This window comes from Streptomyces lanatus (assembly GCF_014655715.1).
In the GTDB taxonomy this organism is placed as follows: domain Bacteria; phylum Actinomycetota; class Actinomycetes; order Streptomycetales; family Streptomycetaceae; genus Streptomyces; species Streptomyces lanatus.
Genome location: NZ_BNBM01000010.1, coordinates 38,800 through 95,569, shown reverse-complemented (window position 1 = coordinate 95,569; position 56,770 = coordinate 38,800). Strand labels below are relative to the sequence as shown.

Annotated in this window: 53 protein-coding genes (1 of these 53 cut by a window edge); 26 read left to right on the top strand and 27 right to left on the bottom strand. The window is 70.0% G+C overall.

Annotation, left to right across the window (positions count from 1 at the left end):
- The 5 genes from IE325_RS25695 to IE325_RS25675 all read right to left on the bottom strand — a co-directional run.
- Nucleotides 1-612, bottom strand: partial view of a TetR family transcriptional regulator gene (locus IE325_RS25695; protein ID WP_190072420.1) — the 5' portion only. It extends 165 nt beyond the left edge of the window; 612 of the gene's 777 nt are visible here — the first part of the coding sequence; its start codon is at nt 610-612; its stop codon lies off the left edge, out of view.
- A 37-nt stretch (nt 613-649) separates the two neighbouring features.
- Entirely contained in the window at nt 650-1,651 is a 1,002-nt protein-coding gene (locus tag IE325_RS25690) for a trypsin-like serine peptidase (protein ID WP_229912017.1), read from the bottom strand.
- 166 nt (nt 1,652-1,817) lie between these two features.
- The gene (locus IE325_RS25685) at nt 1,818-2,285 is read right to left on the bottom strand and encodes a thiol-disulfide oxidoreductase DCC family protein (protein WP_190072419.1); all 468 of its coding nucleotides are present in this window, start codon (nt 2,283-2,285) and stop codon (nt 1,818-1,820) included.
- A gap of 6 nt (nt 2,286-2,291) precedes the next feature.
- Complete coding sequence (locus tag IE325_RS25680; protein WP_190072598.1) at nt 2,292-2,699, bottom strand: hypothetical protein; 408 nt, start codon at nt 2,697-2,699, stop codon at nt 2,292-2,294.
- A gap of 128 nt (nt 2,700-2,827) precedes the next feature.
- A complete protein-coding gene (locus IE325_RS25675; protein WP_190072418.1) occupies nt 2,828-3,238 on the bottom strand; it encodes a VOC family protein in 411 nt (136 codons plus the stop codon).
- A 68-nt stretch (nt 3,239-3,306) separates the two neighbouring features.
- On the opposite strand from IE325_RS25675, the gene IE325_RS25670 reads away from it, so the two are divergent.
- Both IE325_RS25670 and IE325_RS25665 read left to right on the top strand, forming a co-directional pair.
- Nucleotides 3,307-3,699 carry a hypothetical protein gene (locus tag IE325_RS25670; protein WP_190072417.1) on the top strand — a complete coding sequence of 131 codons (393 nt, stop codon included), beginning with the start codon at nt 3,307-3,309 and terminating at the stop codon, nt 3,697-3,699.
- Nucleotides 3,699-6,191 (top strand): DUF4132 domain-containing protein, encoded by a 2,493-nt coding sequence (locus IE325_RS25665; protein WP_229912016.1) that lies wholly within the window; start codon nt 3,699-3,701, stop codon nt 6,189-6,191. The genes IE325_RS25670 and IE325_RS25665 overlap by 1 nt, the downstream gene beginning before the upstream one ends.
- On the opposite strand, the gene IE325_RS25660 is transcribed toward IE325_RS25665, so the two are convergent.
- From IE325_RS25660 to IE325_RS25635, 6 genes are all read right to left on the bottom strand, one after another.
- Complete coding sequence (locus IE325_RS25660; RefSeq protein WP_190072416.1) at nt 6,186-6,953, bottom strand: LamG-like jellyroll fold domain-containing protein; 768 nt, start codon at nt 6,951-6,953, stop codon at nt 6,186-6,188. The genes IE325_RS25665 and IE325_RS25660 overlap by 6 nt on opposite strands.
- 156 nt (nt 6,954-7,109) lie before the next feature.
- On the bottom strand, nt 7,110-7,871 hold the full coding sequence (locus IE325_RS25655) for a succinate dehydrogenase iron-sulfur subunit (protein WP_190072415.1): 762 nt from the start codon (nt 7,869-7,871) through the stop codon (nt 7,110-7,112).
- Nucleotides 7,871-9,625 carry a succinate dehydrogenase flavoprotein subunit gene (gene sdhA, locus IE325_RS25650; RefSeq protein ID WP_190072414.1) on the bottom strand — a complete coding sequence of 585 codons (1,755 nt, stop codon included), beginning with the start codon at nt 9,623-9,625 and terminating at the stop codon, nt 7,871-7,873. Before sdhA ends, IE325_RS25655 begins: the two co-directional genes overlap by 1 nt.
- A gap of 22 nt (nt 9,626-9,647) precedes the next feature.
- Entirely contained in the window at nt 9,648-10,130 is a 483-nt protein-coding gene (locus IE325_RS25645; RefSeq protein WP_190072413.1) for a succinate dehydrogenase hydrophobic membrane anchor subunit, read from the bottom strand.
- 5 nt (nt 10,131-10,135) lie between these two features.
- Nucleotides 10,136-10,516 (bottom strand): succinate dehydrogenase, cytochrome b556 subunit, encoded by a 381-nt coding sequence (gene sdhC, locus IE325_RS25640; RefSeq protein WP_190072412.1) that lies wholly within the window; start codon nt 10,514-10,516, stop codon nt 10,136-10,138.
- A 188-nt stretch (nt 10,517-10,704) separates the two neighbouring features.
- Complete coding sequence (locus IE325_RS25635; protein ID WP_190072411.1) at nt 10,705-11,199, bottom strand: 2-oxo-4-hydroxy-4-carboxy-5-ureidoimidazoline decarboxylase; 495 nt, start codon at nt 11,197-11,199, stop codon at nt 10,705-10,707.
- Between the two features lie 263 nt (nt 11,200-11,462).
- Here IE325_RS25635 and IE325_RS25630 point away from each other — a divergent pair, with 263 nt between their 5' ends.
- The 3 genes from IE325_RS25630 to IE325_RS25620 all read left to right on the top strand — a co-directional run bounded on the left by IE325_RS25630 (nt 11,463) and on the right by IE325_RS25620 (nt 14,388).
- Nucleotides 11,463-13,070: a beta-N-acetylhexosaminidase gene (locus tag IE325_RS25630; RefSeq protein WP_373315221.1), complete on the top strand. Its 1,608-nt coding sequence runs from the start codon at nt 11,463-11,465 to the stop codon at nt 13,068-13,070.
- Between the two features lie 100 nt (nt 13,071-13,170).
- A complete protein-coding gene (locus IE325_RS25625; RefSeq protein WP_190072409.1) occupies nt 13,171-13,674 on the top strand; it encodes a hypothetical protein in 504 nt (167 codons plus the stop codon).
- Nucleotides 13,675-13,791: 117 nt separating this feature from the next.
- On the top strand, nt 13,792-14,388 hold the full coding sequence (locus IE325_RS25620; protein WP_190072408.1) for a hypothetical protein: 597 nt from the start codon (nt 13,792-13,794) through the stop codon (nt 14,386-14,388).
- Between the two features lie 12 nt (nt 14,389-14,400).
- Here the strand turns inward: IE325_RS25620 and IE325_RS25615 are convergent, their stop codons facing one another.
- Nucleotides 14,401-14,895: a DUF1877 family protein gene (locus IE325_RS25615; protein WP_190072407.1), complete on the bottom strand. Its 495-nt coding sequence runs from the start codon at nt 14,893-14,895 to the stop codon at nt 14,401-14,403.
- A 166-nt stretch (nt 14,896-15,061) separates the two neighbouring features.
- Here IE325_RS25615 and IE325_RS25610 point away from each other — a divergent pair, with 166 nt between their 5' ends.
- On the top strand, nt 15,062-15,445 hold the full coding sequence (locus IE325_RS25610; protein WP_190072406.1) for a hypothetical protein: 384 nt from the start codon (nt 15,062-15,064) through the stop codon (nt 15,443-15,445).
- A 53-nt stretch (nt 15,446-15,498) separates the two neighbouring features.
- On the opposite strand, the gene IE325_RS25605 is transcribed toward IE325_RS25610, so the two are convergent.
- Together IE325_RS25605 and IE325_RS25600 are read right to left on the bottom strand one after the other, a co-directional pair.
- Nucleotides 15,499-18,150, bottom strand: a complete 2,652-nt coding sequence (locus tag IE325_RS25605) for an N-acetylmuramoyl-L-alanine amidase (RefSeq protein ID WP_190072405.1) — start codon at nt 18,148-18,150, stop codon at nt 15,499-15,501.
- 149 nt (nt 18,151-18,299) lie between these two features.
- Nucleotides 18,300-19,187, bottom strand: a complete 888-nt coding sequence (locus IE325_RS25600; RefSeq protein WP_190072404.1) for a septum formation family protein — start codon at nt 19,185-19,187, stop codon at nt 18,300-18,302.
- 217 nt (nt 19,188-19,404) lie between these two features.
- Between IE325_RS25600 and IE325_RS25595 the strand changes: the two genes are divergently transcribed.
- The 3 genes from IE325_RS25595 to IE325_RS25585 all read left to right on the top strand — a co-directional run bounded on the left by IE325_RS25595 (nt 19,405) and on the right by IE325_RS25585 (nt 23,365).
- Nucleotides 19,405-20,025 (top strand): RNA polymerase sigma factor, encoded by a 621-nt coding sequence (locus IE325_RS25595; protein WP_190072403.1) that lies wholly within the window; start codon nt 19,405-19,407, stop codon nt 20,023-20,025.
- A gap of 256 nt (nt 20,026-20,281) precedes the next feature.
- Nucleotides 20,282-21,046: a hypothetical protein gene (locus IE325_RS25590; RefSeq protein ID WP_190072402.1), complete on the top strand. Its 765-nt coding sequence runs from the start codon at nt 20,282-20,284 to the stop codon at nt 21,044-21,046.
- 81 nt (nt 21,047-21,127) lie between these two features.
- The gene (locus tag IE325_RS25585; protein WP_308437677.1) at nt 21,128-23,365 is read left to right on the top strand and encodes an outer membrane protein assembly factor BamB family protein; all 2,238 of its coding nucleotides are present in this window, start codon (nt 21,128-21,130) and stop codon (nt 23,363-23,365) included.
- Here the strand turns inward: IE325_RS25585 and IE325_RS25580 are convergent.
- Complete coding sequence (locus IE325_RS25580; protein ID WP_190072401.1) at nt 23,338-24,057, bottom strand: DUF899 family protein; 720 nt, start codon at nt 24,055-24,057, stop codon at nt 23,338-23,340. The genes IE325_RS25585 and IE325_RS25580 overlap by 28 nt on opposite strands.
- A gap of 65 nt (nt 24,058-24,122) precedes the next feature.
- On the bottom strand, nt 24,123-24,524 hold the full coding sequence (locus tag IE325_RS25575) for a RidA family protein (RefSeq protein WP_190072400.1): 402 nt from the start codon (nt 24,522-24,524) through the stop codon (nt 24,123-24,125).
- 128 nt (nt 24,525-24,652) lie between these two features.
- Between IE325_RS25575 and IE325_RS25570 the strand changes: the two genes are divergently transcribed.
- The 3 genes from IE325_RS25570 (at nt 24,653) to IE325_RS25560 (ending at nt 27,626) form a co-directional block, all read left to right on the top strand.
- Nucleotides 24,653-25,036, top strand: coding sequence for a winged helix-turn-helix transcriptional regulator (locus IE325_RS25570; RefSeq protein ID WP_190072399.1), 384 nt, complete (start codon nt 24,653-24,655; stop codon nt 25,034-25,036).
- A 396-nt stretch (nt 25,037-25,432) separates the two neighbouring features.
- Nucleotides 25,433-26,461, top strand: coding sequence for a Clp protease N-terminal domain-containing protein (locus tag IE325_RS25565; protein ID WP_190072595.1), 1,029 nt, complete (start codon nt 25,433-25,435; stop codon nt 26,459-26,461).
- Nucleotides 26,462-26,927: 466 nt separating this feature from the next.
- The gene (locus IE325_RS25560; RefSeq protein WP_190072398.1) at nt 26,928-27,626 is read left to right on the top strand and encodes a ribosome-inactivating family protein; all 699 of its coding nucleotides are present in this window, start codon (nt 26,928-26,930) and stop codon (nt 27,624-27,626) included.
- Nucleotides 27,627-27,719: 93 nt separating this feature from the next.
- On the opposite strand, the gene IE325_RS25555 is transcribed toward IE325_RS25560, so the two are convergent.
- A complete protein-coding gene (locus IE325_RS25555) occupies nt 27,720-31,445 on the bottom strand; it encodes an nSTAND1 domain-containing NTPase (RefSeq protein WP_190072397.1) in 3,726 nt (1,241 codons plus the stop codon).
- Nucleotides 31,446-31,976: 531 nt separating this feature from the next.
- Here IE325_RS25555 and IE325_RS25550 point away from each other — a divergent pair.
- Nucleotides 31,977-32,639 carry an RNA polymerase sigma factor gene (locus IE325_RS25550; protein WP_190072396.1) on the top strand — a complete coding sequence of 221 codons (663 nt, stop codon included), beginning with the start codon at nt 31,977-31,979 and terminating at the stop codon, nt 32,637-32,639.
- Nucleotides 32,639-33,697, top strand: coding sequence for a hypothetical protein (locus tag IE325_RS25545; protein WP_190072395.1), 1,059 nt, complete (start codon nt 32,639-32,641; stop codon nt 33,695-33,697). The genes IE325_RS25550 and IE325_RS25545 overlap by 1 nt, the downstream gene beginning before the upstream one ends.
- Before the next feature lie 249 nt (nt 33,698-33,946).
- Here the strand turns inward: IE325_RS25545 and IE325_RS25540 are convergent, their stop codons facing one another.
- Nucleotides 33,947-34,762 (bottom strand): L,D-transpeptidase family protein, encoded by an 816-nt coding sequence (locus IE325_RS25540; protein ID WP_190072394.1) that lies wholly within the window; start codon nt 34,760-34,762, stop codon nt 33,947-33,949.
- Between the two features lie 139 nt (nt 34,763-34,901).
- On the opposite strand from IE325_RS25540, the gene IE325_RS25535 reads away from it, so the two are divergent.
- Nucleotides 34,902-36,482, top strand: a complete 1,581-nt coding sequence (locus IE325_RS25535; RefSeq protein ID WP_190072393.1) for an acyl-CoA mutase large subunit family protein — start codon at nt 34,902-34,904, stop codon at nt 36,480-36,482.
- Nucleotides 36,483-36,540: 58 nt separating this feature from the next.
- Nucleotides 36,541-37,188, top strand: coding sequence for a leucine efflux protein LeuE (leuE, locus tag IE325_RS25530; protein ID WP_190072392.1), 648 nt, complete (start codon nt 36,541-36,543; stop codon nt 37,186-37,188).
- Here the strand turns inward: leuE and IE325_RS25525 are convergent, their stop codons facing one another.
- Nucleotides 37,189-38,586 (bottom strand): FAD-dependent oxidoreductase, encoded by a 1,398-nt coding sequence (locus IE325_RS25525; RefSeq protein ID WP_190072594.1) that lies wholly within the window; start codon nt 38,584-38,586, stop codon nt 37,189-37,191.
- An 86-nt stretch (nt 38,587-38,672) separates the two neighbouring features.
- On the opposite strand from IE325_RS25525, the gene IE325_RS25520 reads away from it, so the two are divergent.
- From IE325_RS25520 to IE325_RS25510, 3 genes are all read left to right on the top strand, one after another.
- Nucleotides 38,673-39,323: a TetR/AcrR family transcriptional regulator C-terminal domain-containing protein gene (locus IE325_RS25520; RefSeq protein WP_190072391.1), complete on the top strand. Its 651-nt coding sequence runs from the start codon at nt 38,673-38,675 to the stop codon at nt 39,321-39,323.
- 104 nt (nt 39,324-39,427) lie between these two features.
- Entirely contained in the window at nt 39,428-40,414 is a 987-nt protein-coding gene (locus IE325_RS25515) for a glycosyltransferase family 2 protein (RefSeq protein ID WP_190072390.1), read from the top strand.
- Nucleotides 40,411-41,754, top strand: coding sequence for a polysialyltransferase family glycosyltransferase (locus IE325_RS25510; protein ID WP_190072389.1), 1,344 nt, complete (start codon nt 40,411-40,413; stop codon nt 41,752-41,754). Before IE325_RS25515 ends, IE325_RS25510 begins: the two co-directional genes overlap by 4 nt.
- 65 nt (nt 41,755-41,819) lie before the next feature.
- Here IE325_RS25510 and IE325_RS25505 read toward each other — a convergent pair whose 3' ends face one another.
- From IE325_RS25505 to IE325_RS25495, 3 genes are all read right to left on the bottom strand, one after another.
- The gene (locus IE325_RS25505; RefSeq protein WP_190072388.1) at nt 41,820-42,968 is read right to left on the bottom strand and encodes an acyltransferase family protein; all 1,149 of its coding nucleotides are present in this window, start codon (nt 42,966-42,968) and stop codon (nt 41,820-41,822) included.
- 171 nt (nt 42,969-43,139) lie between these two features.
- On the bottom strand, nt 43,140-44,498 hold the full coding sequence (locus IE325_RS25500) for a polysialyltransferase family glycosyltransferase (RefSeq protein WP_190072387.1): 1,359 nt from the start codon (nt 44,496-44,498) through the stop codon (nt 43,140-43,142).
- Nucleotides 44,498-45,478 carry a glycosyltransferase family 2 protein gene (locus IE325_RS25495; protein ID WP_190072593.1) on the bottom strand — a complete coding sequence of 327 codons (981 nt, stop codon included), beginning with the start codon at nt 45,476-45,478 and terminating at the stop codon, nt 44,498-44,500. The genes IE325_RS25500 and IE325_RS25495 overlap by 1 nt, the downstream gene beginning before the upstream one ends.
- 198 nt (nt 45,479-45,676) lie before the next feature.
- Here IE325_RS25495 and IE325_RS25490 point away from each other — a divergent pair, with 198 nt between their 5' ends.
- From IE325_RS25490 to IE325_RS25475, 4 genes are all read left to right on the top strand, one after another.
- Nucleotides 45,677-46,990 (top strand): DUF6716 putative glycosyltransferase, encoded by a 1,314-nt coding sequence (locus tag IE325_RS25490; protein ID WP_190072386.1) that lies wholly within the window; start codon nt 45,677-45,679, stop codon nt 46,988-46,990.
- 80 nt (nt 46,991-47,070) lie between these two features.
- Nucleotides 47,071-48,324, top strand: coding sequence for an N-acylneuraminate cytidylyltransferase (locus IE325_RS25485; RefSeq protein ID WP_190072385.1), 1,254 nt, complete (start codon nt 47,071-47,073; stop codon nt 48,322-48,324).
- 14 nt (nt 48,325-48,338) lie between these two features.
- On the top strand, nt 48,339-49,277 hold the full coding sequence (locus tag IE325_RS25480; RefSeq protein ID WP_190072384.1) for an N-acetylneuraminate synthase family protein: 939 nt from the start codon (nt 48,339-48,341) through the stop codon (nt 49,275-49,277).
- 164 nt (nt 49,278-49,441) lie between these two features.
- Nucleotides 49,442-50,521: a hypothetical protein gene (locus tag IE325_RS25475; RefSeq protein ID WP_190072383.1), complete on the top strand. Its 1,080-nt coding sequence runs from the start codon at nt 49,442-49,444 to the stop codon at nt 50,519-50,521.
- Here the strand turns inward: IE325_RS25475 and IE325_RS25470 are convergent.
- From IE325_RS25470 to IE325_RS25450, 5 genes are all read right to left on the bottom strand, one after another.
- Nucleotides 50,518-51,168, bottom strand: a complete 651-nt coding sequence (locus IE325_RS25470) for a DUF4291 domain-containing protein (RefSeq protein ID WP_190072382.1) — start codon at nt 51,166-51,168, stop codon at nt 50,518-50,520. The genes IE325_RS25475 and IE325_RS25470 overlap by 4 nt on opposite strands.
- A 14-nt stretch (nt 51,169-51,182) precedes the next feature.
- Nucleotides 51,183-51,860 carry a class I SAM-dependent methyltransferase gene (locus tag IE325_RS25465; RefSeq protein ID WP_229912014.1) on the bottom strand — a complete coding sequence of 226 codons (678 nt, stop codon included), beginning with the start codon at nt 51,858-51,860 and terminating at the stop codon, nt 51,183-51,185.
- A 42-nt stretch (nt 51,861-51,902) separates the two neighbouring features.
- Complete coding sequence (locus IE325_RS25460) at nt 51,903-52,112, bottom strand: DUF397 domain-containing protein (protein WP_190072380.1); 210 nt, start codon at nt 52,110-52,112, stop codon at nt 51,903-51,905.
- 117 nt (nt 52,113-52,229) lie between these two features.
- Nucleotides 52,230-52,451, bottom strand: coding sequence for a DUF397 domain-containing protein (locus IE325_RS25455; RefSeq protein ID WP_190072379.1), 222 nt, complete (start codon nt 52,449-52,451; stop codon nt 52,230-52,232).
- 9 nt (nt 52,452-52,460) lie between these two features.
- Nucleotides 52,461-53,315 (bottom strand): helix-turn-helix domain-containing protein, encoded by an 855-nt coding sequence (locus IE325_RS25450; protein WP_190072378.1) that lies wholly within the window; start codon nt 53,313-53,315, stop codon nt 52,461-52,463.
- Nucleotides 53,316-53,469: 154 nt separating this feature from the next.
- Here IE325_RS25450 and IE325_RS25445 point away from each other — a divergent pair, with 154 nt between their 5' ends.
- From IE325_RS25445 to IE325_RS25435, 3 genes are all read left to right on the top strand, one after another.
- Entirely contained in the window at nt 53,470-53,877 is a 408-nt protein-coding gene (locus IE325_RS25445; RefSeq protein WP_190072377.1) for an ATP-binding protein, read from the top strand.
- Between the two features lie 272 nt (nt 53,878-54,149).
- On the top strand, nt 54,150-55,370 hold the full coding sequence (locus IE325_RS25440) for a M20 family metallopeptidase (RefSeq protein ID WP_190072592.1): 1,221 nt from the start codon (nt 54,150-54,152) through the stop codon (nt 55,368-55,370).
- Nucleotides 55,371-55,674: 304 nt separating this feature from the next.
- Entirely contained in the window at nt 55,675-56,730 is a 1,056-nt protein-coding gene (locus IE325_RS25435) for a BMP family lipoprotein (RefSeq protein WP_190072376.1), read from the top strand.
- The last annotated feature ends 40 nt before the right edge of the window (nt 56,731-56,770 follow it).

The window sequence follows — 56,770 nt, the reverse complement described above, 5'->3', positions numbered from 1 at the left end:
CGCGGTCAGCCGGGCGCCCCGCTCGGCGAGCCGGTAGCTGCGCTCGCGGCCCTCGGTGCGGTCGAAGACCCAGTACAGGACGAGGCCCATCTGGGAGAGCCACATCAGCTCGGGCAGGACGTCCCGCAGTTCCTCGGGCACCTTGGTCTTCGTCGCTCCTGCCAGCACCTCCCGGTGGATGGCGATGGCCTCCACGCGCGCGTGCTCCGACTCGGCGGAGAAGGGGCTGAGCGGGCTGTCGGGATCGGCGGCGTTCTTGAAGAACTGCACCGCGAACTCGTGGTACGGCGTGGCGATGTCCAGCCACACCTTCAGCACACCCGCGAGGCGTGCCTCCAGGTCGGTCTCCCTGGCCAGGACGCCCCGGATCGCCGCCCGGTGCTCGGCGGCGATCCGGTCGTAGAAGCCCTGGATCAGATGTTCCTTGCCCGCGAAGTAGTAGTACGCGTTGCCGACCGAGACCCCGGCCTCCTGGGCGATCGCCCGCATGGTCGTCTTGTCGTAGCCCCGTTCCTGGAACAGCCGCATGGCTGTCTCCAGGATCAGGGCACGGGTCTGCTCGGACTTGGTGGGCGCGTCGCCCTGTTCAGGGCGGTCGTTCTTCGAGGACACGGAACGAGAGCCTAACGAGTGCCGTTTCGGCCGACCGTCAGGAGGCCTGTGCCGTCTGGTACAGGTTCTGGGCGTCGGCCCCGAAGTACGGGCCGTACATCCGGGTCGGCAGGAAGTTGTACTTGAAGCTGTTCACCGAGGACAGCAGGCCCTTGCCCGTGGCCTCGTCGAACTGCGTGAACCAGGGGCCGCCGCTGGCGCCGCCCGTCATGTCGCAGTTCATGCCGTGGTCGTTCGACAGCAGGAAGTCCCGGTCGGTGGTGCCGCTGCAGTAGATGAACTTCTCGCCGTCGTACGGGTCGGCGGCCGGGAAGCCGAAGGAGTACATCCGCAGGTTGTAGCCGGTGTTGAAGGCCAGCCCCTGCCCGCCCACGACGTCCGTCAGGAGCTTGCCGTCCAGCGGGGCGACGACGGCCGCGCCGACGTCGTAGTTAATGTCCTCGCTCGCCGTCCACTGAGGTGTGGACAGGGTCTTCGACGCGGTCCAGCGGCCGTGGGGGGCCTGTCCGTCGTGGTAGCCGGGCACGAAGACCCAGTTGGTGTGCCAGGCGCCCTCCAGCTTCACACAGTGCCCTGCCGTGATGACGGTGCTCTTGTTGTTGCTGGTGACGGCATTGCCGGAGCAGGACGCCGTACGGCCCTGGTAGGTGAAGAAGACGCGGCCCGCCGTGGAGACGACCGCGCCGCCGCCGGTCCACTGGCCGCCGCCGTTCGGGAAGGCCGTCGGGCCGATCTCGGTCGGCGTGGTCGGCGCGACCTTGGTCGCCTGCCCCTTGAGGGGCGCCGCACCGCCGTCGAAGTGGCCGTCGACGGTGACCAGGTCGAGCGGAGTCGCCGCGCGCATCCGCTCCGCGGTCCAGAAGTCACGGGCCTGCTGCTGTGCGCCGGCCGGGACCGAGCTGACGCCGGTGGAGGTGCCGGGCTGCGGCGCGGCGCCCGCGGGGGTGGCGAGGGCGCCTGTGGTGAGCAGTGCGGTGACGCCGACCAGGGCGCCGAGGACGGAGCGGGGTATGCGGGGTATGCGGGGTATGCCTCTCACGCGGACTCCTTCTGCGATGGGGGGACCGGGCGACCGGACGGCCGCCCGGCAGCCGACAGCCGGTGCGAGTGCGCAGGGTGAACCTGGGGCAGCGTGCCAATCCCAGCGGGGTTTTGGAAGGGCGCGTCCGGGACGGAGTCCGAAAGGGAGCCGTCCGCGCCCGGCCTCACCGTGTGGTCGTACAGGTACCGTCCCCACAGCCAGGCGGGTTGTACGCCCAGCCCCAACTCGGGTCGTACGACCATCCGTCCTGCGCCCGATAGGACCGACCGCCCCTCTGACCGCCGCGCCAGTTCGCGGCGGCGAGCACGGCCCCCTTGGCGACCAGTGCCCCGGCCGGAGTGCTGAGGCGATGCGCGAGTCCCCTGTGCTCGCGCAGCGCCCACAGCGTGACGATCCAGGCCGCGCTGCCCCTGTAGACCTGCCCGGCGTCGCCGACGACGGTGATCTCGTCGAGGGTGGCGCCGTGGTCGAGCCCGGGGTAGCGCCGCCGGGCCTCCTCCGACCCGGCGGGCACCATCTCCAGGGGCACCAACTGGGGCTGCTTCACGAGCCAGTCCCGCAGGAAGGTGCACAAGGAGCACTGGGCGTCGTAGAGGACGGTGAGCCCGCGCACCGCGTACCCGGCGGTCATGTCGGCTCAGGCCCCGGCCGACGGAGCGGCCCAGCCCTGCGGCGGGACCGGCGGCACCTGCTCGCGCTCCATCGCCCCGCGCCGCCGGATCTTGTTGAGCACATAGACGTTGCCCAGGTGCATCACGCCGAGCACCAGCAGCACCACGCCGAGCTTGGTCGACAGGGCCTCGAAGACGCCTCGGGTGTCGAGGACGGTGTCGTCGTCGCTCAGATACAGCGCGACGAAGCCGAGGTTGACGAGGTAGAAGCCGACCACCAGCAGGTGGTTCACGGCTTCGGCGAGCTTCTCGTTGCCGCGCAGCACATCGGCGAGGAAGATGCGCCCGTTGTGGCTGAGTGTGCGGGCCACCCAGACGGTGAGCGCGATGCTGACGACCAGGTAGATGACGTAGGCGATGACCGTGCGGTCCATGGCCTCCCCCTTCTTGAACACGTTCAAAACGCTGACAGGGAAGACTGTAGACCCTGTCTTTGAACATGTTCAACTCAATGAGGGCGAGGTCCGGTGAGGCCTGCGTCACGTCCGGGGCGGCACTCCGGTCACGGTCTGCGTCCGAGCTCCGGCCGTTTGGAGTAGTCCGTGAATCCGACGATGTTGCCCCAGGGGTCGGCGATCTCGACGGTCCAGCCGGTGGCCACGGAGAAGGGTGGGTCGAGCGTCTCGATCCCCGCGTCACCCAGCTTCCGCGCCGCCGCCCGCGCGTCCGGCACCTCCAGCCACAGGCGGGGCGAGGGCCACGGCGGCGGCCGGTGCCCCAACTCGTCCTCCTGGCGCAGCAGGAGGCCCGGCGTCTCGCCGCCGACCTTCAGCAGGGCGATCCCGGCCTCGTCGAGCCGGAACCCGACCGTGAACCCGGCCCGCTCGTAGAACAGGACGGCCTCGGCCAGGTCGCCGACCGGCAGCAGCACGTTGTCGAACCCGAGCAGTTCGTACGACTCGTCATCTGACATACCGTCAGAGTAAGGCGATGATCGGCCGGATCCGGTGATTGTCAGTGCCGGATCGTACTGTCGTTGGCATGGGAATCGTGAGGTTCGTCGACGAGACGACGAGTGGGCGCCGCAGCGACGGCTGGGGGCTGGAGATCGCCGAGGAGCGGCTCACCGTGCGTGAGCTGATCCGCCGCCGCGTGTTCCAGGAGGTCGCCGAGTACAACGCGCGCACACCGGAGGTCTTCCAGGGCCTCGTGCAGCCGAAGGACGCCGAGCGCGTGCTGAACGGATACGCGATGCGCGAGGCCCGCCGCATAGACCCCGAGGCGCAGACTCAGCAGGCGCTGAAGGCCTTCGCGGGCAACGGCTTCCTGGTGCTCGTGGGGGACCGTCAGGTCACCGACCTCGACGACGAGATCGAGCTCGCACTCGGCACCGAGATCACCTTCCTCAAGCTCGTCGCCCTGGTGGGTGGCTGATGGCACTCTCGACTCCGGAGTACCTCCAGCTGGTCGACGACGCCCTCGGCCTGGTCGCCGCCGAGGACGCCGAGCGGCTCGTCCCCGAACTCCTCGCGCTGATGGCGACGACCGACGGCAAGTGGCGCCGCGAGGGCCACCAGGTCGCCCAGGCGGTCGTCGCCGCGGACGAAGCCTTTCAGGCGCGGCTCCTGCACGCCCTGGCCACGCGCTACGACGAACTGGAGCGCGGCACCGCCGGGCGCCGCCATGTCGTGAATCTGCTCAACAGCTTCCGGCTGATGCGGGCGGCCGTCGAGGGACAGCCCCCCGACACCCGCACCGCGCTGATCGGAGTGATCGCGGACCAGGACGTCCACCATGACACGAGCGGGCTCATCCGGCTCGCCGATCAGGAACTCGCCGACGGGCGGGAGCTGTCCGCCGAGTTCGTCGCCGTGATCCGCCGCTCGTATCTCACGGTGTACAACGGCAAGAAGCTGCTGGGGGAGCTGGTCGCGAGGCTCGACGGCCCCGCAGTGAACCCCGGTGAGGCATGGTCCGACCGCGCCCTCGCCGACGCGGACGAACTCGGCGACGACTGGCGGCGGCTGCTCGCCCACGCGGCCACCGCGACCTCCGCCCGCCCGTCCGCCAAGTGGGACCGGACAGGACGCGCGCTGATCGTGCCGCTCGACGCCGACGAAGTGCGCGAACGGCTGCTGTCCTGGCTGCGCCTGGCGGGCCGGCCGCGCACCCGCGACCTGCTCGTACCGGCCTACGGCCCGAATCCCAACGCCACCTTCGACCCTTACAACGCCGACGCCCTGCGCGGACTGACCTGGCTGCTCTCCCTGCTGCCCGCGCACCCCGAGACCGCCCGCACCCTGGGCGCCCTCGCCGAGACCTCCCTGCGCAAGGTCGCGGGCCTCGGCCCCGTCAACCCCAAGGTCGCCAACGCCGCGGTCATCTCACTGGCCCGCATCGACGCCGAGGCGGCCCTCGCCGAACTCGCCCGCCTGGTCACCCGAGTCACCTTCAAAGGCACCCTGAAGGTCCTCAACACCGAACTGGACGCCCGCGCCCAGGCGCTGGGCCTCGCCCGCGAGGAGGTCGAGGAACTGGCCGTACCGGCCTACGGCCTGACCGAGGTGGGCCGCGCCGAGCACCGGCTCGGCGAGGTCACCGCCCTGCTCGAAGTCCATGGCGCCAAGGCGGTGCTGAGCTGGCGCAATGCGAGCGGCAAGGCGGTCAGGAGTGCCCCCGCCGCCGTACGACGCGACCACTCCGAGGAGCTGAAGGAGCTCAAGGCCGCGGTCAAGGACATCGACAAGATGCTCTCGGCACAGAGCGAGCGCCTGGACCGCCAGTTCCTGGCCCGCCGCACCTGGCCGTACGCCGCGTGGCGCGAGCGCTACCTCGACCACCCGCTGGTCGGCACCCTGGCCCGCCGTCTGCTGTGGACGGTCGACGGTACGGCGGTCGGGTACGCGGACGGTGAGCTGCGGACGCTGGCCGACACACCGGTGACCGACGGCACGCACATCGCGCTCTGGCACCCCGTCGGCCAGGAGCCCGCCGAGACCGTCGCCTGGCGGGACTGGCTGGAGCGGCACGGCATCACCCAGCCCTTCAAGCAGGCCCACCGCGAGGTGTACCTGCTCACGGACGCCGAGCGCGCGACGGGGACGTACTCCAACCGCTTCGCGGCGCACATCCTGCGCCAGCACCAGTTCCACTCGCTGGCGGCGATCCGGGGCTGGCACAACAAGCTGCGCCTGGCCGTGGACGACGAGGCGCCGCCCGCCGTCCGGGAGCTGCCGCAGTGGGGCCTGCGCGCCGAGTACTGGATCGCGGGGGACAGCGGCGAGAACTACGAGGACATCACCGAGTCCGGCAGCTTCCTGCGGCTGCGCACCGACCAGGTCCGCTTCTACCCGATCGACGCCCCGCAGAACTCGGCGCACTGCTCCGGCGGCGAGTACCGCATGTGGCTGCGCGCCGGCGAGACCCCGGTCGAGCCGCTGTCCCTGACGGACATCCCGCCCCTGGTCCTCTCCGAAGTCCTGCGCGACGTCGACCTGTTCGTCGGCGTGGGCAGCGTCGGCAATGACCCGACCTGGCAGGACGGCGGCCCCGAAGGCCGCTACCGCGAGTACTGGACGTCGTACGGCTTCGGCGAACTCGGCGCGAGCGCACAGACCCGCCGGGGCCTGCTCGAACGCCTGATACCGCGGCTGGCGATCGCCGACCGCTGCACCATCGAGGGCCGCTTCCTACAGGTGAAGGGCGACCGCCACACGTACCGGATCCACCTCGGCTCGGGCAACATCCTCAGGACACCGCACGACCAGTACGTGTGCATCGTCCCCAGGTCCAGCCCGGCCGCGACCCCGCAGACGGGCTATCTGCCGTACGAGGGCGACCGGATGCTCGCGGTGATCCTGAGCAAGGCGATGATGCTGGCCGACGACCTGAAGATCACGGATCCGACGATCCTCAGCCAGCTATGAGCAGGACACCCGCCGCGTACTCACCGCGATGTCGTCCATCCGGATGTCGTACGACAACGGCGAAGGGTCGGCCTGGTACAGCTGCCAGCCCAGCTTCAGTTTGTCGAATGTCGGGAAGATGAAGGGATCCGATGTGCCACCGTGCTGGTTCGTGGAGACGGTCAGGTCGGGCTGCTCGACGCCGTCGAAGTAGACCGTGACGCGATTGTCGGCGGCGTCCAGGTGGAACTCCACGCAACTCCACTTGCCCGCCTTGGCCGGCGCGGAGGTCTTCCAGGACGTCCAGTCGCCCGTGGGCCCGAGATCGGAGCCGACGCCCCAGAAGTTGCCCTTGTCGGTGGGGGCGTACTGGCCGCCCAGGGGACGCACGAGGGTCGGAGAGTCCGAGCCGGACGCCTCGGCGATCGTCCAGTGCGCCCAGTCGGGGGCGGTGGGGAAGGCGTCGACGCGCAGGCGCATCCGGGCCCAGTAGCTGTTGCCGGGAGCGGCCAGGCCGGGGAAGACCAGGAAGGCCCGGCCGTTGCTCTCGGTGTGGAGGCGGAGTTCGCGGCCCTTGGCGTTGGCGGCGACGGTCAGGGTGCCGTTGGAGGTGTCGGTGCTCCAGCCGGGGCCTTCCGTCACCGGGCCCAGGGGGAGGCGGTCGAAGTTCTCCCTGGCGAGCATCCCGTAGGAGGCGGGGGCCGCCGAGGCGGTGGGGGGTATCGCGAGCAGTACGGCTGCCGTGGCCGACAGAGCCGCGGCCGCTCTTCTCAGGAGTGCCATGAGCGGAGTCTGACTTGAAGTCTCAACTACCTCAACTGCCTTTCAGGCCACAGGCGTTGAGGACGGCGTGAAGCGGGGGGAGGTGAGACAGCGAGGGCCCCGTTTCCCGGTCATGAATCCGGAGAACGGGGCCACATCACCGTAGAGGAACCGTGCTCAGAAGCGGCGCGTGATCAGCGCCTTCTTGACCTCGGCGATCGCCTTGGTGACCTCGATACCGCGCGGGCAGGCGTCCGTGCAGTTGAACGTCGTGCGGCAGCGCCACACGCCGTCCTTGTCGTTGAGGATCTCCAGGCGCTGCTCGCCGGCCTCGTCACGCGAGTCGAAGATGAAGCGGTGCGCGTTGACGATGGCGGCCGGGCCGAAGTACTGGCCGTCGTTCCAGAAGACCGGGCACGAGGAGGTGCAGGCGGCGCAGAGGATGCACTTCGTCGTGTCGTCGAAGCGCTCACGGTCCTCGGCGGTCTGGAAACGCTCGCGCGTCGGCTCGTTGGTGTCCTTCGTGATGAGGAAGGGCATCACATCGCGGTACGCCTGGAAGAACGGCTCCATGTCGACCACGAGGTCCTTCAGGACCGTGAGGCCCTTGATGGGCTCGACCGTGATCGGCTTCTCAGGGTTGATGTCCTTGATCAGCGTCTTGCACGCGAGGCGGTTCTTGCCGTTGATCCGCATCGCGTCGGAGCCGCAGATGCCATGGGCGCACGAGCGGCGGAAGGTCAGCGTGCCGTCCAGGTCCCACTTGATCTTGTGGAGACCGTCGAGGACGCGCTCCTTGGGGTCGATCTCCAGCTGGAAGTCTTCCCAGGTGGCCTCGGCCGAGACTTCCGGGTTGAAGCGGCGGACCCGGAAGGTGACCGTGATGTAGGGAGACGCGGCGGACTCGGCCTCCACCTTGTCCATTACGGGGGTAGCCATCAGTACTTACGCTCCATCGGCTGGTAGCGGGTCTGGACGACCGGCTTGTAGTCGAGACGAATGGACTCCGTGCCGTCGTCGCCGACCTCGCGGTACGCCATGGTGTGGCGCATGAAGTTGACGTCGTCGCGGTTCGGGTAGTCCTCGCGGTAGTGACCACCGCGGGACTCCTTGCGGGCGAGCGCGGACACGGCCATGACCTCGGCGAGGTCGAGCAGGTTGCCCAGCTCGATGGCCTCGAGCAGGTCCGTGTTGAACCGCTTGCCCTTGTCCTGGATCGAGACGTTCTTGTAGCGCTCGCGCAGCTCCGCGATCTTCTCGACCGCCGTCTTGATCGTCTGCTCCGTGCGGAACACCATGACATTGGCGTCCATGGTCTCCTGGAGCTCCTTGCGGAGCACGGCCACCCGCTCGGTGCCCGTCGACGTGCGCAGGCGCTCGACCTGGTCGATCACCAGCTGCGCCGGGTCCTCGGGCAGCTCGACGTACTCCGCCTTCTGGCTGTACTCCGCCGCCGCGATGCCGGCCCGGCGGCCGAACACGTTGATGTCCAGCAGGGAGTTGGTGCCGAGACGGTTGGCGCCGTGCACCGACACACAGGCGACCTCGCCGGCCGCGTACAGACCCGGGACCACCGTGGTGTTGTCGCTGAGGACCTCACCCTCGACGTTCGTAGGGATGCCGCCCATGGCGTAGTGCGCGGTGGGCTGGATCGGGATCGGGTCCGTGTAGGGCTCGATACCGAGGTAGGTACGGGCGAACTCCGTGATGTCGGGCAGCTTGGCGTCCAGCTGCTCCGGCGGGAGGTGCGTGAGGTCCAGGTAGACGTGGTCGCCCTCGGGACCGCAGCCGCGGCCCTCACGGATCTCCGTGTAGATGGAGCGGGACACGACGTCACGGGACGCGAGGTCCTTCATGACCGGCGCGTACTTCTCCATGAAGCGCTCGCCGTCCTTGTTGCGGAGGATGCCGCCCTCACCACGGGCGCCCTCCGTCAGCAGGATGCCCATGCGCCAGATGCCGGTCGGGTGGAACTGGAAGAACTCCATGTCCTCCAGCGGCAGACCCCGGCGGTACACGGCCGCCTGGCCGTCACCGGTCAGCGTGTGTGCGTTGGACGTCACCTTGAAGAACTTGCCGGTGCCGCCGGACGCGTAGATCACGGCCTTCGCCTGGAAGACATGGATCTCGCCGGTGGCCAGCTCGTACGCCACCACACCGGCCGACCGCTTCACGCCGTCGACCTCGGTGATCAGCTGGTCCAGGACGTAGAACTCGTTGAAGAACTCCACGCCGTGCTTGACGCAGTTCTGGTACAGCGTCTGGAGGATCATGTGGCCGGTGCGGTCGGCCGCGTAGCAGGACCGGCGGACCGGCGCCTCGCCGTGGTTGCGGCTGTGACCGCCGAAGCGGCGCTGGTCGATGGTGCCGTCCGGGGTGCGGTTGAACGGCAGGCCCATCTTCTCCAGGTCGAGGACGGAGTCGATGGCCTCCTTCGCCAGGATCTCGGCGGCGTCCTGGTCGACCAGGTAGTCACCGCCCTTGACCGTGTCGAAGGTGTGCCACTCCCAGTTGTCCTCCTCCACGTTGGCGAGCGCGGCGGCCATACCGCCCTGCGCGGCACCCGTGTGGGAGCGGGTGGGGTACAGCTTGGTCAGCACGGCGGTGCGGCTGCGCTTCGTGGACTCGATGGCCGCGCGCATGCCCGCGCCACCGGCGCCGACGATGACGGTGTCGTACTTGTGGATCTTCATGGTGGTTGCCTCAGCCCCGTGCCTAGCGGATGTTCGGGTCGAAGGTGAAGATCACCAGCGTGCCCAGCAGGATGGTGAACACCGTGGCGGTGTAGAGCAGGCCCTTCAGCCACAGCCGGGTGTTCGCGCGCTCCGCGTAGTCGTTGATGACCGTGCGCAGGCCGTTGGCGCCGTGCAGCATGGCGAGCCACAGCATCAGCAGGTCCCAGACCTGCCAGAACGGGGACGCCCAGCGGCCGGCCACGAAGGCGAAGCCGATCTTGGAGACGCCGCCGTCCAGCACCAGCTGGATCAGCAGGTGGCCGATGACGAGGACGACCAGCACGATGCCGGACAGGCGCATGAACAGCCAGGCGGCCATCTCGAAGTTGCCCCGGGTGGACTTCGGGGTCTTCTTGGTGCGCTTGCGCGGGGCCTCGATGTACGGGGCCGGGTTGTCGACGTTGTAGAGGGACTCGCCCTCGACCGGGCCGATACCGGCGGCGGTCTTCTCAGTGGTGGACATTCGCGTCAGCTCCCGAACAGTTCCTGAGCGGCGTGGCCGAGGACGGGGTAGATCGCCCCGAGCATCAGCACCAGCCAGAGGCCGACGACGGACCAGAGCAGCTGCTTCTGGTAGCGCGGGCCCTTCGACCAGAAGTCGACGGCGATGACGCGCAGGCCGTTGAGCGCGTGGAACAGGATGGCGGCGACGAGGCCGTACTCCAGCAGCGCGACGATCGGCGTCTTGTACGTGGCTACGACCTTGTCGTAGTCCTCTGGGGAGACACGGACGAGAGCGGTGTCCAGCACGTGAACGAACAGGAAGAAGAAAATGAGGACGCCGGTGACTCGATGAGCCACCCAGGACCACATTCCTTCCCGGCCGCGGTACAGCGTTCCAGCCGGCACGGAAGTTCCTCCGGGAGCGGGGATTGGGGCCGCGCCGGCTTGTGCTGTCGGTCGGGCCCGGCCGGGTACGGTCCACCGGCCCTCAGCATCGTATCCATGGGGCGGCGGGCGGCTTACCGGGGGCTGGGGTATGTGATCAAACTGGCACGCGGATGGGGTATTGGCGGCTAAAGGGGTGGGGTGTTCGGTTATTTGCCGGATGTCGCGCCGTTGGGGCTGGTCGCGCAGTTCCCCACGCCCCTTAGAGCCTTCACCAGACGTCCCCTTGCCAGGCGCCGTAGTTCCTCTGCCGCCACCACCCGCTCGTCCTCCGGATCGTTTGCCAAACGTGATCGGATTCCCGCCAGTACCTGATCCAGGCTCTCCGCATGGGACAGGCCGTCCAGGCAGATAATGAAGGCGTGTCCGAATTTGGCCTCATACGCGGCGTATGCGGCGCTCAGTGCCGTATGGGCTGCGGAGTACGCGCCCTTGGGCAGTACAGGCAACGTTTCTTCCGCCAGGGCCTCCGCCAGATCGCGCGGCGCCAGGTCGTAGGCCGCCTCGTCGGAGGCCGCGAGGAGGGCGTCGACATCGGGGTAGGGGCGGTGGGCCGTCAGGCGTTCGGCCCAACGCGGGCTGTGCAGACAGTCGAGAAGGAGCGCGCGGGCGTCGTCGGCAGGCGCGATGTTGAAGGCGTCCATGACGGTGGGCAAGGACGGTATGGCCACTCGGCCGGGAAAGTGTGTGGGCGTCACGTGGGTTTCGGCAGGGGAAATTGGGGGAGGAGTGGCGCCACGTTACCGAGTGTGGGCATGACGTGTCCGACGGATGCCCGAATTTCAGTCGAACGGGAGAGTTTCGGAACGTGTGGTGGACGGCCTACGGCGCTCGCAGGGCCTAGGTTGGCGCCGTGAGCAGGCACAGGCGCCGGGCACCGGCGAAGAGGGCGCTGAAGCAGACGTGGGTGCTGATCGTCGCGGTGGTCGTCGTGACGGTCGCGGCCGGGGTGAGCCTCGGGCTCCTGGCCAGTGGGGACGACGGAGAGTCGTCCGGTTCGGAGCAGCAGGGGTCCGCGGCGACCACGTCGCAGGCCGCCTCCCCGACCGGGCCGCGCGGCAATCCGACCCCGTCGCCCACCCGGTCGTATCCGCTCTCCAAGGCGCCGCAGATCATTCCGGCCGTGGACTCCCACACCGCCGCCCGCGGGCCCGGCTGGCGTCCCGCGCGCGGGGAGCGGGTCGTCGTCAGCGACACGGAGCTCGCCGACGAGGGGAAGCTCATCGCCGGTGAGCTGGGGCTGACGTACGCCGGGCGGAAGAACGACGTGCGGGCCGGGGATGTGCGGCTGGCGCTCGGTGACGGCGAGGGCGGGAATCCCGAGTCGTACTCCATGACCGTGCGCGGCGGGCGGGTCGCGATCAGCGGGCCCGGTGAGGCGGGCGTCTTCTACGGGACCCGGACCCTGAAGCAGGCGGTGCACGACGGGCGTACGGCGCCGGAGGGCGTCGTGCGGGACGGGCCCGCCAAGCCGGTGCGCGGGTTCATGCTCGACATCGCCCGCAAGTACTTCACCGCGGGCTGGATCGAGGACCGGGTGCGCGAGCTCGGTGACCTGAAGTTCAACCAGCTGGGGCTGCACTTCTCCGACGACCAGGGGTTCCGCATCGCGTCCTCCTCGCACCCCGAGATCGTCTCGCAGCAGCATCTGACCAAGGCGCAGGTGCGGAAGATCGTCAAGCTGGCGCAGAGCCGGCACATCCAGGTCGTGCCCGAGATCGACTCGCCGGGGCATCTGGGCGCCGTCATCGCCGCGCACCCCGATCTTCAGCTGCGCAATGTCAACGGTGCCGCGACCCGGGGCGCCATCGACATCTCCAAGCCCGAGTCCGCCGAGATCGTCGACGATCTGCTCAACGAGTACGCGGGGCTCTTCCCCGGCGACCAGTGGCACCTCGGCGGCGACGAGTACCAGGCGCTGGTCGTCTCCAGCCCCGAGGCGTCCTACCCGCAGCTCGCCACCGCCGCCCGCGAGGCCTACGGCGCCGGCGCCACCGTCGCCGACCTCGCCACCGGGTGGCTCAACGACCGCGCCGCCACCGTCCGCACCCACGACCGCACACCGCGCGCCTGGAACGACGGGTTCTTCCGGAACACCAAGGTCCAGCCCGACAAGGACATCCAGGTGGCCTACTGGACCGGCAAGGAGATCGGGGCCCGGGCGCCGGTGGAGTATCTGAGCACGGGCCGCAAGGTCATCAACTACAACGACGAGTTCCTCTACTACGTGCTCGGGGAGCCGCAGACCTTCGTCTATCCGACCGGCGAGCGGATCTACGAGCAGTGGACGCCGCGGGTCCTGCGGGGGACGACGGCCGTGCCCGCCAAGTACGACAGCCAGATCCTCGGCGGGTCCTTCGCCGTGTGGTGCGATCTGGCGAACTCCCAGACCCAGGCGCAGGTCGCGGCGGGCATCCGGATGCCGCTGCGGGCGACGGTGCAGAAGCTGTGGGACGCGGGTAAGCCGCAATTGACCTGGGCCGAGTTCAAGGCGCTCGCGGACCGGCTGGACTGAGCTGTGGATTGGGCTGTGGATTGACCCAACCGGCTGCGAACCCCTGTGCGAATGTGGTGTATTCGGCCCAAGCCAACCGATCAAGCTGGGGGAACACGGGATGGGCTACTGGGGGTACTTCGTCGTGGGGCGCGGGACGCGGCCACTGGCGGAGCTGGACGCGCTGGCGGGCGCCGAGGGGATGACCCTGCGCGAGGAGGCGCCGGGCGGATGGCAGGTGTGGGAGTACCCGAGCAGCGGCGGTGACGTCGGGAGCATGAACACCCTGGCCGAGGAGACGGGCGCGCCCGCGCTCTTCGGGTACGTCATGGACAGCGACTGTGTGGTCGTGGAGGCGGCGGCGCCGGAGAGCGGGGCGTGGACGACCTGTCTGGCGCGGGCCGCCATGGCCGGGTATCTCGGCGGCTCCGACGAAGGGCTCACGCTGGAGGACTACTTCCTCGAACCGCCCGACGCCGCCGAGCGGGCCGCCACCTGGGCCGCCGAGGCCGGGCACGAGGTGAACGCCGAGTCGCTGATCGACGTACTCACCGCTGAAGCGGACCCTTTGGCCGAAAACCTCTTCTTCCGGCTGCTCGACAGGCTCGGGGTCGTCCCGCTGTGACACTCCCGGGTCGTCGCACGCAGTAAGGGGAGGTGTGGCCTCCGTAAGGGACAGGGCCTGCCAGGGGCCTGTGCGGGGGCCCCGACCCTCACAGAAGACCCGCTTAGGGAGGCTTGGATGAGCCTGGTGGAACTGATCGCTCAGGCTGATGAACGCGGACTGGCCGCCAGCGGGTTGGCTTGTTTGGATCGCTGCGTGCCCTTGCTGGGCGGGGACGACGAGGTACTGCGCCCGCTGTGGGCGAACCTCGCGTCCGGCGGGGAACCCGCCGAGTGGGGCGAGCTGCTCGATCAGGTGCGCGGCAAGCTGGGCATCGCCGAGGTCATGGACGACGAGGACGTGGAGGACGAGGCCGCGCTGCTCGCCCGGCGGATGCTGGCCGCCGCCCCCGCCGTACGGTCCGCCGGTGAGGCGCGGATCTGGGCCGACGCCTGCTCGGTCGCCTCGCTCCAGATACACCGGCTGCTCGACCCGGCCGAGGACGACACACCGGCCGAGGAACTGAGCTCCGTCCGCGCGGTCGGGGCGCCCGTCGCGGGGCGCCAGGAGGGCATGTCGCCGCTCGTCGCCGCCGAACTGCGCCGCCAGGTCAGCGTCCTGGAACTGCTCGCCGGGCATGGCGCGGGCGGACTGCGCCGGGCGCTGGAGGTCTCCACGGAGGGGCGGCGGGTGCTGCGGGCCGTGGTGTCGAGGCGGGCCCGGGGGAGGGGCTGACGTCCGGCGCGGTCAGGTCATCAGCCATTTCACCACCGCGTCCCCGTAGTCGGCCGTCTGCTCGTAGAACGCGGTGAGGTCGCGGTGCGTCGCCGCGAACAGGCCGCGCGCCTCGGGCTCGGTGTCCGACATGCCGTACGGGCGCAGCAGATGGGTGCGGGTGCCGCGCCACAGGTCGTCGAAGTCGGCGCCCCTGAGGAACTCGGCGACCCCGGTCACCTGGGACGCGGTGAGCAGCAGGAACGGCGGCTGGGCCGGGTCGTTGTGGAAGATCGGGCGGCCGCCGAGGACGACTTGGGTGCGGGGGCCGTCCGAGGTGTGGTTCGGGGGGATGCCGCAGTAGAGGATCTCGACGTCGCCGTACAGCTTGTCGAGCACCTCCTCGCGATGGCGGCCTATCCGCTCCCGCACGGTGTCCCAGTCGTCCTCGAACAGACGCTGGAACCAGGTGGCGCTGTTGCGCAGGGCCGAGGGCGGCACCGCGCGCAGATGGAAGTACATGCTCATCAGTGACTGGAGCGCACGGAAGCGGCAAAGCGTCACTCCCGCGTAAACCTGGTTGTCGGGGGAAGTCCTGTGACTGTCGTGGGCGCGGTGGGGCGGTCCTGCGCCGGTCCGGGAAAGCCCCCGGATCCCGAGTGACGATTCGCAGGTCGGGCGCGCTCTTCGGGATGTGACGACTCAAGCGGAGACCAGGCCCGCAGCCGCGACCAAGCCGGTGCGGTGGGCGGCGGACGCGGTGGCGACGATGCGCGAGGGGGCCCGGCTGCGGCTCGACTACTCGGCGCAGAGCCTGTGGCGGGTCGACCGCATGATCGAGAGCCTGCGCCAGGAAGGGACGCCGTACCCCGCCGTGGAGAACACGCTGCGCGGTTTCGGCGCGTACGCCGGTGAGGTGATCGCCCGTCAGACCGGCGCCGAGTGGTGGGCGTCGGGCGGCGACCACTGGATACGCACGCCCGACGGGCGGCTGTGGGACCCGATCGACGAGGCGCGGCGGTGTTTCACGGGCGACGGGTCACTCAGGTTGCTGTGCCGGGACGCGACGAGGTCGTAGGCGACTCGGCCGGGACCCCGTGAATGGGCGGGGTCCCGGCCGGATTTCGTGCCTTACGGGGTGAGCGTCTGGCCCAAGTGGGCGTCCGTCGGCGTGCCCAGGGCGGTCTTGCTGTGGATGACCGCCTGGGTGTACCCGAGGCCCGTGCTGTTGCTCGGGATGTACATGACGATGCCGTCGGTGCCGTCCTCGCCCTCCGCGCCGAGCGTCAGGTCGGCGCGGCCGTAGCCCGACAGGTCCGTCAGCGAGACGGCCGAGCCGAACAGGTCGGCGCTCTCCGCGGTGCCGGGGACGCCGGTCGTGTCCTGCGAGACACGGATCGAGCCGGTGCCTGTCAGGCCGGAGGCGCTGCCCCTGACCAGCAGTACGTCACCGGCGTTGGACTGGTTGACGCCGCCGCGCGGGAAGTCCTCGTTGGGGACGCCGGCCAGGGCGTCGGCGTAGCCGTCGGCGTTGAAGTCGCCGACCGAGACCGAGGCGCCGAGCAGGTCGCCGGACTCGTTGCCGCCCGCGACGTTCGCCGAGTCCTGGTGGATCGTCGTCATGCCGGTCGTCGTGAAGCCGGTCGAGGTGCCCGGGACCATGGTGATCTGGCCGCCGGAGAGGCCGCCCGACTCCGACGCCACGGGCTGGCCGATGACGATGTCGTCGTAGCCGTTGTTGTTGATGTCGCCCGCGGCGATGGAGCGGCCGCCCTTGACGGAGATGACCCCGACCTTGCTCAGGCCGGTCGCCGAGCCCGCGAAGCGGACCACGCGGCCGATGCCGCCGGTGTCGCGGTAGTTGAGGGCGACGTCCGCGTAGCCGTCCCGGTTGAAGTCGCCGGTCGCGGCGTCCAGGTAGGCGACGGAGCCGGTGGCCGTGGTGAGCGTGCCGGTGGCCGTCGCGCCGCCGGTGAGGCGGGCGTTCCAGTTGCCGCCCTTGCCGGTGCCAGCCGCGAACACGTCCGCCTTGCCGTCGCCGTTGAAGTCGCCGACGGTGACCGTGGAGCCGAGCTTGGCGCCGGTCGCCGTGACGCTGCCGGACGTGGTGTACGAGAAGCCGGAGGTCAGCGCCGGGCCGTACATGACGACGACCTGGCCGCGGTCCGCGTGGCCGCTGGTGTCGTCCTCGCCGGGCGCGCCGATCGCGAGGTCGGCATAGCCGTCGCCGTTGACATCGCCCCACGCGGTGGCGGCGCCGAAGTTGTCGCCGGACTCGTGGGAGCCGGGGACGCCGGTGCTGTTCTGGGTGAGGGTCCGCCGGGAGGCGGGGACCGGGCCGTCGAGGCCGCCCGGTACGACGGTGACGGTGCCGCCGTTGCTCAGCGCGCGGGGCGTGCCGGCGACCAGGTCGGCGATGCCGTCACGGTTGAAGTCCGAGGTGGCCAGGGCGTGTGAGATGCCCGGGGTCTTGGCGACCTGGGCGATCCGGGTGAGCTGCGGGTAGAGGGCGGCGCCGGGGCAGGCCGTGGAGTTGGTGTCCCGGTGGCCGAAGACGCGAGGGAGGGTGACCGAGGTGCCCTCCGGGATCTTGTTGCCGCTGTAGCCCTGCGGGACGCCGGACGTCAGCGTCACCTTGCCGGTCGGGTCGATGCCGTACATCCCGAACTTCCAGGCGACGATCCGCGCGATGGCGTCCATGCCGGCCCGGCTGGGCTTGGCCTTCTCGAAGTTGCCGATGTACGAGATGCCGACCGTGTTGGTGTTGAACCCGGCGTCGTGCGCGCCGATCACCGGCAGGTCCATGCCGCCGCTGCGGCCCTCGAAGATCTGGCCGCACTTGTCGACGACGAAGTTGTAGCCGATGTCGAAGTAGCCCTGGCTGATGTGGCCCTGCTGGATCGTGCGCATCCGGGCCCGGGACTCGGCGCAGGACAGGGTGTTGTCGCTGTCGACGCCGGTGTGGTGGACGACGGCGGCCTTGATCTCGGTGCCGTACTCGGGGGTGCCGTCGTAGTCGGTGGAGGCGCCCCATTCGGCCTGGGTGATGATCGGCGGTTTGACGACCGTGGAGGGGCGGGGTGCGGGGACGGTGGGGGTCGGGTCCGGGGTGGCCGTCTCGGTCGGGGTGGGCGAGACCGTGTCCGTCGGCGTCGGCGTCGGCGTCGGTGTCGGTGTCGGTGTCGGGGTCGGCGTCTCGGTCGCCGGTGCCGTCGTCTCCTCCGCCACGAACGCGGCCGGGCGTATCCCGCCCTTCGGGTCGGTGCCGGGGTCGAGCAGCTTGACGTCCATGCCGGCGGGCTGGCCCGCGGCCTCGGCGCCGTCCGCGTTCACGACCCGCACCTCGATGCCGTCGGAGTCGCCGGTCCACACCGACTCCGTACCGCCGCGCAGGGCGATCCGCGCGCCCTCCTCGCCGTCGGCCTGGTTCGGCTCCACCGTGACCTTCTGCCAGCCGGACCACTCGCCGGTCTCGACGTCCCGGGTGCGTACCTCGGGGGTGCCGTTGGCCTTCGCCTCGGGGTCGTTCCAGGTCAGCACGACCGCGCTGAAGCGCTCGGTGCCCTGCTGGGCGAGTCCCTTGCGGCCGGCGCCGCGGTCCTTGAGCTTGACCGTGTGGACGGACGGCCTACGGCTCTCCCGTTTGCCGTCGGCCGGCGCGGCCGGGTCGGCGATGGCGTACGTCGCGACACCGGCGCCGCTCAGTACGACGGCTCCCAACGTCAGCCAGGCCCGTCTCTTCAGGCTGAGCGGTTTGTACGCACGCGTCCTACGAGGACTCAACTGTCCCACCCCTGTAAATGGTCACGATCACCTCACCTGTCACACAGGTGGCATTTACAGACAGCGCACAAGTGACCGGAACCGTCACTGCGAACAAGCACGGGGGGCCGCGCCCTCGACGGACGCGGCCCCGCTGTCGCAGAGGGGCGTCAGCTCGCCCAGACCTCCGCCTCGTCGGCCGGGACGGTGGTGGCCAGGCCCAGCTCCTTGCGCGCGGCGACCGACTTCTCCGGGTCGATGCCGGAGAACGCGGAGTCGTAGGCGATGTAGAACGCGTTGGCGTCGGCGGCGTTCGCGGCCTTCTTCCAGTGCTCGGCCGTCTTCGACAACTGCTCGCGGAGCTTGCCGACCTCCGTGCCGTCGATGCCCTTCAGGCCGGTGAGATGCGTGTCGAGGGCGGCCGCGACGGCCTTGGCCTGCGCCTTGTAACCGGGCAGGTCCTCCTCGACGGAGTCCTTCTCCGGCTGGGTCGTCCAGAACGCGTCGTAGACGCCGTTCGAGCCCTTGAGGTAGGCGGTCTGCTCGGACTTCAGGGTCTTCGCGGAGTTCAGCGTGCCGCTGAAGGTGCCCGATTCCTTGGTGTAGGTGCAGCTCACGGCGCGGTCGCCGGTCGCCCAGCTCTCCTTGGTCGGGGTGTAGTAGAAGACCGCGACGCCCTTGGGCAGCGCCCAGGTGTCCGGGGCGAACTTGGCCGCCTCGACCGGGCAGCGCTTGTCGGCGATCGCCGAGACCGCCTCGTCGCCGGGGTAGGACTTCTCCTCGGTGATCGAGAACTCGCCAGCCACCTGCCCCTCGTGCGCCTCCTCGCAGGGCACGATCTCGACGGTGTACGCCTCGCCCTCGGCCGCGCCGTTCGGGTTGTAGCAGTCCCCCAGGTCCAGCGAGAACACCGAGCGCTGGCGGGCGACCTTCTTGGCACCGTCCTTCGCGCCGTCCACGGCGTCCGAGACCTCCGAACACCCGACCGCACCGATCGCGAGCAGGGCGACGACGGCGGATATGCCGCGAAGGGATCGGTACGGGGCACCCTTAGTCATGACGTGTACATCCTCTTATTTGATCTTTATTTGGGGGGCGCGCGCATCGTATGCCATCCCGGTGTCCGATCTGACTCGCGGTGGGGTGTGGGGGTTGTACGCCGGGCTGTGACATTTCCGTGTGGCCGGGCGCTGATGTGCGTGGAGGGACGTGGGCAAGGGTGGCCGCATCGCGAGGTGCGGATTCGCCACGAACCGGTACGGACAAGGACAGTTCTTGGGCCAGGGACGGGAACCCCGCCGCGTGCGCGCGCACGACGGGGAATTGGGCGCGGCCGTCGCACGGGCTCAGGAAGGTGACGAGGCCGCGTTCGCGGTCGCGTACCGGCTGGTGCAGCCCGCGCTCCTCGGGTTCCTGCGCGGGCTGGTCGGCGAGGACGCGGAGGACGTGGCCTCCGACGCCTGGCTGGAGATCGCCCGGGACCTCGGCCGGTTCAAGGGCGACGGGGCCGGGTTCCGGGGCTGGACCGCGACCATCGCCCGGCACCGGGCGCTGGACCATCTGCGTCGGCAGAAGGTACGGCCCCGGGCGTCGGCGCTGGATCAGGACGTACTGCTGGACCTGCCGGGTCCGCAGAGCACGTACGACCAGGCGCTGGAGTCGATCTCCACGGAGGCGGCCCTGGACCTGGTCCGCGGGCTGCCGCGGGACCAGGCCGAGGCGGTGCTGTTGCGGGTGGTCGTCGGCCTCGACGCCCCGGCGGCGGCCCGTGTCCTCGGCAAGCGCCCGGGCGCGGTGCGGACCGCCGCGTACCGGGGGCTGAAGCGTCTGGCGAAGCAGCTGGGCGTCCAAGGTGTGACGGATGACGGCCCCCGGACGCTGGGGGAATCGAAATGAACAGTGAGAGTGATGGCGGCGACGGAGACGGCACGTCGGCGCTTCGCTGAGGCGAAGCGGTGGGTGCGTTGAGTCGTACGGGACGTGGGGGACGTAAGCCCCTACGGACTCGTGAGTCACAGCTGTCACACAGGCCCCTGGCGTTGTCGTCGGGGTGCGGTCGGAACGAGCAGGTCGGACAGGAACGGAAACGGACATGGGTGAACAGCGGAGCGGCGGTGGGTCCCCCGGCCGTCGGCGTGCGCACCCTGACGGCGTGACGGCCGGCCCGGCCCTCGTACTCGACGACGCCGAACTGGAGGCGCTGCTCTCCGCCGCGGTACTGCGCGGGCACCACCGGGACGCCGACGGTGAGCAGCGGGCCGTGGCCGCGTTCGTGGCGGCCCGGGACGCGGGGGCGCACAAGGCCCGCACCCGCCGCCGGGACGACTGGCGGCCCCGTGCACACCGGCGCCTGGCGCTGTCGCTGCGCACCACGATCTCCCTCTTCCTCGCCAGCCTCACGCTGGGCGGCGTCGCGTTCGCCGCGATCGGCACCGCCGGTTCCTCGGACGACTCCGCCGACGACAAGGACAGGCCCACCCCGTCCCACAGCGCTCCCGGCCGCCCGGCCACCGAGCCGTCCGCGGCGACGTCCGGCACCGCCTCCGACCGGCCGAACCACCCGGCCGAGGCCAAGGACATCGAGGCCAAGTGCCGTGCCTACGACCAGGTCGGGGGCCACGGCAAGGCCCTGGACGCCACGGCCTGGCAACGCCTGGTCGAGGCGGCGGGGGGTGCGGACAAGGTGGCCGCGTACTGCGCCGAGCGACTGGCGACGGCGCCGGCGGCGGCAACGGCGAGGGCGACGGCGAGCGGGGGGAACGGGAACGGCGGCGAGAGCGGCGCCGACAACAGCAGCGGTGCCGACAACGGCAGCGGTGCCGAAACCGGCAGCGGTGCCGAAACCGGCAACGGCGGCACCGGGCAGGGCGAGGGCGGCGACGGCAACTCCAGCAAGGGCGCCCCGAAGAAGGACTGACCCCGCGGGCCGCTCAGCTCGGGGCGCTACCCTGTGCCCCCTGTGCCGGGAGTGCCCATTGGTGCCGGGGAGTTGGGAAGCGTGTCGTCGATACCGGTGAACGTCGGGGAGCCCGGGGCCCACGGATTCGTCGGTGGCTATGCGGTCCTCGGCAAGCTCGGCAGCGGCGGCATGGGAGTCGTCTACCTCGGACGATCGCCCTCGGGGCGGCAGGTCGCGCTCAAGGTCGTGCACGCGCAATACGCGCAGGACGAGGAGTTCCGTACCCGATTCCGCCAGGAGGTCGCCGCCGCCCGCCGGGTCAGTGGGGCGTTCACCGCGCCCGTCGTGGACGCCGACCCCGACGCGGAGCAGCCATGGATGGCGACGCTCTATGTGCCGGGCCGTACGCTCGGCAGCGCCGTGGCCGAAGGGGGGCCGCTGGCCGGGCGGGAGCTGCGGCTGCTGGCCCTTGGCCTGGTCGAGGCGCTGCGGGACATCCACCGGGCGGGCGTGGTGCACCGTGACCTCAAGCCCGGCAATGTCCTGATGGCCGAGGACGGGCCGCGCGTCATCGACTTCGGCATCTCGCACGCGGCCGATCACCAGGCCCTCACGGTGACCGGCCGACTGATGGGCACGCCGCCCTTCATGTCGCCGGAGCAGTTCGCCTCGCCCCGCGATGTCACCGCCGCGTCCGATGTGTTCTCGCTGGGGTCGCTGCTGGTGTACGCGGCCACCGGTGAAGGCCCCTTCGACAGCGACAGCCCGTATCTGACGGGCTATCGGATCGTGCACGAGCAGCCCGCTCTGGGCCGTACCCCGCAGCCGCTGCGCTCCATCGTCGAGCGCTGCCTGGACAAGGACCCGCACCGGCGGCCGGGACTCGGCGAGCTCCAGGGGCTGTTCTCGGCGATGCCGGACACCGCCGCGCCGCTGCCTCCGGCCGAGACGCCCACCGAATCCCGCCCGGCGGGTCAGGACACGGCGGACGCATGGGGCAACCGCGTGGCGGCCGGCGGGCGTGCGAGGACGCGGTCCGCCGGGAAGCGCCGCCGACCGGGTCGGCTCGTCCTCGCCGCCGGTGCCCTGGCGGCCGTCGTCGTCGCGGGCGCCACGACGTACCACTTCGCGTCGGACGGTGACGGGACCGACGGCAAGGAGGAAGCCGCGTCGGGTGCCGCCGCCGCTCCGGCGCTGCCCGCCGGCTGGCGGTCCTGGCGGACCGGGCTGACCCAGGCGGTCAAGGAGGAATCGACCGCAGTCAACGTGGACACGGTGGACTCCGGTTGCGTGGCCGCCGGGACCTCCGTGTACTGCGCGGGGACCGGCTTCACCGTCGCGCGGATCGATGCCGCGACCGGCCGGGTGCGGTGGCGGTTCGGTGACAACAGCCAGGCGGCCGAGCGGCCCCTCGGCGTCCGCAAGGGACTCGTGTACGTGGCGCTGCCGCCGGACGAGGACGCGCTCTACGCGCCCCAGCGACTGGTCGCCCTCGACGCCGACACAGGCAAGAAGGTCTGGACCCGCACCGTCGACGCGGGCCATCCCGCGGCCCTGTTCAGCGGCGGTGTCCTGGCGATGCCGGAGGGCGGGAGCGAGTTCGTCGCCCTCGACGCCGCGACCGGCAAGGATCTGTGGCGTACGCCGGCGAAGTCGACGCAGGGCACCGGCTGCTCCCCGCTGGCGCAGGCCGACGCCCCCTACGCCCTGTGCACGGACGCGAACGACCCCTTCCGGGGCAAGATCGGCTTCCTGCGCCTCGACCCCGCCGACGGCACCCCACGCGAACTCGATCCGCTGCCCCAGACGGCGCAACCGCTCGGCTCCGTCGCGGGCCGGCCGCTGTTCGCCGCGCTCACGACCCCGGACGCCGCCGACGACAACCGACTCGACGCCCCGTACTCGGCCCTCCTCACCATGGACCCGGACACCGGAACCCTCACCCGAGTGCCCCTGAAGAGCACGGTCCAGGGCACCCCCCATCTCCTCGACGGCACCGTGTACTTCGTCCGCCCCGACGGCACGGTCACCGCGATCGACGCCGCCGACGGCGACCGGCTGTGGCAGAAGAGCACCCAGGTCGAGAACCTCTCGGCACCCACCAGGTCCACGACCTACGACACCCTCTACTTCGCCAACCGCTACGGCCGGCTGCTGTCCCTCGACCGCGCCACCGGCGCCGTCCGCTGGACCACGGACAAGCTGGACGACCCCGGGTCCTCGGCGGAGAAGCGACTGCCGAGCGTCGTCCTGGTCAAGGACGCGATCGTGGCCGTGGCGGGCGACACGGCGTTCTCGGTACGGCCCGATCAGCCCCGGCCGCCCAAGGCGGGATAGTCGAGCGTCGGGTACCACTCGCCCCGGCCCGCGCGGGTCAGGTCGAGGAGGTGCCACACGGGGGTGAGCAGGTCGATGCCGCGCTCGTCGATGTCGTCGGCCATACGAGGGTGCACGGAGTAGGAGTGGCGCACCGAGCCGTCGGCGTCACGGGTGAACACGGACACCGTCGAGTCCTGGTTGCCGTCGGTGTCCTCGCTGCTCAGGTCGTACTTGAAGGTGCCGGCCCCGGCGCTGAGCAGGCGCAGGCTGCTCCACCCACGGCTGCGGGCGTGTGCGCGGAGGGCGGGCGGGTCGGCGGCGGCGACGATCACGAAGTCGACGTTCTGGGCGATGTGGTGGGCCACGCCGTTGAACCCGTCGCACCACATCGTGCACATCGGACACGGCTCGGTGTCCTTCTTGCCGTACATCAGGTGGTAGACGACCAGCTCACGGCCGGGCCCGGTGAACAGTTCGCTCAGCCGCACGGTCCGCACCGGTGCGTCACCGGCGTCCAGATCGGCAGGGCCCTCCTCGAACACGTAGTCCTCGACGACAGGGCCCCGCGGCAGCCGGCGCCGCAGATCCGCGACGCGTTCCCGGTGACGCATCAGCTCGACCTCGGCCTGGCGCAGCTCCTCGCGGGCGCCGACGTATTCAGCGGACTCCGCGGTGAGGTTGGTGGGACTGGTGGGGCTGGTGGGACGCATCGCTACCTCCGGGCCGGGAGGGCATTGTGACGGCCATCACACTCACTCTAATCCTCGTCATCTCCTCAGGCGGGCAGCTTCGTGTCGATGACGAAGCTGATCTCGACGACCTGGCCGGGGAAGGTCAGTTCGGTGACGCCGAGGACCGTGCTGGCCGGGCGATGGCCGCCGAAGTACGCCCGATTGCCCTCGGCCGTCGCGGGGGCGTTGTGTCGCAGGTCCACCACGTACAGCACCTGCGAGACCACCTGGTTCCGGGTGGCTCCGAAGTGGTCCAGGATCCTGTCCGTGTTGGCGTACGTCAGCTGGAGCTGGCCGGCGAAGTCGTCCGTGTGGCGGAACTCGCCCGACTCGTCGAGCGCGAGCTGCCCGGAGACATGGATCAGCTCGCCGGATTTGATCGCCTGCGAGTAGCCGAAGTCGTCCTCGGCCGGCACGTCGTGGTGGAAGACGTCGATGGTGGTCATGGTGCCCGTCCTTCCGGTGCGCTCTTCGAAGGTGTGCTCTTCGATGTGCTCTCTTGTGGTGACTCGGAAACCATAGGAGAGTGAAGGCTGACCTGGAAGAACGCACTTTTCGGAAACCGAGGAACCAGATGGTGACCAAGCAGCAGCTCAACGATCTGCCGCCGGACGCCGACCTGCGGCGGGTCGACTCCCTGGCGCGGGAGATCTTCTCGGACGTCGCCAACAAATGGGCGCTTCTGATCATCGAGGCACTCGGCGAGGGCACCCTGCGCTTCAGCGAGCTGCGCGGTGAGGTCGAGGGCATCAGCCACAAGATGCTCACCCAGAACCTGCGCATGCTGGAGCGCAACGGCCTGGTCGACCGGACGGTGTACCCCACCGTGCCGCCGAGGGTCGAGTACACCCTCACCGAACCGGGCCGCGCGCTGCGCGCCACCGTCGACGCGATCTGCGAATGGACCCAGCAGTACCTGGGCCGTATCGAGGATGCGCGCGGCCGCTTCGACGGCTGACCGGAGCGCCGGACGCGTGGCCGGTCAGGCGGCCGGGGCGAGGTAGGGGAAGGCTCCGGTCGGGCGGGCGGTGACGCTGTCCTTGGTCAGGCCGATGTCGACGGGCGTGTTGGTGACGAGGCTGAACATCACGTCGGCCACGTTGTCGGTCGGTGTGCCCCAGCAGCTCCTCGTCGGGGACCTCCAGGACGAGGGAGTGCACCGTCTGCCCGGCGAACAGGTACCCGGAAGTTGACCCCGGACACCGCCGGTTGTCGTCCTTCCGGTGACACCGGCGACGCGCGAGGTGGTTCTCAGGGCGCAGGGGCGGATCCCTCTCCGGAGCGACGCGGTCTCGCACCCCGGTCGGGGAGGCTGCTGTGCAGGCCGGCAGGGAGGGGAAGGTCCGTGGACCGCATGGAAGCGATCAAGGCGCCCGACTGGAGCATCGTGGGGATCCTGGGTGCCGCCCGGGGCGCGCGAGGGGATGCCGAGGGGGCCATCGGCACCGAGCATCTCCTGGCCGGCATCACCACGACCAAGGGTCCGGCGCGTGAGGCGCTCGCGGCGGAGGGGGCGACCAGGACCGTCCTGCTGACGCTGCTGCGGGACCGGATGCACAGGGATGGCGCGTGGAGCGCCGACGACGACGCGGAGGACAGCGTCGCCTCGGAGGACCTCCTGGGCGACGACGGTGATCAGCGCATCCGCTTCACGGGTGCCGCCGCCCGAGCGCTGACCGCCGCGATGAGGCACGCCGAGCGGGAGGACACGGCGAAGTTCGGCGCCGGGCAGCTGCTGCGGGGACTGCTGGCGGAGGACAACCGCGCCGTGGAGCTGCTGGGCGACTGCGGCATCTCACCGCATGCTGTGAGCGCACGCCTCGACGGTGGCTCCGGGAGCGGGGAGGACGACCTCGACCCTCTGCTGCACGCCACCCGCGACGTGCTCCTCGGCCGCAGCCACTACCGGCTGAAGCCCTTCTGGATGCGATGGCTGATCAGATCCAGCGGGGTCAACTGGGCTTCGCTGCCCGCCGGCTGGGTCGGACGGGAGACCTACGAGCAGGCACGTCGGCTCGGTGACGGCACGGTGGGCACCGAGCACGTCCTGCTCGCGATCCTGGCCACCCACGAGGTCGCGCTCCGGTGCCCGCATCTGAGGGGAGAGAGCACCCCCGGCCCGGACACCCGTTACGCGGCCGGCGAGCGACTGGCCCGCCTGGGCATCGACTACGCCTCGGTCCACCGCGCGCTGACCGCCGGTGATCGCGTCCACCTCGTGCCCGACCTCCGGCCCGTCGAGCAGTACGTCGGCGAGTCCACGGTTCCGAACCTGGAGCGTACGACCGACCCGGGCACCGGCCCCCTGGTGGAGGCCCTCCTGAGCGAGGACACCCGGGCCCGGCAGCTGATCGAGGCGCTGACCGGCCCTTCCGGCGACTGAGCCGCTGGTAGGAGGGCCCGCTTGGAGGCCGAGGAGTACGTCCTGCAGGGCGGGGTGCGTGTGATCGAGTTCCGCTTCAATGTCTAGCCGGTGCGTGCCGTGCGGCGGGGGCGGCAAGGCCCCACGGGATGGCCGCTTCCGCCGGTCGCCGGCATCAGCTGCTGCGCGAGCGAAACGTGCGCGGGGCGGGCGGGGTATCGAGCAGGTTGCCGGGCGGCGGCCGTACGCCCGTGGGTCCTGCACCAGCGTGTCGCCTGCCAGAGGTTGCTCGAAGGTGTCGATACCGCGCCGCGCGGCGAGCTCGTAAGGTTGAGGCGCGAAGCGACAAAAGCCCCATATTCTGGCAAGTAATGTGAAACTCGATCATCCGGAATTGTATGCGGCGGCAAAAGGGACCTGCCAAACAACCTCCCGGCTGTGAGCGTCGGTCGTGACATCGCCGCACGTCGTACAACCGGAGCACACCATGCCCACCAGCGTCCTCATCGCGGTCGCCTTGTCCGTCCTTCTCGGATTCCTGGTGCTCATGCTGGGGTCCCGGGACACCGACACATCCGTCTCGACGGCGGCGGACCATGTGACGATCAACGCCGGGACCGTCGCCGGCAAGAAACACGTCGACTTCCCACAGGTCCGCTGGGGCATGAACCGCGGCTCGGGCGCCTATCTGGCCATGCTCGACCAGCTGCGGAACCTCGCCGAGACCTCGGCCCAGAGTTTCGCCGACATTGTGATCAGCAGCGGCAACCACACCCCGGCGGTGCATGCGATCGTGCGGCTCAGCGACTTCTGCGTCGTGCGGTTCTTCTCCAGCGACACCCCGCACGACTTCGTCCTGAACCTCGCCTCCGACGCCCCCGACAAGGAGGACGCCACCGACGACAACTGGTTCCTCGGCAAGGAGGGCTACGACGCTCTCGCCCGCGTCGCGGACCAGTCACTGACCGCCGTCGACCTGAGCGAGTCCAGCCTTGAGAAGAGCCTCAGGGACCTCGGCATCCGCGGCACCGACCGCACCGCGCAGGCGCGCGGCATGCTGCGCTACATCATCGCCATCACCGAGGCCTCCCGGTTCCGCCCCATCGCCAACCGCATCGCGAACGGCATGGACAACGGGTCCAACGTCTTCGTCACCGCACAGCAGGTCGGCCTGATGCGCCACTAGACCGGCCCTCGCGCTGACCCCCTCTCCACGGGGACAGCCGGCGCGAACACGAGTCCCGGCTGGGGCGGCCGCTTTCATGATCCACGGAGCCGGTCAGGGGCAGACCCGCCGGTACGGCCGGTCCGGAACATAGGTGCGCCACTGCGCCCGGGTCAGCTCCGTGTTCCCGGCACGCGAGCAGACGAGGGATACCGCTCGGTCCGGATCCACGACGTACCGCTGGAGCGGGACGTGCTCGCCGCCCGCGTACAGCATGGTGCTGTCCGGGCTGAAGACGAGGGTGTCGACGCTCTCACCGGGGGTGGGCAGAGGAGGACCGAGAGGTTGCTGGGTTGCGATGTCCCAGAGCTGGACGGTGCCCGCGTTGCCGCCCACGGCGAGCGTGCTGCCGTCCGGACTGAACGCGAGAGCCGTGATCGCCTCGGCTGAGTCGGAGGACGGATCGACGGGCGCCGGAAAGACGTTCCTCAGGATGCCCGCCCGGTGCCGGAGGTCGCCGTCCCAGATGGCCACCCGCCCGGTCCCGTCGCCGGCCGCCAGGCGGGAGCCGTCGGGGGCGAAGGCGAATTCTTCGATGCCGTCGTGCTGGACGAGGTCCTGGACGTGGGACCGGCCCGCTCGGACGACGCGGTTGTCGGTCACGAGGAGTTCGCCGTCCCGGCTGACGGCCAGAGTGCGCCCGCCCGGGCCGGGGAGGAGCGCCGTCCTGCGCTGCCGCGCGGTGTCCCATGTCTCGTTGAAGTAGCCCTCTTCGGTCAAACGCGCGGTGAGGAGCGTACGACCGCCCGGTCCCAAGGCGATCGCGTCCGTGGACGTCGTGGACGCCGTCGCCAGGTCCACAGTGGTCCTCGCGTGTCCGGCGGCCACGTCCCACACCGTCAGACGCTGAGGCGCCGTGTCCCAGGGGGCGGAGATTCCGTACGCGAACGTGCCTCCGTCGGGGCTGAAGGACAGCAAAGGCTCGGTGACTTCCCCGGGGACCGTCCGCTTGCCGGGGCGGAAGAAGGAACGTGACGGGGACGGCAGGGTGCGCAGCAGACGGCCGTCGCGCGTGTTCCGCAGCTGGAAGACGTAGCGGTCACCGATACGTTCGGCGGTGGCGAGCGTCCTGCCGTCGGGGCTGAGCCGGACCCCGGCGAGCGGAGACTTGCGCCAGGCGCGGGTGAGCGTCGTGGTGAGGTCGAGGGTGTGGACCGTGCCTCCTTCGAGGTACCGCAGCAGGGGCCGCGAGGAGTCCCAGGCGAGACCGGAGAGCGACTCGTTGTCCAAGGAGTGCCGGAAAACGGGGGCGCCGCCCTTGGACAGACGCCACACTCTGATCTCCTGGCCGCCGCCGGTCGCCAGAAATGAGCCGTCCGCGCTCACGACGGCCGAAAGGGCACCCGGGTGGGCGACGTCGGCGAGCTCTCGTCCCGACGTGGTGTCCCATACCCGCACCCGGCCCCCGGTGAGAGCGATGAGCCGGCCGCCGGTGAGGCTGAGGAAGGTGTCGTCACCACAGACGCCGCGAGCGCTCGTCCAGGCACCGGACCGGACCCTGCGCGCGGAGGTGTCCCAGACCTGCGGGGCCCGGCCGGGCGGGCAGACGGCCAGCAGCCGGTCGTCGTCGGCCGCCGCGGCGGCGCGCTCCCCGCTGCCGGCCGAGGGGGTCCGGAAGACCAGATGGCCGTCGGTGAGGGAGTAGAGCCCAGCCCGGTCGTCGAACATGCTCGTCACCAGGTAATTGCGGCCACTCGCCCCGAAGCGCACGGTGTCTCCGAGCGACAGGGGACCCCCGATCCAGCGCCCCGCTCTGGTGTCCCACAGCCGCTGGGTCCTGTTGGAGGCCGAGATGAGGAGCACCCGGCCGCCCGGACCCGCGCCGAGTATCGCCCCGTGAGGGACCGGCCCCGAGGCGATACGGCGGTGAGTGCCCACATCCCACCTCCGCCAGGTGGTGTTGTCGCTGGTGCTGAGCAGAGTGCGCCCGGAGGCGTCGAGGAACCGCGCCGGGGTGTCACCGGGCGCCGGGTCGGTGAAGTTGTCCAGTTCGGGCTGGGCCAGCGCGCCCAGCAGGGCTCGGCGGGACTCCGGCAGCTCAGAGATGCGCCATGCGGCGACGCCGAGCAGCATCGCGGTGCGCGGGTCGGTGGTACGCAGCGCGTCGGCGACCGCGGCCACCCGGCGGGCCGCCGTGTCGGTGGTCTGCTTCTCGCTGTCCTGACGCAGTCGTACGGCGGTCAGGCCGACGACCAGGGCCACCGCCAGCACGGCGCAGAGCGAGGCCGTGAGCGTGCGGCTCCGGCGCCGGGCCCGGGTGGCGGCCCGCTCCTCCTCCGCCCGCTGCTCCGCGGCGGTGATGAGGAAGGCCGATTCCTCGGACGTCAGACCGTCGTAGCCGCGGTCCTCGCCCGCGAACAGTTCCTCGGCCCGCGCCAGGCGGGTGCCCCGGTAGAGCGTGCCCGGGTCGCGGTCGTGCTCCAGCCAGGTGCGGGCGGCGTCGGTCAGCTGCCGGTGGTGGCGCAGCCGCTCCCGGTCCGCGTCGATCCACTCGCGCAGCCGCGGCCAGCAGCTGATGAGCGCCTCGTGGGCGAGCTGCACTCCGTCGTCGTCGCTGGTCAGCAGCCGGGCCCGGGTCAGCCGCCCGGCGACGGCCCGCACTTCGGGGTCCTCCCACCCGGCCATTTCCTCCCAGCCGAGCGGGCGGCGCGTGTCGGCGTTGCCCTGGCCGGGCTCGACCATCCGCAGGAGCAGGTGCCGGGCGGCGTGCGCCTGCGCCGGTGAGAGTTCCCCGTACGCCTCCTCGGCGCTCGCCGCGATCGCGCCGCGCACCCCGCCGGCCGCTTCGTACGCGGCCAGGGTCAGCATCCGTCCCTTGCGCCGCCGCCAGGTCTCCAGCAGGGCGTGGGACAGCATCGGCAGTCCGCCGGGCTCGTCGAGCACGTCCTCGACGATCCGCGCGGTCAGTGTCCGCTCCACGATGAGCCCGGCCGCCTGCGCGGGACCGATCACCGCCTCGCGCAGTTCGTCGGCGGTCATCGGCCTGACCAGGAGCCCGCTCCCGTGCAGCGCCTCCGCCAGTCGCGGGTGCTCGGCGCACCGCGCATAGAAGTCGGACCGTACGGCGATGAGCACGCGCAGTCGGCTGCCCGGGTCACGCGCGGCGAGCAGAAGGTCGAGGAAGCGGTCACGCTCGGCGCGCTCGCGGCAGAGGGTGAAGACCTCCTCGAACTGATCGACCACCACCCAGCTCTCCGGTTCGTCGGCCTCGGGCGTCAGCAGATGGCCGTAGGTGGTGGCGGGCCGGGCTCCCGGAGTGAGGATGCGAAGCACCGCCGTACGCCCCTGCTGCGCGATCTTCTCCCGCAGCAGGGGAATCAGACCGGCCCGCAGCAGGGAGGACTTGCCGCTGCCCGACGCCCCGAACACCACGGCGAACGGGGACCCGGACCCCAGCTCGCTCAGCTCGTCGATCAGCCGGTCCCGGCCGAAGAACAGCTCACGGTCGTCCGGCTCGAAACGCGCGAGGCCACGGTAGGGCGGGGCGGCGTCGGCATCCTCCTGCCTCTCCTCCCCGGCCAGCGCCTCGGCCTCCGCCCACCGTGCCTCCCAGGGACCGGGGTCGGCGCCGCATGCCTGGACATACGCCTGGAGCACGGCCAGCGACGGCAGCCGCTCGCCGCTCGCGGCTTTCGCCAGGGTCGTCACCGAGAAGCCGGCCTTCTTCGCCATGGTCCGGTACGACACGCCACCCGCCGAGCGGCGCAGCTCCCGAAGATCGTGGGCGAGTCGCTGCACGGGACCGGCCGCCGGGTCGACCGGTAGTTCGGGACGTCCCACCGCGAAGCCTCTTTCGCACACAAGAAGAACATGCTGATCAGCGGTCCAAGGTACTTTTCGCCCTTCTCGGGCGAGAACCCTTTCCGACTGTGATGTTCGCCAGTGGGCTCGCTGAGGCGGCAACGACCAGCGGCTCCGGCTTCCGCACTGTGTGACCGCGAACGAAGCCCGGCGGACAGCACATGAAGTGTCTGACCCGCTGGTCACGCGCTGGTCGCGGAATCCACGCAAAGCACCGGCTCAGAGGCGGTGAACCGCGGAGACGACCGGGGCCGCCACCCCCCACAGGAGAGGCCCCGGCCGTCGCGCGGCACGGGCCGCGCGGCGGCCCGTACTCTCTACAGCGCCATGACTGCGTTTTCTGTCACACCCGCGCGGAGCTCTTACCGGATTCCAGGTAGTTGCACGTTGTACGGACATGGACGAGCAGCGCTTTCAGGCCGTAACGTGCCTTTCGCGCCGGACGCGGAGGGTGTATGACCACCGCAACGACCTGCGGTCTCGGAACCGCAACCACCAATTGAGGTAGCAGTGCTGGGGGACGACGCGGAGCTGACCGCCGCGGTGCTTGCGGCACAGGACGGGGACGAGACCGCGTTCCGGACTGTGTACCGCTCCGTGCACCCGCGGCTGCTCGGGTACGTGCGGACGCTGGTCGGCGACCCGGACGCCGAGGACGTCGCCTCGGAGGCATGGCTGCAGATAGCGCGTGACCTGGAGCGCTTCAGCGGGGACGCGGACCGCTTCCGGGGGTGGGCGGCGCGAATAGCCCGTAACCGGGCGCTGGATCACATACGGATGCGCGGGCGTCGTCCCGCGATCGGCGGCGACGAGACGGAGCTGACCGGGAAGGCCGCCGAGTCCGACACCGCGGGCGAGGCCATGGAGGCCCTGGCCACCGACGGCACCCTCTCCCTCATCGCGCGGCTCCCGCAGGACCAGGCCGAGGCCGTCGTGCTGCGCGTGGTCGTGGGGCTCGACGCGAAGACGGCCGCGGAGACGCTCGGCAAGCGGCCGGGTGCCGTACGGACCGCCGCGCACCGCGGTCTGAAGCGGCTCGCCGAACTGCTCGGCGACGATCCGGAATCCACCGGGGTCCTCGATGCCCTGCCTCCCCAGCGAGAACCGCACGGCCGTGCGGTGACGTCCGCGAGTGTGACGCATATGCGCTCGCGGACGCAGAAGGATGTGTGATGGCCGACGAGCTGTACGGGTGGCTGGACCGCGAAACGGCGGAGCGTTTGCTGAGCGGAGAGTCACTGGAGGCTGTCGACGCCGCCGATCGCGACCAGGCCGACCGGCTCGCCAAGACACTTGAGGCACTGACCGCCGAACCCGCGCTGACCAGCGACGAACTCCCCGGAGAGGCTGCCGCGCTGGCCGCCTTCCGCGCCGCGCGCACGGACCGTCAGGACGCCTCGGCACTCATGGCCGACCGCCCTGGACCGCCCGCCTCCGACGCCCCCGACGTCGGCCTCGTCCACATCGGCGGCCCCGCCCGCGCGACCCGCCGCCCCCGCTGGGCCCGTCCCGTACGGCTCGGTCTCGCCGCCGCGCTGGCCGTCGGCATGGTCGGCGGTGTCGCGGTCGCGGCCGGAACCGGAGTCCTGCCCACGCCGTTCGACCGTGACCAGCCGGCCCGCCCGGCCGCCACCGTCTCGGCGCCGGCGCCCACGGAACAGCCGCTCATCTCGCCGTCCCCCGAGATCGGCGGGCAGGACGAGCCCACACCCGAGGGCGGCTCAAAAGCACCGGACGACCCCGGCACCTCCCCGGACCCGGCGGACCCCGGCGGCCCCGCCGCGCAGCGCGACTCCACCTCCGGGGACCGCGACGAGTCCCGCGGCTGGCGCAAAGCCGTCACCTCCTACTGCCGTGACGTCCGCGACGGCAGATCGCTGCCCGGCGACCGCCGCCGCACCCTGGAGAACGCGGCCGGCAGCTCCACGCGCGTGTGGAGGTACTGCAAGAACCTCCTGGCCGCCGCCGGTGAGAGCACCCGGTCCCAGCGCGACGGCGACGGCGACGAGGACGAGGGCCGGGACAAGGGCCGCGGCAAGGACGACGACGACCAGGACAAGGACAGAGGCAGGCACAAGGACAAGGGCCGCGGTGACGACGAGGACAGCTCCCGCCGTCACCACGGCCGCGACGGCCGCCGTACCGAAGGCGCCGCGCGGCTCCCGTCCACCGTGCCCGGCTCCCTGGCCCTCCTCGCGGCCCCGGTCCTGTCGCACAGCGCCGCCCGCTGAGCTGCGCGTACGGCCGCGAGCTCTCCCGGCGCACGCCCCTGACCTGCGGTTTTATAACTCGAGGAAAATTCCTCGCCCGGGTGAGTGACGTTTTCGGCCGCACCGGCGCTGATGAGAGTGAGCCGACTGGTCATCGGCCGTCGCACAGAGCCGGGGTTCCCCCCGTACCTGCGGCTCGTGCATCGGCGCGGGCGGGACACGTTCCCCCGGTCCCGCCCGCGCCCCATATCCAGACGTCACATCCGCGCCTCACCAGTGGACGACGACCTTGTCGCCGTTCCGCACCTGGGCGAACATCTCCGCGATCGCCCGCTCGTCCGCCACATTGACGCAGCCGTGCGAGGCACCCGCGTAGCCCCTGGCCGCGAAGTCGGACGAGAAGTGCACCGCCTGGCCGCCGCTGAAGAACATGGCGTACGGCATGGGTGAGTCATAGAGCGTCGACACATGGTGCCGTGACTTCCAGTAGACGCTGAACACACCTTCCCGGGTCGGTGTGTACTCCGACCCGAACCGCACCGGCACGGTCAGGACCGTCCGCCCGTCGACCATCCAGCGCAGGGTCCGGCTCTCCTTGCTGATGCACAGGGCCCGCCCGGTCAGACACCGCGCGTCCGGCGGGTCGGCGGGCTGCCCGCCCATCAGATACAGGTCCCACTTGCCCGGCTCGCGCGTCATCTTCAGCAGCCGCTGCCAGGTGACCTCGTCGGTCCGGCCCGTCCTCGGCAGCCCGCGCTTGCCCTGGAAGCCCTCGACCGCCTGCTCGGTCAGGTCGTCGTACGTCCCGGTCGGCCCGTCGAAGAGCCAGGCGATCTGCCGCAGCCGGGCCTGCAGCTCACGGATGTCACGGCCGGTGTCGCCGCGCTCCCACAGCACGGCGGGCGCCGGGGCCCGGGTCGTCGCGCCCGGCTTGTCGTCGGGCGGCGCCGACTTCGGCGACGGTGTGCCGTCCGGGAGCTCTATCCGGATCGGCGAGTGCCGCTCACCGTCCGAGCCCTGCACCGTGCACCCGCACAGCACCGCGAGCACGGCGCCCGAGGCGCACACCGCAGCCGTTCTCCTCATGCCCCTGATACGCATCCCCGCCCCCCGGCGTCTCACCCCGACCACACCGATGTCACCTGAGATGTTCCCCGGGCGTGACCGGTCGCGAACTACACGGCATGGTGGGACCCAGGAGGGAACGGTCCATGGGAGGCACACCATGACGCGCGAGTCGGAGTCCGGACTGCCCATCGAGCCGGTCTACGGGCCGGAGACCCTCGCCGACTGGGACCCGGCCGAGAAGCTGGGCGACCCGGGCGCGTACCCCTTCACCCGTGGTGTGTACCCCTCCATGTACACCGGCCGTCCCTGGACGATGCGCCAGTACGCCGGCTTCGGCACGGCGACCGAGTCCAACACCCGCTACCGGCAGCTCATCGCCCATGGCACCACCGGACTGTCGGTCGCCTTCGACCTGCCCACCCAGATGGGCCATGACTCCGACGCCCCGCTCGCGCACGGCGAGGTCGGCAAGGTGGGCGTGGCCATCGACTCGATCGACGACATGCGGGTGCTGTTCGACGGGATCCCGCTGGACAAGGTGTCGACGTCGATGACGATCAACGCCCCCGCGGCCCTGCTGCTGCTCCTCTACCAGCTGGTCGCGGAGGAGCAGGGCGTGAGCGCGGATCGCCTGACGGGCACGATCCAGAACGACGTGCTGAAGGAGTACATCGCGCGCGGCACGTACATCTTCCCGCCCAAGCCCTCGCTCCGGCTGATCGCCGACATCTTCAAGTACTGCCGGGCCGAGATCCCGAAGTGGAACACCATCTCGATCTCCGGCTACCACATGGCCGAGGCGGGCGCGTCCCCCGCACAGGAGATCGCCTTCACCCTCGCCGACGGCATCGAGTACGTCCGCACGGCGGTGGCGGCGGGCATGGACGTGGACGACTTCGCGCCCCGCCTGTCCTTCTTCTTCGTGGCCCGTACGACCCTCCTGGAGGAGGTCGCCAAGTTCCGTGCGGCGCGCAGGATCTGGGCACGGGTGATGCGGGAGGAGTTCGACGCGCGGAACCCCAAGTCGCTGATGCTGCGCTTCCACACCCAGACCGCCGGGGTGCAGCTGACCGCCCAGCAGCCCGAGGTGAACCTGGTACGGGTCGCGGTCCAGGGCCTTGCGGCGGTCCTCGGCGGCACCCAGTCCCTGCACACCAACTCCTTCGACGAGGCGATCGCGCTCCCCACCGACAAGAGCGCGCGGCTGGCGCTGCGCACCCAGCAGGTGCTGGCCTACGAGACCGACGTGACCGCGACCGTCGACCCCTTCGCCGGCTCCTACGTCATCGAGCGGATGACGGACGACGTAGAGGCGGCGGCCGTCGCGCTGATGCGGCGGGTCGAGGACCTCGGCGGGGCGGTGGCGGCCATCGAGCACGGCTTCCAGAAGAACGAGATCGAGCACAGCGCCTACCGGATCGCCCAGGAGACCGACTCCGGCGAGCGCGTCGTCGTCGGCGTCAACCGCTTCCAGCTGGACGCCGAGGAACCCTACGAACCCCTCCGCGTCGACCCCGCCATCGAGGCCCAGCAGTGCCGGCGCCTCGCGAACCTCCGCGCCGAGCGCGACCGTCGGACGGTGGACGCGGCCCTGACGGCCCTGAGGAAGGCCGCCGAGGGCGAGGACAACGTGCTGTACCCGATGAAGGAGGCCCTGCGGGCGCGGGCGACCGTGGGCGAGGTGTGCGACGCGCTGCGGGAGGTTTGGGGGACGTACGTCCCGTCCGACGTCTTCTGAACAGCGGGTTCAGCACCACCGGAGTGGAGTGTCAGTGCCGCGTGCGACACTCCTTCTCATGCTCGGTGTCATCGATCTCCCCACCTATCTGGCCGGACTTGTCCTGATCGTCCTGCTGCCCGGCCCCAACTCGCTGTATGTGCTGTCCGTTGCCGCCCGGCGCGGCGTCCGGTCCGGGTACACCGCGGCGGCCGGCGTGTGGTGCGGGGACACCGTGCTGATGACGCTGTCCGCGGCCGGGGTCGCCTCGCTGCTCCAGGCGAACGCCGTGCTGTTCGGGATCGTGAAGTACGCGGGCGCCGGCTATCTGACCTGGCTGGCGATAGGCATGATGCGGGCCGCCTGGGCGATGTGGCGGACCCGGCGTGAGCAGGCGGCCGAGGCGGCCGGTGAGCCCGTCGCCGACGAGCGGCCCTATCGCCGTGCCTTCGTCATCAGTCTCCTCAACCCCAAGGCGATCCTGTTCTTCGTCGCCTTCTTCGTGCAGTTCGTCGACCCCGGGTACGCCTATCCCGCGCTGTCGTTCGTCGTCCTCGGGGCGTTCGCACAGCTCGCCAGCTTCCTGTATCTCACCGCCCTGATATTCAGCGGCACCCGGCTGGCCAGTGCCTTCCGGCGCCGCAAGCGGCTGTCGGCGGGGGCGACCTCGGCGGCGGGAGCGCTGTTCCTCGGCTTCGCGGTGAAGCTGTCGCTGGCCGGTTCCTGACTAGAGTCCGGCGCGCGCGAGATACCCCGGTAGCCCGTCGCCCGTGTCACCGGCCCAGCCCACGTAGCCGTCCGGCCGCACCAGGAACAGCCCCGCCCCGTACGACTCCTGCACCGCTCCGCCGACCACGCGAACCGACTCGGGCAGCTCCGGCGCCGCAACACCGACGGCGAGCAACGTCCAATGCGGCCCCCGAAACGCGTCAAACAGCCGTACGCCGTCCAGCACACCGTCCGGCGCCCGGTCCCCGGCCCGTACCGCACCCGGCGCCCGCCGGGTCTCCGCCGTCAGGCTCGACTCCCGGTACCCGAGGCCCAGCTGGCGAGTCGCCTCCCCGCGCCGCACCTCGCCCCGGTGCACGCTCGTCGACAGCCCGAGCATGCTCGCGGCGATGGGCCGCCGCTCCTCCTCGTACGTCTCCAGCAGGGCCTCGTCCACCCCGTCCCGCAGGACCGCGCCGAGCTTCCACCCCAGGTTGTAGGCGTCCTGCACGCTGGTGTTGAGCCCCTGCCCGCCGGCCGGTGAGTGGACGTGCGCGGCGTCCCCCGCGAGGAACACCCGCCCGTCCCGGAACCGGTCCGCGAGGGCGGCCCGAGGCATGAAGTTCGAGGCCCACCGCACCTCGGTGACATCCCGCGGTGCGAGATGGGAGCGCGCGGCGATGACCTCGCGCACACCCTCCAGGGAGAGGTCGACCGGTGTGCCCTCCGGGAAGCGGGCCGCGACCTGGAAGTCCTCGGTGCCCGCGAGGGGGCAGATCGCGAGGAAGTCGTCGTGCCCGTCGCGGGGCGGGAAGATGTGCCAGTTGTCCCGGTCCAGGCCGGTGATCCTGACGTCCGCCACCAGCGTCGGGTACGGGTCGACGGTCTCCCCGGTCATGCCGATGCCGAGGGCCCGCCGCACGGCCGAGCGGCCGCCGTCCGCGGCGACGACGTACCGCGCGCGGACGCTCCCGCCGTCCGCGAAGTCCACGTCCACCCCGTCCGCGTCCTGGGTGAACCCCACGGCCTCCCGGCCGAAGGCCACCTTCCCGCCCAGTTCCTCGAGACGTGCGAAGAGGATCCGCTGCGTCCGCCACTGGGGGACCATCCACGGCTCGGAGTACGGCGAGTCCTCGGTCACCTCGGCCGGGTCGAACATCTGGTGCTCGCCGACCCGCTGCCCGTCCTGCCAGATCATTCCGACCGGATAGCCGCCGCCGGCCGCGCGGATCGCGTCGAGCACACCCAGGTCGTCGAAGACCTCCATCGTGCGCGGCTGGATCCCCTTGCCGCGTGAGCCGGGGAACAGTCCCTCGGCCCGCTCCACGACCAGCGCGTCCACCCCGCGCCGGGCGAGGTCGACACCGAGCGCGAGACCGGTCGGACCCGCGCCCACGATCAGTACGTCCGTGTACATAGCAGCCGTATCCATGGCATTTCTCCTTAACGCTGTTAAGTGCCTTCGATGACGAGAGTGCCCTTAACGGCGTTAAGCTGTCAAGCGTGACCACGGAACGACGAGCACCCCTCGACCGCGGCCGCGTCGCGGACACGGCCCTGCGGCTCCTGAACGACGTCGGCCTCGACGGCCTCACCCTGCGCGCCATCGCCCGGGAACTGGACGTCAAGGCACCGGCCCTGTACTGGCACTTCAAGGACAAGCAGGCCCTGCTCGACGAGATGGCGACCGAGATGTACCGCCGGATGATCGCCGGGACGCCCCTCGACCCGGACGACACCTGGCGGGAGCGGCTGCTGAAGTCCAATCGCGGACTGCGCGCGGCCCTGCTCGGCTACCGCGACGGCGCCAAGGTGTTCAGCGGCTCACGCTTCACCGGCATCGTGCACGCCGAGCAGATGGAGGACACCCTGCGCGTCTTCACCGCCGCCGGCTTCACCCTCGCCCAGGCGGTCCGCGCGACCTCGACGACGTACTTCTACACCCTCGGCTTCGTCACCGAGGAACAGGGCGTGCAGCCCATGGCCGGTGAGCGCCGGGAGGGCTACGACATGGCCGAACGCGCCCGGATGATGGCCGACTTCCCCTTGTCGGCCCGGGCCGGCGCGGAGATCTTCGCCGACTACGAGGCACACTTCGAGGAAGGGCTGGCGCTGGTGGTCGCCGGGATCGGAACGCAGTACGAAATCAGGTGACCGTTACTTTTCGTTCACCTGGTGGTTGGCGGGGAGTTGATGTCCGGCGTCGAACGTCTCCTACGGTCGCAGGGATCCGTCCCGGAGAGAGCCCAGGTGTACGCGTGACCAACCGCCCCCCGTCACTGTCCGTGATCGTCCCCTGCTACAACATCGAGTCGTATGTACCCGAGACCGTGACCAGCCTGGTCAACAACGAACGGGACGACTTCGAGTTCATCTTCGTCGAGGACCGGTCCACCAAGGACAAGACATATGAAGCGCTGCTGACGCTGACGAAGAGACTCAGGAACAGCCGGGTGATACGGCACGAGCAGAACGGCGGACTGGCCACCGCGCGCAACACCGGCATCGACGCCTCGGAAGGCCGCTACCTCACCTTCCTCGACGGCGACGACTGGCTGGCCCCGGGCTATCTCGCGGATCTGGTCGACGCCATCGAGAAGTTCGACGTCGATTTCGTACGCACCGACCACGTCCAGGTCACCGGAATCGAACGCGCCGTGCACCGCGCCCCCGAGGGCCGCCGGCACACCCCGCTCGACCCGCGCACCTCGATCCTCCCCGTCGACGACACCACCATGGTCGACTACCCCTACGCCTGGGCCGGCGTCTACCACCGCCGCCTCCTCGACAAGGGCATGCTGCGCTTCCACGACGGACTGAAGACCGCCGAGGACCGCCCCTGGATCTGGGACCTGCACCGCAGGGCCGACTCCTACGCCGTCGCCAGCCTGCGCGGTGTCTTCTACCGCCGGGGCGTGGCCAGCTCGCTCACCCAGATCGGCGACGTCCGCCAGCTGGACTTCTTCCGCTCCTTCGACCTGGTCCTCGCCGAACTCGCCGACGACCCCGAGGTGGGCAAGCTCCGCAAGAAGGCGCTGCGCAACTACTGCGTCGTCATCGCCCACCAGCTGCTCAGCCGGGGCCGGTTCGAACGCAGCATCGCCGCCAGACTGAAGCAGATGGCCGCCGAGGCACTGGGCAGGATGTCGGAGGACGAGCTGGAAGAGGCCCTCGTCGGGATGGGCGAGGAGCGCGTGTACATGCTGCGCCGGATACGGGGTGGCATGAAGGGAGTGGCGGCATGATCCAGATCTTCTTCTCGGCCACGCAGTACGCGGCCGCGACCATCACCGCCGCCATACGGGCCGGCCAGTTCGGCCCCCGCGATGGCGTCCGCCGCATCCTCGTCGTCAGCAACACCGCCGCCATCCCCGAGGTCGGCACCCCGCTGGACAAGATGGCCGGCTTCGAGAAGCTGCGCCCCGAGTTCGACGAGGTGCGCTCCTGGAACGAGTTCATCTCCCCGCACCACCCGGCCGGCTGGTCGCCCCGGGGCCAGGACACCCTGCTGTGGGAGAAGGCCGTACGCCTCGCCTGGAACCTGGGCGACGAGCCGGTCGAGATCGCCTGTGAGTCCATCCAGGCCAACCCCTCCCGCGCGGTCGCCGACATCTTCGCGGACAGCCCGATCCATGTGTACGCGGACGGCCTGATGAGCTACGGCCCCACCCGCAACCGCATCCCGCACGGCATGAGCAGCCGTATCAAGCGCGTCCTGCACCTGGACCTGGTGCCGGGTCTTGAGCCCATGCTCCTCGCCGAGTACGGCGTGCCGCCCGAGGCAGTCCCGAACGACGCGATCGTCGATGTCCTAGCCCAGATAGGCGAGTCCGGCGCCGGCATCCTCGCCGAGCGCCTCCCGGCGGACAACGCGCCCACCGCCGTCCTCCTCGGCCAGTACCTCTCGGCCATCGACCTGATCACCCAGGACGAGGAGGAGCAGCTGCACATCCGCTTCCTCCGCGCCGCCGCCCGGGCCGGTCACCGTGACGTGCTGTTCAAGCCGCACCCGAGCGCACCGGCCGTCTTCAACGAGTCCCTGGAGGCGGTGGCGAAGGAACTCGACGTCCGGCTCACGGTGCTCAACGAGCCCGTCCTCGCCGAGACCGTCTTCGCCTACCTCAAGCCGAAGCTGGTCGTCGGCTGCTTCTCCACGGCGCTGATGACCGCCGCCGCCTTCTACGGCATCCCCGTCGCCCGCGTCGGCACCGACCTGCTCCTCGAACGCATCACGCCGTACGAGAACAGCAACCGCATCCCGCTGACCATCATCGACGCGGCCCTGCCCGACGCAGAGAACGCCGAGCTGGGCTCCCCGCTCGAACTGACCGGCATGGCCGAGGACCTGGCCCCGCTGGTGCGCAGCGTCGGCTTCTGCATGCAGTCCCGCAAGCACCACGCCCTGCGCGACGAGGTCACCGCCTGGCTCGGCGCCAACCTGGCCCAGTACCAGCGCTACTTCAAGCGCCGCCGCCTGACCAGCCTGCGCCTGCCCGGCGGCAGCCCGGTCCGCGCCGAGGCGCTGCGCAGGCACCCGGCTGTCCGCAAGGCCGTACGGCAGCTGCGGCAGACGACGCGGAAGTAACGAGCGGCACGGAAAAAGCAGTTGGGGCGCCCCGGGTCACGGGGCGCCCCAACTGCTTCCAGGCCTCAGAACCGTACGGCAGGCAGCGCCCGCTTCAGCTTCGGCCCGAACGGCTTCTCCACGAACCGGTGCATCAGCCAGGCCAGCGCCAGCAGGCTCAGTATCGACAGCGCCAACGTCTCGTAGGAGCCCAGGCCCAGACCCCGGTGCAGCACTCGGATGAAGAACCAGCCCAGGTGCTCATGGATCAGATAGAAGGGGTACGTCAGCGCCCCGGCCACCGTCAGCCAGTTCCAGTTGGCCCAGCGCGTCCAGCCCAGCGCCACCACCGCGACGGCGGCGAAGGCGAGGAAGACGATGCCCTGGATGACGTACGGGTTGCGATGGAACTCGCCCTGCGCGCCCGGGTGCCACAGGGCCATCACCGAGTAGCGCTGGCCCAGCAGGAAGGACATGCCGACGATGCCCCACAGCAGCAGGTCGCTGCCGAACCGGTGGATCAGGTAGAGGGCCAGGCCGCCGATGAAGAAGGGGGCGTGGTCGCGCATCACCAGCTCGTCGGTGAGCGGGTTGTCGGCGACCCGGGCGAATGCACTGGCCAGCGTCCACAGGATGCAGAAGGTGACGACCCGTTTGTAGGTGACGCCCTTCCAGATCACGAACAGGGCGAACAGCACGTAGAACTTCAGCTCCACCCACAGCGTCCAGCACACGCCCAGGACCCGCGGCACACCCAGGGGTTGCTGCATCATCGTGAGGTTGACCAGGAACTCGTCCGGGCGGACCGGGTGGACGACGACCGGGAGCAGCACCGCGGCGCCGGTGACCATGACGATGGCCACCCAGTACGCCGGGTAGAGGCGGGAGATCCGGGACCGGAAGAAGTCGCCGAGGCTGCGGCCCCAGCTGCTCATGCAGATCACGAACCCGCTGATGACGAAGAAGAACTGGACCCCGAGGCTGCCGTAGGTGGAGAACTGCGACAGCGTCGGGAACATCACGCCGGGGGACTGGTCCCAGGACTCGGCGACCTGGCCGTTCTTCCCGCTGAAGTGGTACAGGCACACCATCAGCGCCGCCACCAGCCGCAGTCCGTCCAGTGCACGCAGCCGGCTGGCCGCCCGCGGCCGCACGGGAGGCCGCTCGGCGAGGACCTGCTCGAGCGGGGGTGCCGCTGGTGCCGGCGGGGCCGTGGCCTGGTCAGCCGCGCTCATCCTGGGGCCCTTCTCCTGGGAGTCTCGAGGTGCGTTCAGTCGTACGTGATGGGCGATGCCATTTCATACGACGACCGAACGGTATGTCCCTCGGACGGGTGAAAGGTGAGTGACGGCTGACGCTCAGGGAGCGCGAAGGTGTCACACGGATGAACGACCACCCCTTCTTGGTTACTTTCGGCCGGCCACCTGCTTCAGCGCCCGCGCCCGGCGCGCCAGTCGGCGTACCGTCGCGTTCCGCGGGATGAAGGAGAGCTGGGCCGGTACGGCCCCGGGCAGGGCCAGCGCGGTCAGGCGCTTGCGCTTGAAGTAGCGCCAGGTGTGCGGGTTCAGCTGCTTGGACAGGTAGGCCTCGGCGGCACCGCGCAGGCCCGGGTAGATCTTCGGCTGCATCGCGAACCCGACCGCCGCGAGCAGCGCGGCCAGTTCATCCACCCGCTCCCGCGAGGGCATCGTCCAGCCACTGACCGCGGCGGCGTCCGTGATGTCCGGCAACAGTGCGTCGACGATGGTCAGCGGCACGCGGTTGCTGTTCTGGTACGGCGTGAGCCGGGCCAGCACGGTGTCGGTGCCGACCCGCGCGACCGGGAGGCCGTACAGACCGGCGGCGGTGAACAGCGCGGTCGAGAAGCAGCCGACGACCAGCGCGGGCCGCAGCTTCTGGAAGGCGACCTCGGCGAGCACGGGACGGTCCAGCAGGGTGAGTTCGGCGCCGAGCTGCTTCGCCTCGTCCTCCAGGAGCCGCGTCCAGCGGGCCGGTGCGACGGGGTGCGGCTTGAACACCAGCTTGCGATGGCCGCGCGCGACGGCGCCGCGCACCATCTGCAGATGCAGGTCCTCCTCCTCGGCGTCGGTGAGGATGCCGAGCGCGGAGAGGTACTGGCCGAGGAGCAGCGCCGGCTGGTCGCCCCCGGACGGCGCGGGCAGTTCGGCCTCCGCCTCGGTGAGTTCGCCGAGCACCTTCAGGAACACCTCGGACGGCACCAGTTCGGACGGGACGCCGAACTCGGTGAGCAGCAGCGGGGTGAGGCCCGGGACGAGATCGAGATGCAGCAGCCGGCCGACACGGGTGCCGACCAGCGGGTCGATCTTGTCGCGCGTGGGGCCATAGCTTATGAGGCCGTCCGCGTAGACGTCGACGGGAGCGCCGGTGAACAGCTGACACAGCGCCAGGGCCGGATTGACCTGCACGGACTCCACGGCCAGCTGGATCTCGTCGTCGCCGAGGTTCCACAGCAGCCGTACGTACCGCTCCCACATGGGGACGTCGTCCGCTCGGGGGGACCAACCGCTCGGGTGGAACGGGGCGATGGTCTCGTTCCAGGACAGCACCTCGTCGAAGCGCCCGCGCAGCAGGTCGAAGCCCGGCATCGCGTCGACGGACGGGGTGATCTCGGGGCACGTCGCGTTGTTGGTGACCAGCAGCAGCCTGCGGTCGGCCGGTTCGAAGAGACCGGCGTCCAGGGCGGCGGCGAGCGTCGCCGCGCCGTACAGGGTCGAGGCGCAGAAGATCTGGGTGGTGCGAGGCATCAGGCGGCCACCGTCCGGGAGCCCATGGCCCTGCGGCGCACCCGCCGCAGCCGGGCCGCGCGCGTCGCGTCCATCGAGTCCATTACCTCCGCGAGCACGTCCTGCGGCATTCTTTTCAGGGCGGCGGCGCTCATCGAGCGCAGTTTTCGAGCCACGGCGGGTTCGAACCTCTCGATTTGTCCGAGATGATGAGCCATGATCGCGCAATAGGTGCGCACGGCTTTCGGAAGCAGTTTATCTGCCTGCGCGTCACGCGCCGTTTCCTCGATTACCTGGTCGAACGCGCGAATGAAATCGAGCTGTCGGACATCCCCGATCTGGGTGAGCGATGACGCCACTCCGCGCCGGTAGTAGACACCGAGCAGCCCCACCGCGGCGAAGGATTCCGCCTCCCGGTGGAGTTTCCAGATCCACGGCCGGTCCTCGGCGGTGCGCAGCCCATGGGTGAACTGCAGGATTCCGCGGTCGACCAGACGGCGGTGGTAGATGCCGGCCCACGCGTACGCGTAGTCCACGGACGTCGACCGGTCGGCGGGCAGGATCGCCTCGCGCGGGTTCATCACCGTCCAGCGCCGGCCGTGCGGCACCCGGTGGATGCTGCGCGCCCGCCCCGTGGACTGCACATGGTCGGTGCGCACGAAGTCGCACCCCAACTCCTGGATGGCGGAAAGGAGCTGCGGGAAGTAGCCGGGAGCGAGCCAGTCGTCGCCGTCCAGGAACGTCAGGTACTCACCGCGCGCCTTTTCGATTCCGGTGTTCCGCGCGGTGGCCAGCCCTCCGTTCTGCTCGTGTCTGACGAGCACGGCGCCCGGCAGCTCGCGCTCCGCGCGCGCGAGGACGTCGGGTGTCCCGTCCGTCGAGCAGTCGTCGACGAGGATGAACTCGAAGTCCTCACGTGTGTTCGCACGCAGGCTTTTCAGGGTGTCTGGCGCGTATTGCTGCACGTTGTAGAACGGCACGATGACGGAGAGCTTGACCACGTGAGGGACGTTAGGGGTCGGTCCGGCATCCGTCTTTACTCGCAGCTTGATGTCAGGTGAACGACACGTGGCGATGCAGTGAACCAGGCTTTTTTTCAACGACCTCAGGCCTCGCTTCGTCGTTAGTCGATGTGCTGTTAACCGTTTGTTGCATTCTGGTTGGGGAGAACCTTGAAATCGCTTCCTAGCGTCAACGACGTGCCAGCAAGTGTGATGAAGACCCGACGAGTGGCCGTACTCGCGGATTCCGACACCCGGTGGAAATGGGGCGCGCTCACCGCGAACCGTATCGCTCCGGAGGATTCGGACATCCGTCTGGACGGCTACCTCCTGCGTGGCCGGGCCACCCCCACGCCGCGCCAGCTCCAGGAAGTCGGCGTCCACGCCGACTCCCTCAGCGAGGTGTCCGCCGTCGAGTTCCTGCGCACCATGGCGCAGGAGCAGTACGACGTCCTGGTCCTCGCCCTCGTCGGTGGTGGAGTACAGGCCATACTGCACGGCCTGAAGCGGGTCTGGGAGGGCCGCTCCGACCGGCCCGTCGTCGTCACCGGCTATGTCGGCGTCGTCTACGAGAAGCTCGCCGACGGACTCCTGCTGCGGCACGGCGCCGACCTGGTCCTCGCCAACTCCCGCCAGGACGCCGAGCGCTTCCGCGCGGTGTACGACGGCGTCGGCGCCGACTCCTCGTCGGTGACCGAGGTCGCCCTGCCCTTCCTCGGCGGAGAGCCCTACACCGGCGAGCACGACCCGTACACGGTCGTCTTCGCCGCCCAGCCCTCGGTGCCGGACACCCGCAAGGACCGTACGTACCTGCTGAACCGTCTCATCCAGCACGCCCGCAAGCACCCCGAGCGCGAGGTGCTGCTCAAGCTGCGCTCCAAGCCGGGCGAGCACACCACGCACATCGAGGAACTGCCGTACCAGAAGCTGGTCCAGCGGCTCGAACCGCCGGCCAACTTCAAACTGGTGTACGGCAACATGGGCGAGGTCCTCGACCGCACCGACCTGCTGGTCACCATCAGCTCCACGGCGGCCCTGGAGTCGCTGCACCGCCGTATCCCCACCGTCGTCCTCACCGACCTCGGTGTGCGGGAGATGCACGGCAACCACCACTTCGTGGGCTCCGGCTGCCTCGCCTCCTGGGACCAGCTGGACGAGGGACACCGGCCGAGCCCCGACGAGGAGTGGGTGTCCCGCCAGGGCGTGTGCGCCGACGGCACCTACGCCCACGCGTTCGACCCGACCCGCGAGCGCATCGCCAAGCTGCTCGGGCGGCCCGGCGGACTGCCCGCCCTCACGCCGTACTACACGCCGGCCACCGCGCCCGGCTATCTGCCCGGCATCCTCGCCCGCCACCACCTCGGCGTCGACGGCAGCCCGCTGCCCGGCGCCCCCGCCCATGACAGGGAGCCCGGCCCCGTCCGCCAGATAGTGCGCCGGGCGGCACGCGGCGCCTACCGGCACGGCGTGCAGCGCGTGGCGCCCGTCATCCGGCGGATGGGGGAGCTGTGAGCGACCAGACGACCGACACGGGGACCGGGGCGCCGGGACGCGCCGCGAAGCCTCTGCAAGGAGCCCAAGGAGTGATGCCCATGTCCAACTCGGAAGCAGGCAAAGGCGGTTCAGTACCCCGCGTGCTCGCCGTGATTCCCGCGCGCGGCGGCTCCAAGGGCGTGCCCGCGAAGAACCTGATGCCCGTCGGCGGTGTGCCGCTGGTGGCCCGCGCGGTGCGCGAGTGCCGGGCCTCGCGTCTCGTGACGGACGTCGTGGTCTCCACCGACGACCAGGGCATCGCGGCCGCCGCCCGGCAGGCCGGCGCCGAGGTGGTGCTGCGCCCCGCCGCCATCGCCGGTGACACCGCCACCTCCGAGGCGGCCGTACTGCACGCCATGGACGCGCACGAGGCGCTGCACGGCGCGAAGGTCGACGTGGTCCTCCTGGTGCAGTGCACCAGCCCGTTCATCATCCGCGAGGACCTCGACGGCGTCGTCAAGGCGATCGTCGCGAACAACGCCGACACGGCCCTGACCGTCGCCCCCTTCCACGGCTTCGTCTGGCGCCACGGCGACGACGAGCCGACGGAGGCCGAACGCGCCGCGTCCGGTGGCGGCTACGGCGTCAACCACGACAAGTCCTTCCGCCCGCGCCGCCAGGACCGCCCCCAGGACTTCCTGGAGACCGGCGCCGCCTACGCGATGGCCGCCGACGGCTTCCGCGAGCACAAGCACCGCTTCTTCGGCCGCACCGAACTCGTGCGCACCGACCCCGCCCGGGTCCTGGAGATCGACGATCCCCACGACCTGGCCCGCGCCCGCGCGCTGGCCCCGCTGTTCGACGCGGACCGGCCCGGCGCCCTCCCGACCACGGACGACATCGACGCGGTCGTACTGGACTTCGACGGCACCCAGACGGACGACAGGGTGCTGATCGATGCCGATGGAAAGGAGTTCGTCTCCGTGCACCGCGGGGACGGACTCGGCATCGCAGCCCTGCGCAAGACCGGCCTCAAGATGCTGATCCTCTCCTCGGAGCAGAACCCGGTGGTCGCCGCCCGCGCACGGAAGCTGAAGCTCCCCGTGCTGCACGGCATCGACCGGAAGGACCTCGCCCTCAAGCAATGGTGCGAGGAGCAGGGCATCGCGCCTGAGCGCGTGCTCTACGTCGGCAACGACGTCAACGACCTCCCGTGCTTCGCCCTCGTGGGCTGGCCCGTGGCGGTCGCGAGCGCCCACGACGTCGTGCGCGGCGCCGCACGCGCGGTCACGGCCACACCCGGCGGTGACGGCGCCATCCGAGAGATCGCCAGCTGGATCCTCGGCCCCTCTCTCGACTCCCTCACCAAGTAAGGACATCTTTCGCCATGAGCACCAACTCCCGTCTGCGTTCGTTCGGCTCCCGCGAGGTCGGCCCGGGCAAGCCCGTCTACATCTGCGGCGAGATCGGCATCAACCACAACGGTGAGCTGGAGAACGCCTTCAAGCTCATCGACGTGGCCGCCGAGGCCGGCTGTGACGCCGTCAAGTTCCAGAAGCGCACCCCGGAGATCTGCACCCCGCGCGACCAGTGGGACATCGAGCGCGACACCCCCTGGGGCCGGATGACCTACATCGACTACCGCCACCGGGTGGAGTTCGGTGAGGACGAGTACCGCCAGATCGACGAGCACTGCAAGAAGCGCGGCATCGACTGGTTCGCCTCCCCGTGGGACACCGAGGCCGTCGCCTTCCTGGAGAAGTTCGACGTCCCGGCGCACAAGGTGGCTTCGGCCTCCCTGACGGACGACGAGCTCCTGCGCGCCCTCCGCGCCACGGGCCGCGCGGTGATCCTGTCCACCGGCATGTCGACCCCGAAGCAGATCCGCCACGCGGTCGAGGTCCTCGGCTCGGACAACATCCTCATGTGCCACGCCACCTCCACCTACCCCGCGAAGGCCGAGGAGCTCAACCTCCGCGCGATCAACACGCTGGAGAAGGAGTTCCCGAACGTCCCGATCGGCTACTCGGGCCACGAGACGGGCCTCCAGACGACGCTGGCGGCGGTCGCGCTGGGCGCGACCTTCGTGGAGCGCCACATCACCCTGGACCGCGCGATGTGGGGTTCGGACCAGGCCGCGTCGGTCGAGCCGCAGGGCCTGACCCGCCTCGTCCGCGACATCCGCACCATCGAGGAGTCCCTCGGTGACGGCGTCAAGAAGGTCTACGACTCCGAGCTCGGCCCGATGAAGAAGCTGCGCCGTGTCGCCGGTGTGGTCGCCGAGGCGGAGATCGCCGCGGCGGCGGGCGAGCCGGTTCAGGTCTGACGCCGGTTCAGGTCTGACCCGAACACGCCGATTTCCAGTAGTGCACCGAGTCCGAGTGCCCCTCCGCGGGGCGCTCGGACTCGGCGGCCCTCAGTGCTCCGTCCCACACGAGCTGAATAACGAGCGCCCGCATGAGCGCCTTACGACGGGTAGGTCGTACGTCGATGAGCCACCGCGCCGGCAACACCGGCCCCCACACTCTCGCCTTCGTCGAGAGCCCGGTACAGCTCCTGAACGTGCTGGAGTGGGCCCACGCCCACGAGCACACCGGCGGCGCGGGCCTGACCCTCGTCGTCCTCTCCCCGATCGACCCCATGACCCGCGGCCAGCTCCGCCGAATGGCCGAACTGGCCCGCGAGGACGGCCACGAGGTCCGCTGGGAGGAGGCACGGGGCGGCACGGCGGCCCCGTTCCAGACGATCGGCGGCCTGACGGGCCTGCTCCGCCGCGCGGACAGGGTGGTGTTGGGCGACCCCTTCTCCCGCTACGTCCAACTCCTGCTGACGATCACTCGCGCCCGCGAGCTGGTCGTCGTGGACGACGGCACGGCGACGATGGAGTTCGTGGCGCAACTGGCCAAGGGCGAGCGGCTGGTCCGCTGGCACCGCAAGGGCGGCCGGCCGGGCCCCCGCGACCTGGTCTTCGCACCGGTGTCGTCGGCGGCGCGTCGGCGTCTGACCCCTTCCGACCGCCGTACGGTCGAGATCTTCTCCTCCATGCCGATGGAGGAGACCCCGGACGGGATCAAGGTCACCCCCAACACCTTCGCCTGGACCCGCGACCGCTTCGGCCCGCCCCGCATCACGAAGGGCGCGGACATGGTGGGTACGTCCCTGGTCGAGACCGGCGTCGTCGACGGCGACCGCTACCTGGAGGCGGTCCGCTCCCTGGCCAAGGCCCACGGCGCCACGCGCTACTTCGCCCACCGCCGCGAGAGCACGGAGAAGCTGCATCGGCTGGCGGTGGAGACGGGGCTGGAGATCGTACGGCCCGACTTGCCGCTGGAGCTGATCGCTCGCCGCGGGCCGATCGGCAGGACGATTCTGAGCTTCCCGTCGACCGTGGTGCACACCTTGCCCCTGGCCCTGTCAGGCACTGAGGTCCGGGTCGCGGTGTGCGACATCGATCCGGCGTGGCTGACGGAGAACGCTTCGCCTCGGGCGCAGGGGTTTTTGTCCGGGGTTACGGGGACGGCTCGGGATGTGCATCGGCTCCAGGCGGTGGGTCCGGTCCAGCCGGCCTAGCGGCTGGACCGCGGGGAGTTCTGCGCCTCGGATACGGTCGCTGCGGGGCGGGGGCGTCGGCGCAGGTGGTCCAGGAGGCCATCGTCGTCGGGATAGGGGCATTCCCGGGGCAGGAGCTGCCTCGCGGTATCGAGGTCCTCTTCCCGCACACGGCTGTGGACTTCGTGGGCAAGCTCGGTCACGTCACGGATGCCGACCGTCCATGTGTCGGCGTAACGTCGCACGGCATCATCGGCAAGTCCGAGTTGCAGAGAACGGTAGGGCAGCGGCTGCAGCCGCAGATCACGTTCGGGATCCCATTGCACGCGTACCGCCGCCTGCTTCAGCTGGCGTTTCCAGGTGGCACGGTCCGAGTGCAGCCCTCGCTCGTAGTGCGTCAGAGAGGCGTGCGCCAGCGCCCACTCAAAGCCTTCGCGGAGGATCTCGACGGCCAGAATCGTCTCCTGCCCCTCCTTGGTGCCCCAACCGGACCGGTACATCATCCAGAGGAACGACGGCTTGATCCATGTCATGCGGTCCCGTCGCCAGTCCACGGGGAAGCGGCCGTCACGAGCTGCGGGCAGACCGATTTCCGGCCGGTATGCCTGGTAGACGGTCACCGTTGAGGCCGTATACAGGGCTCGGATCTGATGCGTAGTTTCTGTCATGTCAACCATGCTTGCTAGCGGGTCTCGCTCCTCCGGGCCAGCACGAACGCCCGGGGGCGCTTCTCCTCGTCCTGTGGTTCGCGCAGGATGCGGGCCTGGAGTTGCAGGCCGGCCTTGGTCAGGGTGTCGGTGACGGTGTCTGTGGTGCGCCAGTAGTAGTCGAGGGCGATCTCCCGGCCGAAGCGTTCGGTGAGGTGGAGGTGGTCCTCGGTGTCGCCGGACTGGAAGGCCAGGAGGAGCGGGGCGCCGGGGCGCAGGACTCGATGGAACTCGGCGAACGTCGTGAGCAGGTGGTCGTCCGGGACGTGGATGATCGAGTACAGCGCGATGATTCCGCCGAGTGTCTCGTCCGGCAGGTCCAGGGACGTCATCGAGCCCACGTGGAAACGGAGTTCGGGGTGCGCCCGGCGGGCCAGGGCCACCATCCGCGGTGAGATGTCGACACCGAACACCGGCAGGCCGAGGGCGTGGAGGTGGGCGGTGATCGAGCCGGGGCCACTGCCGATGTCGGCGACGGGAGCCGGGGCGAGTTCACGGGCCAACTCGGCGAAGGCGGCGACCAGGGAACGGTCCAGGGCATTGCTGTCGGCCGGCCAGTCGGAGAAGGCCTCTGTGTAGGCGGGGGCGATGGCGTCGTAGGAAGCCCTGGTGGTTTCCAGGAAGTCGGGGTGCTTGGCGTTCTCGGCGGTCACGGGGCGCACCCTAGTGCGGGCCGTGGACGGACGTCCGGGAGTTCACCGGGGTTGCGTCAAGTGTTCCCGGCCGGACCTCAGCGCCGCGATGAAGTGGGTGAAGGCGCCCGTCGGGAAGGTGAGGGTGGCCCGGGTCGGGGTTTTTGAGTCGCGGACGGCTATGTGGGTGCGGCGGTCGGAGACTTCCACGCAGGCATTGCCGTCGCCGCCGCCGGAGTAGGACGACTTGCGCCAGCTTTCGGGGGTGTTCACAGCGTGCCTCACAAGTCTTTGGCCAGGTTGTGGATCAGTTCGCGCGACTGCCCGGGATCGAGAGACGTAGCTTCTACACTACGGAAAAGTGTTCGAAAGGCCCCGAGTTGAGCACCCTCACCAGCGGTCACTCTCGCGTGAATCTGAGATGTGTGAGGTTGCCTGCAGCGCCGCGATGAAGTGGGTGAAGGCGCCGGTCGGGAAGGTGAGGGTGGCCCGGGTCGGGGTTTTTGAGTCGCGGATGGCTATGTGGGTGCGGCGGTCTGAGACTTCCACGCAGGAGTTGCCATCGCCGCCGCCGGAGTAGGACGACTTCCGCCAGTTGTCGAGGGTGTCCATGGGGGTGCCTCATAGTTCCTTCGCCAGCTTGTGGATCAGCTCACGCGACCGTTCGGGGCCCAGTGAAGCAGTTTCTACTCTACGGAAGAGAGTTCGAAAGACGCCGAGTTGGGCCTCGGAGTCGATGAACATCGCGCCGTGAGGGCCATCGCGCACCACGGTGTCCAGCCTGGGTACCGTGCCGCCGGCCAGCATCATGGCTGTCCAGGACCCGCCGAAGCCGTCCAGGTCGAAGGGGATGACCCGCACGGTGATGTGCTCCGTCTCGGAGGCGTCGAGGAGTGCGGAGAGCTGGGTCCGGGAGGCAGGGCGGTCACCGATGCGGATATGCAGTGCTGCCTCGTGGATGACCGCTTCGTAAGGTGCGGGATCCGGGCCTTCGAGGATCGCCTTGCGCTGCATACGATGACGCACCCGCAACTCGAGCTCGCTGCTGAGGAGTTCCGGAATACGGTCGGAGAAGATCGACCGGGCGTAGCCCTCCGTCTGGAGCGGGCCAGGGATGTACAGGAACTGGACCTCTTGCAGGAACGTGGCGTGGTGCTCCAGCTCCGCCAGGTCCAGGAACGGGGTCGGCAACGACCCTCGGTAGTCCTCCCACCAGCCTTTGGTCCGGCTTGTCGCCATGCCTACCAGCGCCGAGATCAGTTCCTCGCTGGTGCAGGCGTAGTTGGCGGCCAGGCGGCGCAGGCGTTCCTCGCTCACGCCGGTGAGGCCTGACTCGATGTGGTTGATCTGGGAGGAGTTGACTCCAAGCGATGCTGCCGCTTCCCGGCCCGTGAGGCCTGCCGCGTCACGGAGCCTGCGCAGTTCGACACCCAGGCGAAGCTGACGTGCTGTTGGTTCCTGCCTCAACCCCGCCATGGACCGCTCCCCAGTTCAACGCGCCTATAGACACGACTCGTTCAGGGGCAGATTACGCGATCGGCTTGCTGGACATACAAATTTAGGTCTACCGTCGGTGACGCGACGCACACGCTGCGGCACGCATCCCTCTCCCTCCGAACGGAGATCACCCATGCCTGAAACCGGAACCGAACCCTGGGAGTACACCCTCCACATCCCGAACGACGTCCGAGCCGTCACCGTCTCCCGTCGCACCCTCCGGCTGATCCTCGCCATGCACGGGCTCATCGGACTCGTGGACACGGCGGAGCTGCTTGCCGCCGAGCTGGTCGCCAATGCCGTGACGCATACCAAGGGGCCCGCGGCGCTGCGGGTGGGATGGTCGGCCGGGGTGTTGCGGATCGGGGCCTGGGATGCGGATCCCGAGCCGCCTCGGCTGCGGGCGGAGCTGCTCGGGGAGGCGGAGGAGGGGTGGGGGCTGGTGTTGGTGCGGGACTGTGCGGATGTGTGGGGGTGGCAGCCGATGGCCGGGCGTGGCAATCGGGGGAAGTTTGTGTGGTGTGAGCTGGCCGCGGCCTAGGGGCGGCCAGTCGTCCCGGTCCCGACAGGTGAACACAACCGACGGTTCTGTTCGTGGCGTGGTATCCGTGGAGTGTGGGTGGTCGGATTCGTCACTCTCCGTTGTCGGTGAGTTCATGATCGACGCGGCGGGAAAATCGGCGAGTTTACCCACCCAAACCGATACCTATGCGTCGGGCGGCCAGGTTTTCTTCCTCAAACGGGTTGAACTTTTGTTGATCGAGGGTCAGTTGGCCACCTCGGCGTCCTACCCTTTAGAGGGTGAACCAACTGATGTCCCGAGAGTCCGAAGCCGATCAACCCGGGGAAGCGGTTCTTCCCGGCACCCTGCCGGAGGCGCTCCGTGCCGAACTCGTGGAGTTCCGGCGCGACTTGCACATGCACCCCGAGCTCGGCAACCAGGAGTTCCGTACCACCGCCGCGATCAAGGCCCGGCTCGAGAAGGCCGGCCTGAAGCCCCGCGTGCTCGCGATCGGAACCGGGCTCATCTGTGACATCGGGGAGCCGGAGGACGGGCGGCCCATGCTTGCCCTGCGGGCCGATATCGACGCCCTGCCCATCCCGGACACGAAGAGTGAGTGTTCGTACCAGTCCACCGTCCCTGATCGGGCGCATGCGTGCGGGCATGACGTGCATACGACCGTCGTGCTGGGGGCCGGGCTCGTGCTGGCTGAACTGCGTCGGCTCGGGCAGCTGCCCCGGGCTGTGCGGCTGGTCTTCCAGCCCGCCGAGGAAGTGCTCCCTGGCGGCGCCGCCGATGTCGTCGAATGCGGGGTGCTGGACGGGGTCGGGCGGATTCTCGCTGTGCACTGTGACCCCAAGGTCGACGCCGGGAAGATCGGGCTGCGGGAAGGGCCGATCACGTCCGCCTGCGATCGGCTGGAAATCTCGCTAGATGGCCCCGGGGGGCACACCGCTCGCCCTCATCTGACGACCGACCTCGTCACCGCCGCCGCGCGCGTCGTCACCGACGTGCCCGCGCTCGTCGCCCGGCGTACCGACGCCCGCAGCGGGCTCGCCGTGACCTGGGGGCGTATCGACTCCGGGCACGCGCCCAACGTCATCCCCCAGCACGCCGAGCTCTCCGGGACCGTGCGCTGCCTGGACCTGGACACCTGGCGGCAGGCGCCCGACCTTGTCGTCGCCGCTATCGATGAGGTCGCCAACCTTCATCGTGCCAAGTCGGAGATCAACTACATCCGTGGCGTTCCGCCCGTCGTCAATGACCCGGACGCGACCGAGCTGCTGCGTACCGCCATGGCCGCCCGCCGTGGTGCCGACTCCGTCGAGGGGACCGAGCAGAGTCTGGGGGGCGAGGACTTCTCCTGGTACCTGGAGCATGTTCCCGGCGCCATGGCTCGGCTGGGGGTGCGGGCGCCGGGGGACCGGGCCGGACGGGACCTCCATCAGGGTGACTTCGATGTGGACGAGTCCGCCATCGAGGTGGGCGTGGAGATGTTCACCGCCGCCGCGCTGCTCGATGCCATGGGGTGATCCTTTCGCCGTAGGGGTGCGGTTGCCGGGCGGTCGCGGGCTCGTTGCGGCTGGTCGTACGGTTCACCGCGCCCCCAGGCGGGTTCCGGTTGCGGTCGGTTCACAGGCGGGGGAGTCTGGCCCCATGCCGGGCGGTCCTGGGTGCCATCGCGGAGGTGGTGCGGCCCTGGTTCACAAGGCCGTAACCGGCCATCGGCACGAATGGATAACAGCACGGGGAAACCCCGTTCCCAGGAGTGTCTACGCGCGTTAATGTGCGCCGAACTCAGCACCCACTGCGGGGCTTGGAGAATGGGGACTCACGATGCGTCGGACATCCAAACTGACCCGTGTCGCGGTGGGGGTCGCGTCGATCGCGCTCGCTGCCACGGCGTGCGGTGGTACCAGCAGCGACAGCGGCAGTGAAAGCGACGGCAGCGGCGACACCAAGGGTCTCGCCATCGCGTACGACGTCGGCGGCAAGGGCGACCAGTCCTTCAACGACGCCGCGTACGCCGGTCTGCAGAAGGCCGAGAAGGAATTCGGCTACAAGACCGCCGACATCGAGCCGACCGAGGGTGAGACGGACGCCGACAAGGAGCAGCGTCTGGCCTCCCTCGCCAAGCAGGGCTACAACCCGGTGGTCGGCGTCGGCTTCGCCTACGGCCCCGCCATGGAGGCCGTGGCCAAGAAGTACCCGAAGACCACCTTCGGCATCGTCGACTCCGTGGTCGAGGGCGAGAACGTCGCCTCCCTCGTCTTCGCCGAGCAGGAGGCCTCCTACCTCGCCGGTGTCGCGGCCGCCAAGGCCACCAAGACCAACACGGTCGGCTTCGTCGGCGGCGTGGACGTTCCGCTGATCCACAAGTTCGAGGCCGGCTACAAGCAGGGTGTCCAGGACACCAGCGGTGGCAAGGTCAAGGTTCTCTCGCAGTACCTGACGCAGACCGCGGAGGAGGGCGGCTTCTCCAGCCCCGACAAGGGCAAGGCCGCCGCCGAGGGCCAGATCGAGAAGAACGCCGACGTCATCTACCAGGCGGCCGGTCTGTCCGGGCAGGGTGTCATCGAGGCTGCCGCGAAGGCCAAGGTCTGGGCGATCGGCGTCGACTCCGACCAGTACGAGCAGGCGGCGCTCGCCAACTACAAGCAGTACATCCTGACCTCCGCCCTCAAGGACGTCGGCGGCGCGGTCTACACGCTGGCCAAGTCCGTCCACGACGGCAAGCCGCTGACCGGCACCCAGACCTTCGACCTCAAGGTCGGCGGCGTGGGCCTGTCCGAGTCCAACCCGGAGTTCGCCAAGATCCCCGGGCTCTCCGATGCCGTGGCCAAGGCCAAGGCCGGCATCATCGACGGCACCATCAAGGTCAAGACCGAGTAGTCACGGTCGTACGGTTGTATACGGCTGTGAGAAGCGGGGG

Coding starts and splice junctions, on each gene's coding strand:
- IE325_RS25635 (WP_190072411.1), bottom strand. CDS start 11,199: ATGGACGCCTTCAACATCGCGCCTGCCGACGACGCCCGCGCGCTCCTT.
- IE325_RS25620 (WP_190072408.1), top strand. CDS start 13,792: ATGAGCCTGGTGGAACTGATCGCTCAGGCTGATGAACGCGGACTGGCC.
- IE325_RS25485 (WP_190072385.1), top strand. CDS start 47,071: ATGTCCAACTCGGAAGCAGGCAAAGGCGGTTCAGTACCCCGCGTGCTC.
- IE325_RS25450 (WP_190072378.1), bottom strand. CDS start 53,315: ATGGCGGGGTTGAGGCAGGAACCAACAGCACGTCAGCTTCGCCTGGGT.
- IE325_RS25475 (WP_190072383.1), top strand. CDS start 49,442: ATGAGCCACCGCGCCGGCAACACCGGCCCCCACACTCTCGCCTTCGTC.
- IE325_RS25505 (WP_190072388.1), bottom strand. CDS start 42,968: ATGAGCGCGGCTGACCAGGCCACGGCCCCGCCGGCACCAGCGGCACCC.
- IE325_RS25675 (WP_190072418.1), bottom strand. CDS start 3,238: ATGTCAGATGACGAGTCGTACGAACTGCTCGGGTTCGACAACGTGCTG.
- IE325_RS25545 (WP_190072395.1), top strand. CDS start 32,639: ATGGCCGACGAGCTGTACGGGTGGCTGGACCGCGAAACGGCGGAGCGT.
- leuE (WP_190072392.1), top strand. CDS start 36,541: ATGCTCGGTGTCATCGATCTCCCCACCTATCTGGCCGGACTTGTCCTG.
- IE325_RS25565 (WP_190072595.1), top strand. CDS start 25,433: ATGGAAGCGATCAAGGCGCCCGACTGGAGCATCGTGGGGATCCTGGGT.
- IE325_RS25600 (WP_190072404.1), bottom strand. CDS start 19,187: ATGACTAAGGGTGCCCCGTACCGATCCCTTCGCGGCATATCCGCCGTC.
- IE325_RS25665 (WP_229912016.1), top strand. CDS start 3,699: ATGGCACTCTCGACTCCGGAGTACCTCCAGCTGGTCGACGACGCCCTC.
- IE325_RS25660 (WP_190072416.1), bottom strand. CDS start 6,953: ATGGCACTCCTGAGAAGAGCGGCCGCGGCTCTGTCGGCCACGGCAGCC.
- IE325_RS25560 (WP_190072398.1), top strand. CDS start 26,928: ATGCCCACCAGCGTCCTCATCGCGGTCGCCTTGTCCGTCCTTCTCGGA.
- IE325_RS25670 (WP_190072417.1), top strand. CDS start 3,307: ATGGGAATCGTGAGGTTCGTCGACGAGACGACGAGTGGGCGCCGCAGC.
- IE325_RS25470 (WP_190072382.1), bottom strand. CDS start 51,168: ATGACAGAAACTACGCATCAGATCCGAGCCCTGTATACGGCCTCAACG.
- IE325_RS25445 (WP_190072377.1), top strand. CDS start 53,470: ATGCCTGAAACCGGAACCGAACCCTGGGAGTACACCCTCCACATCCCG.
- IE325_RS25570 (WP_190072399.1), top strand. CDS start 24,653: ATGGTGACCAAGCAGCAGCTCAACGATCTGCCGCCGGACGCCGACCTG.
- IE325_RS25440 (WP_190072592.1), top strand. CDS start 54,150: ATGTCCCGAGAGTCCGAAGCCGATCAACCCGGGGAAGCGGTTCTTCCC.
- IE325_RS25435 (WP_190072376.1), top strand. CDS start 55,675: ATGCGTCGGACATCCAAACTGACCCGTGTCGCGGTGGGGGTCGCGTCG.
- IE325_RS25575 (WP_190072400.1), bottom strand. CDS start 24,524: ATGACCACCATCGACGTCTTCCACCACGACGTGCCGGCCGAGGACGAC.
- IE325_RS25625 (WP_190072409.1), top strand. CDS start 13,171: ATGGGCTACTGGGGGTACTTCGTCGTGGGGCGCGGGACGCGGCCACTG.
- IE325_RS25645 (WP_190072413.1), bottom strand. CDS start 10,130: ATGTCCACCACTGAGAAGACCGCCGCCGGTATCGGCCCGGTCGAGGGC.
- IE325_RS25580 (WP_190072401.1), bottom strand. CDS start 24,057: ATGCGTCCCACCAGCCCCACCAGTCCCACCAACCTCACCGCGGAGTCC.
- IE325_RS25525 (WP_190072594.1), bottom strand. CDS start 38,586: ATGTACACGGACGTACTGATCGTGGGCGCGGGTCCGACCGGTCTCGCG.
- IE325_RS25685 (WP_190072419.1), bottom strand. CDS start 2,285: ATGACCGCCGGGTACGCGGTGCGCGGGCTCACCGTCCTCTACGACGCC.
- IE325_RS25540 (WP_190072394.1), bottom strand. CDS start 34,762: ATGAGGAGAACGGCTGCGGTGTGCGCCTCGGGCGCCGTGCTCGCGGTG.
- IE325_RS25510 (WP_190072389.1), top strand. CDS start 40,411: ATGATCCAGATCTTCTTCTCGGCCACGCAGTACGCGGCCGCGACCATC.
- sdhA (WP_190072414.1), bottom strand. CDS start 9,625: ATGAAGATCCACAAGTACGACACCGTCATCGTCGGCGCCGGTGGCGCG.
- IE325_RS25500 (WP_190072387.1), bottom strand. CDS start 44,498: ATGCCTCGCACCACCCAGATCTTCTGCGCCTCGACCCTGTACGGCGCG.
- IE325_RS25655 (WP_190072415.1), bottom strand. CDS start 7,871: ATGGCTACCCCCGTAATGGACAAGGTGGAGGCCGAGTCCGCCGCGTCT.
- IE325_RS25535 (WP_190072393.1), top strand. CDS start 34,902: ATGACGCGCGAGTCGGAGTCCGGACTGCCCATCGAGCCGGTCTACGGG.
- IE325_RS25680 (WP_190072598.1), bottom strand. CDS start 2,699: ATGGACCGCACGGTCATCGCCTACGTCATCTACCTGGTCGTCAGCATC.
- IE325_RS25480 (WP_190072384.1), top strand. CDS start 48,339: ATGAGCACCAACTCCCGTCTGCGTTCGTTCGGCTCCCGCGAGGTCGGC.
- IE325_RS25455 (WP_190072379.1), bottom strand. CDS start 52,451: ATGGACACCCTCGACAACTGGCGGAAGTCGTCCTACTCCGGCGGCGGC.
- IE325_RS25615 (WP_190072407.1), bottom strand. CDS start 14,895: ATGAGCATGTACTTCCATCTGCGCGCGGTGCCGCCCTCGGCCCTGCGC.